The following is a 55,490-nucleotide window of genomic DNA, read 5'->3' as shown; positions in this document are numbered from 1 at the left end:
GCCATATCCTGCCAGACGAGGACTTGGGCATCGCATTGATTTCCCGCGCCGATACCAACAGTTGGAATTGAAACCGCTTCGGTAATCGCTCGACCCACATCGCCTGGCACCATCTCGATCAAAATCGCGAACGCGCCTGCGGCTTCAAAAGCTTTGGCACTGTCGATCAAGCGCTGTGCATCTTCGCCCCGGCCCTGGACACGAAAGCCGCCCAATTGATGTTCGAACTGTGGCGTGAAACCGATGTGGGCCATGACCGGTATGCCTGAACTCGTCAGCTTCTCGACTTGAGGCAGCATCTCGATGCCACCTTCCAGTTTGACCGCGTGGGCACCGGCTTCTTTCATGAAGCGCACGGCGGTATGGAAACATTGCTCGGCCGAGGCCTGATAAGAACCGAAAGGCAGATCGGCAATCACCAGGGCTCGCTGAGTGGAGCGACTGACCGCTCGAACCAGCGGAATCAGTTCATCAACGGTGACCGATAGCGTGGACTCATTGCCGTAGACGTTGTTGGAGGCAGAGTCGCCCACCAGAAGAACCGGTATACCCGCGTCGTCGAAAATGGCAGCGCTATACATATCGTATGCAGTGAGCATCGCCCATTTCCGGCCTTCCATTTTCATTTGTTTCAGATGCGGTATGCGCACTCGGGTCGCCGCCTGCGCGTGAGTTGCGTTGCCGTAAGGTGCGGGCTGATCGCTCATGAACACTGCCTCGATAAAAAAGGATTAATCCAGTATCTGCTCGGCGAGCAGAATGACTGCGATGATGATCATTGCCGCGCCAGAGAAGCGGCTGACGAACCGAGCCGCCGTGGGTCGTGCATGCAGAACGGCCTGAGAACCGAAGCCGACCAAAAGATAGATCACCCCGCAACTGATCGTGTGGACCAGGCCAAGTGCAATCATCTGTAGCGGCACAGGCCAAGGGGCGGAGGCGTGGGCAAATTGCGGTAGTAACGCCAGGAACAACAGAAACACTTTCGGGTTGAGCCCGCTCACGCACAGGCCCTTGATCGCCCAGCGTGTCCAGGCATTCGAAACCTGAACATCATCGGCATGGGGTGTCGAAGGGCGGGCAAGCATGTTGATTCCCAGCCAAAGCAGATAGGCCGCTCCGGCAATCGTTAGCACCGTCAAGGCCAAAGGGTGGTTGGCTACCAGCGTGCCAACGCCCGCGGCTACCACCATGGTTGCAATCAGGTGGCCGGACAGGAGTCCGCCCACTGCAGGTATGACGACCCTTCCTTTCAAACCGGCGGATATGGCGTAGGCCCAGTCTGCGCCCGGGGTTATGACGAATAGAATCGACACCGCCCAGAAGGCAATAAACACACTGAGATTCATGGCGCCACCCACGTGTCTTGCTGATAACTCATCGTCCTGCTCCGGAAGAATTGGATGCGAGGAAGAATAGTGAAATGTTGTTAGAATTTACTTTCAAAGATGTTCGGTGTGTCGCGTGAATGAGGGAGATTCTTCCAAATGGACCGTATTGATCGAAAGATTCTTTCTGAATTGCAAAAGGACGGCCGACTTTCAGTGACTGAACTCGCCGAGCGTGTCGGATTGAGCCTTTCACCTTGCCATCGTCGAGTCCGAGCGCTGGAGGAGTCGGGTGTACTGCTCGGTTACAGAGCTCAACTGGACCCTGGCGCCTTGGGCCTCAACTTTTCCGCCATGGTGTTCGCTACCCTTCGCGAAGGTGACAGACAAGCTGTTGAGGCTTTCGAAACGGCGCTCCTCGGAATTCCCCAGATAGTCAATGCTCAACGGCTTTTTGGTGAACCGGATTACCTGCTTCACGTCATTACTCAAGATTTGCCAGCCTTTCAGCGGCTCTACGATGAGAGTCTTTCGACATTGCCGAATGTGCAGAGGCTGACGTCGACGCTCGTTATGAAGCGGGTCGTGCAGGATCGACCCTTGCCTCTGTGATACGAAAATAACCTTCGACACGCAGAGCGGTGTCGGCTGCGCAATTGGATCATCAAGTTGTCAGTTTCGGTCATTGAGCGCCCGGTCGAGTGCCCATAATCTGTTGTGCATGACAGAGGGGCGCCCAAGAGCGCCCTCACTTTTTCCGTGATCGCTCGACGTGGAGTTTTCGATGACCGCCGCTCACTATCCGCACCTGTTGGCCCCGCTGGACCTGGGTTTCACCACGTTGCGCAACCGCACCCTGATGGGGTCGATGCACACCGGGCTCGAGGAAAAACCCGGCGGTTTCGAACGCATGGCGGCCTACTTTGCCGAGCGTGCCCGTGGCGGCGTCGGCCTGATGGTGACGGGCGGTATCGGCCCTAACGACGAAGGTGGTGTGTATTCCGGCGCGGCCAAGCTGACCACCGAGGAAGAAGCGCTCAAGCACCAGATCGTCACCCGCGCGGTGCACGAGGCGGGCGGCAAGATCTGCATGCAGATCCTCCATGCCGGTCGTTATGCCTACAGCCCGAAACAGGTTGCACCGAGCGCCATCCAGGCGCCGATCAACCCGTTCAAGCCCCGGGAGCTGGACGAGGAAGGCATCGAGAAGCAGATCAGCGATTTCGTCACCTGTTCGGTGCTGGCGCAAAAAGCCGAGTACGACGGTGTCGAGATCATGGGCTCGGAAGGGTATTTCATTAACCAGTTCCTCGCCGCGCACACCAACCACCGCACCGACCGTTGGGGCGGCAGCTACGAAAACCGCATGCGCCTGCCGGTGGAAATCGTCCGCCGTGTGCGCGAAGCGGTCGGCCCGAACTTCATCATCATCTTCCGCCTGTCGATGCTCGACCTGGTCGAAGGCGGCAGCAGTTGGGAAGAGATCGTGACCCTGGCCAAGGCCATCGAACAGGCCGGCGCGACGATCATCAACACCGGCATCGGCTGGCACGAAGCGCGCATCCCGACCATCGCCACCAAGGTGCCGCGTGCGGCGTTCAGCAAGGTCACGGCGAAATTGCGCGGTTCGGTGGGCATTCCGCTGATCACCACCAACCGCATCAACACCCCGGAAGTGGCCGAGCAGATCCTGGCCGAAGGCGATGCCGACATGGTGTCGATGGCGCGCCCGTTCCTGGCCGACCCGGATTTCGTGAACAAGGCCGCCGCGGGCCGTGCCGATGAAATCAACACCTGCATCGGCTGCAACCAGGCGTGTCTGGATCATACCTTTGGCGGCAAGTTGACCAGTTGCCTGGTCAACCCGCGGGCTTGCCACGAAACCGAGCTCAACTACCTGCCGGTGCAGTCGATCAAGAAAATCGCGGTGGTCGGCGCCGGTCCTGCCGGGCTGTCGGCGGCCACCGTGGCCGCCGAACGCGGACATCAGGTGACGCTGTTCGATCCGGCCAGCGAAATCGGCGGCCAGTTCAACGTCGCCAAGCGCGTGCCGGGCAAGGAAGAGTTTTACGAAACCCTGCGTTATTTCAATCGCAAACTGCAGACCAGCCACGTCGAGGTGTGCCTGAACACCCGCGTCGACGTGGCGCAACTGGTTGAAGGCGGTTATGACGAGATCATCCTGGCCACCGGTATCGCGCCGCGTACGCCGGCCATCCCGGGCGTCGACAACGCCAAGGTCCTGAGCTACCTGGACGTGATTCTCGAGCGCAAGCCGGTGGGCAAGCGTGTGGCCGTGATCGGCGCCGGTGGGATCGGTTTCGATGTGTCGGAGTTCCTGGTGCATGAGGGGGTGGCGACCAGCCTGGACCGTGCAGCGTTCTGGAAAGAATGGGGCATCGACACCCAGCTTCAGGCGCGCGGCGGCGTGGCCGGGATCAAGGCTGAACCCCATGCCCCGGCACGCGAAGTGTTCCTGCTGCAACGCAAGAAAACCAAGGTCGGTGACGGCCTGGGCAAGACCACCGGCTGGATCCACCGCACCGGTCTGAAGAACAAGCACGTGCAGATGCTCAACAGCGTCGAGTACCTGAAGATCGACGACCAGGGGCTGCACATCCGCATCGGCGAAACCGGCGAGCCGCAGGTGCTGGCGGTGGACAACATCGTGATCTGTGCCGGCCAGGACCCGCTGCGCGAACTGCACGACGGCCTGGTCGCGGCGGGGCAGACGGTGCACTTGATTGGCGGCGCGGACGTGGCGGCGGAGCTGGATGCCAAGCGGGCGATCAACCAGGGGTCGCGCCTGGCGGCCGAGCTGTAACTGGCCGGTTGATCCTGCCGGTGGCTTTCGCGGGCAGGCTCGCTCCCACAAGGACTTGCAAACACTGGAGATCCAAGGCGGGCTTGCCCGCGACAGCGTCCTCAAGGCTGTTAAGATGCCGGCTCTTTACCCAGAGCCGGCCTCCATGCTTCTCCCTCCCAGCGACTGGCAGCCCCAGGCCCCGCTCGAACCCCTCCACCTCGACTGGCTCAGCGCCGCCAGCCTCGAACTCGCGATCCTGCGCCTCGACCTGATCGACCCGTTCATCAGCGGCAACAAATGGTTCAAGCTCATCGAGCACCTCAGGGCCGCCGACCGTGCGGGGGCCGCAGGCATCATCAGCCTGGGCGGTGCCCATTCCAATCACTTGCACGCGCTGGCCGCTGCTGGCCAGCGCTTTGGTTTCCGCACCGTGGGGCTGCTGCGTGGGCATGCGCAGCAGACGCCAACGGTCAACGATCTGCAGGCGTTCGGCATGCAATTGCACTGGCTCGGTTACGGCGGTTATCGCGCGCGGCACGAGGCCGGTTTCTGGACGCCCTGGCAGGCGCAATACCCGGAGCTGTGGCCGGTGCCTGAAGGGGGTGGTGGATGGCCGGGGGCCAAGGGCTGCCTGTCGTTGAAGGCGATGGTCGGGCCGCAACTGAGCAGGTTGGGCTGGAGCGGTTACGACGGCTGGTGGCTGGCGTGCGGGACCGGCACCACGCTGGCGGGGCTGATGCTGGCCGAAGCGGGCGAACATCCTGTTTACGGTGCGTTGGCGGTGCCCGGCGACCATGGCGTGGCGCAGCAGGTCGAGGCGATTGGACAGGAGGCGGGCTCGCCCGGGCTGCGCTGTGAATTGTTCGACGCCAGCCGTGGCGGGTTCGGCAAGGTCGATCCGTTGCTGTTGGACTTCATCGCCCGGACCGAACACGCCACTGGCATTCCCCTCGAACCGCTGTACACCGGCAAGGCGTTGCTGGCGCTCAGGCAGCACGTCGAAGCAGGACGATTCGAAAGGGGCACGCGTTTGATCTTCATCCACACCGGCGGCTTGCAGGGCCGTCGCGGTTTTCAATGATCGCGGTTCAGTTGCGTTTGGGCATCATCCGCAGCAGCGTGTTATCGCGCACCACATAGTGGTGATAGATCCCCGCCAGGGCATGCAGCCCGATCAGCCAGTAGCCAATCGTGCCACCCAGTTCATGCCAGTCCTGGATGCGTTTGGCGAACGCCTTGTCTTCCGCGACCAGCAGCGGCAGGTCAAAGCCGTAGAACATCACCTGATGGCCCTTGGCACTGGTGACCAGCCAACCGAGGATCGGCATGGCGATCATGAAAACGTACAGCGCCCAGTGCATCAGGCGGGCCAGGGTGGTTTGCCACTTTGGCGAAGCGGGGAAAATCTGTGGCGCCGGGCCGAGGCTGCGGGCGAACAGCCTGAACCAGACCAGCACGAACACCGTCAGCCCGAGCATGAAGTGCGACTCGGTGATCAGCGTTCGGCCACCGCTGCCCTTGGGGAAGATCCCGCGAAACTCGATGCAGGCGTAAACCAGCGCCAGCAGGACCAGCATCAACCAGTGCAGCGTGATCGAGACGGTGCTGTACCGGGATTCGGAATTCTTCCAGGGCATACGGCGTTCCTCACGGTCGGTTCAAGCCACCGTTCTTGATCGACGGTGTGCTTTAACTGTAATCCCGTTTAACCGTGTTTGCCTGTGCGTTGGGTCAATGAACGTGGGCCCCTGTAGGAGCGAGCATGCTCCGGGCGGCGCTCCGACGATGGTCGTCAAGGATAACGCGGGGTGTCAGGATGCCAGCGGTGTTTGGGCTACCATCGCGAGCATGCTCGCTCCTACAGGGGGGCGGTGCATCAGGCGGATTGTGGCATTTCACCTTTGGCCAAACGACGGTTGATGTCGGCGATCACCGGCGGCAGGTCGACGATGCTGTCGATCATGTAATGCGGGCGCGACCCTGCGAACAGCGCCTGGATACGCTTGCGTTCGCTGGCCAGTCGCTCGCTGTCGAGGGCCAGGTAACCGTCGTAGTCCAGACCCAGCGCATTGCCCGAGCAGAGCAGGGCGACGGTCCACATGCCGGCGCGACGACCCTCGAGAATGCCCGGCACGGTGTCGTCGATCTTCACGCAGGCCGCGACATCGTCGATGCCCAGGGCGATGACGTTCGCCAGCGCCTGGGCGGGCCATGGGCGGCCGTTGGGCACTTCGTCGGTGGCCACGACGTGGTCGGCGACGTAGCCGTTACGGGCGGCCAGCTCGACCACCTTGTCCATGACCTGTTTCGGGTAGCCGGAACAGGAGCCGATTTTGATCCCCTGGGCACGCAGTTGCGCGATGCTCTCCAGCGCGCCGGGTATCAGCGCCGAGTGCTCGGCGATCTTCTCGATCTGCAGCGGCATGAAGCGATTGTAAATGGCAGTGACATCAGCGTCGGTAGGCGTGCGGCCGAAGGCCTTGCGATAACGTTCGGCAACCTGCGGCTGATCGCACAGCGTGCGGATGTGGTCCCACTTGCCCATGCCCATCGGGCCACGGGCTTCTTCGATGGAGACCTGGACGTCGAACTCGGCGAATGCCTCGACGAAAATCTGCGTGGGCGCGAACGAGCCGAAGTCGACCACGGTACCGGCCCAGTCGAGAATGGCGGCCTGGAGTCGGGTGGGGTGGGTGTAGTTCATGGTGAGCGTTTCCTGTGGTAAGCCGCTTTATTGTGGGAGCGAGCCGCCCAGAGCCGGCTCGCTCCCACGGGGGAAGAGTGGATTTCAGATGTTGAGCACTTCCATCTCCCGCAGCACCTCGCCGATGGCGGCCGCGGCATTGCGCATGTCGGCAGGCTGGACATGGCCGATGCAGCCGACGCGGAAGGTCTCGACCCGGGTCAGTTTGCCGGGGTAGAGCAGGTAACCCTTGGCCTTGACCCGCTCGTAGAATTCCTTGAACTGGTATCGCGGGTCCGTCGGGGCGTGGAAGGTGGCGATGATGGGCGCCTGGATCGCCGCCGGCAGGAAGCTGCGCAACCCCAGCTTGTCCATTTCTTCCATCAGGGCCTGGCAGTTGGCGGCGTAACGTTGATGCCGGGCCGGCAGGCCACCTTCTTCGTTGTATTGCAGCAGGGCTTCATGCAGGGCGGCGACCACGTGGGTCGGCGGGGTGAAGCGCCATTGGCCGGTTCGGGCCATGTAGCGGTGCTGGTCGAACAGGTCCATCGCCAATGAGTGCGAATGTCCGGCCGACTGCGCCAGCGAATCCTTGCGAGCGAAGACGAAGCCCATGCCGGGCACGCCTTCCAGGCATTTGCCGGACGCCGCGATCAGGGCGTCGAACGGGATCTGCTGCGCATCCACCGGCAAGGCGCCGAAAGCGCTCATGGCGTCGATGATCAGGCGTTTGCCGTGTTGTGCAACGACCTGGGCGATCTCGGGCAACGGGTTGAGGATGCCGGTGCTGGTTTCGCAGTGGATCAGCGCAACGTGGGTGATGCCGGTGTCGGCGTGCAACAGGCGGTCGACGTCGGCGGCGGTGGTCGGTTGGTCTTCGGCGGTTTCAAAGGTGATGAAGGGGCGCCCGAGCACTTCGCAGATCTGCGCCAGACGTTTGCCGTAAGCGCCGTTGATCAGCACCAGGACCTTGCCGTCACGGGGCACCAGCGTGCCGATCGCCGCTTCGACCGCGAAGGTGCCGCTGCCTTGCAACGGGATGCAGTGGTGGCTGTCAGCGCCGTTGACGATGGCCAGCAGTTGTTCGCAAAGGCTGGCGGTCAGTTGGTTGAAGCGATCATCCCATGAACCCCAGTCGACCAACATCGCCTGGCGGGTGCGGGCCGATGTGGTCAATGGGCCGGGGGTGAGCAGGATGGGGGTGGTGATACTCATTTTCGAGTCCTGGCGAGCGGTGGAGATGAAGCTACGGGGCTTAAATTGCAATTTGCGGTCGCATCAATCAAATTGTTTGTTGTTATGCCAGTTATCAGTAGGACTTATTCATGAACCTGTTTCAGCTCCGCGCCTTCGATGCGGTGGCTCGCGAAGGCAGCTTTACCCGCGCCGCCGAGCGCCTGTTCATCAGCCAACCGGCGGTGACCGGACACATCAAGGCGCTGGAGGAGCATTACCAGATCACCCTGTTGCGGCGCACGGCGCGTCGGGTCGAGTTGACGGAAGAGGGCAGCAAGCTCGCGGCCATCACCCGGGCGATGTTCGGCCTGGCGGAAGAGGCGCAGGTGATGCTCGAGGCCAATCGACAGTTGCTGACCGGGCGCCTGGAAGTGGCGGCGGATGGGCCGCACCTGGTCATGCCGATGCTGGCCAGCTTGCGCGCGCGCTATCCCGGGATCACGGTCAACCTGCGTCTGGGCAATGCCCAGGAAACCCTGGCGGCGCTGCTGTCCGAGCATGCCGATGTGGCGGTGTTGACCGAAATCGAGCCGCGCAAGGGCCTGCACCTGCAAGCGCTGAGCGAGTCACGCATTTGCGCGCTGGTGCCCCAGGGGCATCCCTGGACGCGCAAGGCCAAGGGGGTGGCGCTCAAGGACCTTGACCAGGTCATCATGGTGTTGCGCGAACCCGGCTCCATCACCCGACGCACGTTCGACGCGGCCTGCGTTCAATCGAAGGTCCAGCCACGTGTGTTGCTGGAGCTGGACAGCCGCGAGGCGGTGACCGAGGCGGTTGCCGCCGAACTGGGGGTGGGCGTGGTGTCGTCGCTGGAAGTCGGGCACGACCCAAGGGTGGTGGCCGTGCCGATCCTGGGGGAGGGCCTGGTCAATCGGCACCTGCTGGGGTGTATGGAACGGCGTCGGGATTTGCGCCTGATCCAGGCGTTTTTTGAACTGGCGCCGGGCCTGTAGAGCGAGTCGCCTGCATTCGCGAGCAAGCCCGCTCCCACCTTCGACCGAGACTATCCAGCTCGAACACCGTCAAAAGTGGGAGCGGGCTTGCTCGCGAAGAGGTCGGACCTGTCTGCTCATCACCACCTGGACGTGCGCCTGTCGAGGTTCGCGGACGCCGCAGGAAACGCCGGCAAAAATTGATCAAGCCTTGCGGTTGAGCAACCAGTCGAACAACAGGCGATCATCGCCCTTGGGCTGCCGGGCGGCGCGGGGGCGCGGCGAGTGGCTGGCGGCGGCGTAGAGCACCGGGCGGTCCGGATCGCTGTCGAGAAAACTGACCAGCACGTCGCTTCCGGCCATCGGCAAACTCTGCGGATCGACCCGGCTGGTGGGCGTGGCGACGACCATGGGTATCCAGAAACCGTCGCTTTCATCGTCAGCGCCCGGCGTGGTTGGCCATAGCCGGACTTTGACCCGGCCCTGATCGTCCAATTGTGCCGGTTCGCCGACCGGGCCCACTACCCGCGCCGCCTGGAAACCCGGGATGGCAGGGCGGGCGCGGGTGATCGCAGGTCGGAACACGGTTGACCAGACAATGGCGGTGAACTGGTTGCTGTAATGGCGGGCCCTGTCGGTGGCCCGGCGCTCGAGAATCGAAGGCTGCTGGCCCTGGTGGCGGATTTCGATCAGCAGCCACTGATCGTTGAAACGGGGCAGCGGGTGTTCCGACACCTGGAGGATTGCGCCGCTGCGCAGGGCGCTCTGGTTGCTGCGTCCCTGCAACTGTCCATGCCGGCAGCGCAGGCGCTCGAGGATTCGTCGGCTCAGCCGCTCGTGGTCGAGCGGTGGCGGGGCAGGGTGTTCGGCCGGTGGTGGCGAGTGGTGACGCTGGAACAACTCGCTGATCACCGGCACCTGTTCGCCGGCGGGCATGTCGCCCTGAAAACGCATCAGCAGCGGTTCCTCGGGGAAACTCAGGCTGTCATCCGCCAGCACCAGCACATGACCGTCGCGGCGATGTTCGAAGTGGTAGTGGATGCCTTCCTCTTCGCACAGCCGTTGCAGAAACGCCAGGTCGCTCTCGTCGAACTGGATGCAGAACGGTTTGACCGGATACCGCCCCTGCGGCAATTCAAAACGGTAGCTGTCTTCAGGTAAGCCGTTTTCTTCGAGCAACTGGCGCAGGATGGCAGGGACAGCGCATTGATGAAAGACCCGGCGTGAGCACTGGCGGTCAAGGTTTTGCAGCCAGGGCACCAGCACCAGCCGGTAGTCGATCCGCTGCGTGCCGCGATGTTCGCGACTGGCGCTGTGGATGATGCCGTGCACCCCCTGGCCATCGGCAAAGCTGAAAAACACCGGTTGTTGCAGCAGCCGGTCCAGATTGATGGCCGGGGCCAGGCCGATCACTTCGATTTCGAATCGGTAGGGTTGGTTGAGGGCTTCACGGCCATTGAACTGCAGGACCTGCAGGCTCAAGTCACCGTTGAGCAAGGTGAGGGTGTAGGGATTTTCCTTGTTGTTATGCATCGAAAGCGCCTCGGCCGGGGAGTACAGGCGCAGAGGGTACGAAACCGCGACCCTTTAGAGTCATCACAATCGATATTTCCGAATCGCCCTACAGCTCACGGTGAAAAGATCGATTTCGACGGATGGAATTTTTGGTCGATTGCCAACTTTAGGCCGTATAAACTTGCGCAAAGCGTCGGCCAATAGATGTCTCGGCGCCACAGACCAAGAGAGTGAGTGATGGGCGCACAGTGGAAGGTTAAACACAAAGAAGCGGCAGCCAACGCCAAGGGCAAGATCTTCGGCAAACTGGTCAAGGAAATCACCATTGCTGCACGCAACGGTGCTGATGTCTCCACCAACGCACACCTGCGACTGGTGGTTGAACAGGCCAAGAAAGCTTCGATGCCCCGCGAAACCCTGGAACGTGCGATCAAGAAGGGCTCGGGCCAGCTCGGTGAAACCGTGCAGTACCATCGTGTGACCTATGAAGGCTTCGCGCCGCACCAGGTGCCGCTGATCGTCGAGTGCGTGACCGACAACATCAACCGCACCGTCGCCGAAATCCGTGTGGCGTTCCGCAAGGGCCAACTGGGGGCTTCCGGCTCCGTGGCCTGGGACTTCGACCATGTGGGCATGATCGAGGCGTCCCCGGACAGCCCGGACGCCGATCCGGAGCTGGCCGCCATCGAAGCCGGCGCACAGGATTTCGAACCGGCCGATGACGGCGCGACCCTGTTCATCACCGAGGCCAGCGACCTGGATTCGGTACAGAAGGCCCTGCCTGAGCAGGGTTTCACCGTGTTGTCGGCGAAACTGGGCTACAAGCCGAAGAACCCGGTCAGCGGTTTGAGCGACGAGCAGATGGCTGAAGTCGAAGCCTTCCTGGAAGGCCTCGATAACCACGATGACGTGCAGGAAATGTTTGTCGGCCTGGCCGGGTAACGGGCTGATCCAGTGAAATGGCCATCGCGGGCTAGCCCGCGATTGACCGCGCAGCGGTCACAACCCCTCAAGCACCTGCACAATCTCTTTGAACTCCGGCCGTTCCAGCACCCGGGGCTGACAGCAACGCCGCTGCAAGTCCTCGAGCTGCGCCCGATCCTGATCGCTCAACCCCGAGTCGATCCGCTCCAGCAATTCCCCGAGCAACACGCCAAACGCACGTACTTCGATCCGTTGCAACGCACGGCTTTCGAGGCTGTCCTGCGTGGCATGGAACGACGCCGCGCCAAAGTCGCCCAGCAGGCAATCACCCTGTTCGTTCCACAGGATATTGTGGCCGTAGAGGTCGCCGTGGGTAATGCCCTGGCGATGCAGGTGCTCGCCCACCGACGCGATGCCGCGGGCAATCCGCAACGCCACCGGTGCGCTGAACCGAGTGTCGTCGGCGTAGACATCACGGCTGCAGGATTCCAGGCTCGGCAGCCCGGCGAGGTTGCGATAGCTTGGACCGACCAGCGCCATGACCAACCCGGCCTGTGCCTGCGGATGTTCGACAACCCGCCCTTCGACCCGGATCAGGTTGGGGTGAAGGCCGGCGGTGATGCAGGCGTTCATTTCATGCAGGGGCGACCCGTCACTGGTCATTTCGCCCTTGTAGAGCTTCACCGCAACGGCTTGGCTGTGCTTCCACAGGGCCTGGTGGATGACGCCGGACGCGCCTTCGCCGAGCTTTTTTCCCAGATTCAGTTGCGACCAGGCAATGGTCGGCGTGGCCTCCAGCGCGGCGGCATCGGCTTCGGTTTCCAGCGGATTGCCGGCGTAGGCCAGCCAGGTCAGGCTTGGCAGCGTCAGCAGCCAGTCGGGTAACTCGGTCAACTGGTTGGCGGCGATGCGGGTCAGTTCCAGGCGATGGCAGTTGCGCAGGCTCTGCGGCAGGTGGGTCAGGCGGTTGCCGGCGAGCATCAGTTTTTGCAGGTGGGGACGTTCACCCAGTTCGCTCGGCAGTTCAGCGATGCGGTTGTCGGTCAGGATCAACCAGCGCAACAACGGCGGCAGCGCTTTGCCCGGCACGGTTTCGATGCGGTTGCCCTTGAAACCGACCATGGTCAGCGAGACGCACTGGCCCAGGCATGCCGGCAATTCGGTGAACTGGTTGCGGTCGCAGAACAGCACACGCAGGCGGTGCAGGCGGTGAAAGTCATCCGGCAGGCGGGTCAGGGCGTTGCCGCTGAGGTTGAGGATCTCCAGGGTGTCCGCCAGATCGAGGATTTCCCGGGGGAATTCGCTCAGGTCGGCGGCCAGGTCCAGGCGCGTCGCGCCGGCGAGCAGCCCGGCGCGCAGTTGGGCAAGGGTGTCCATGTACGGGTTCGCTGTGTGTCGAGGGAGGAGGCCGGGGCCTGAAAAAAGGGCGCCATGATAGCGGCAAATGCGGGGGCTGGGGGCCGCTATCGTCGGAGTGCCGCCCAGAGCAGGCTCGCTCCCACAAGAAACTGGGGCTGGTCTCGGGTTCGGGTTGATTCAAAATCCCTGTGGGAGCTGGCTTGCCAGCGATGACGGTGGAGGCGGTCAACAATGATGTCGAGGCGGATGGCCTCTTCGCTGGCAAGCCAGCTCCCACAGGTTTTGTGCGTTGATCGTCAGGCCGATTCGCCAATCACCGTCAATTGTCCTAAACGGCTGCGCGTGCGGCCCAGGTCGATGGCCTCGCCTCCCAGGCTTTCGCACAGCGAGCGCTGGCCCATCAGGGTCAGGTGCTTGTCCTGGTCATACAGAACGTCCACCAGGTTGATGAAACGCTGCTGCGCGGCAATCGAGCAGTCGGCCAGGTTGGGGAGATGGTCAATGAACCAGTGATCGAAGCGTCGGCACAGTTCCAGGTAATCCATGACCGCCGTCGGGTGATCGCACAGGTCGGCAAAGGTGAAACCGACCGTTCGGCCGGCGCAATGGCGCGCCGGCAACTGGCGGGTACCGACCGATAGCGCGATGGCAGGGGCGTTGGCGGCCGGCAGGTTCATGGCCTGACGCTGTGCCGTGCTGGCCGGCCAGACATACCGACCCTGAGTGAACAGTTGCTGGGCATGGGTTCGGGCCTGGCTGCGATAGTCGTGCGGGCCGCCCACTTCCATGACCTGCATGCGCGCGTTGATCAGGTCGATCACCGGTTTGAACCGCGCATGGTAGAGCGGGTTGGGCAGCAGGCCTTCGGGCGGGTAGTTCGAGGTCACCAGCAGCAGGATGCCGCGGTGGAACAAGGCCTTGAACAGTCGCGTAATGAGCATCGCATCGCCGATGTCATGCACATGGAACTCGTCGAAACACAGCACCCGGCAATCGTCCAGCAGCGCATCGAGCGTGCTGGCCAGTGGGTCATGGTGCTCGCGATGGCTGAACATGCCTTGATGCAAACGGGCGAAAAACTCATGGAAATGCAGGCGCTGTTTTTGCTCGATCGGCAACGCCTGAAAGAACCCCTCGAGCAACCAGCTTTTGCCGCGCCCCACGGCGCCGTGCAGGTACAGGCCGGGCAAGGACTTCGCCGGGGTGCCGAGCAGTGTCGTGGCGTATTGCGCCATGCAGTCGATGACCCGCTGCTGGCTGTGGCTGAGGGTGTAACCCTGGGTGTGGGCCTTGTGGCTGAAGTAGTCGTGCACCGCCCGCCCGGTCGCACCGTGGCTCGCAGGGGGCTTCGCCGCTTTGCCGAAGAGGCGGCGCAACGCATTCCAGCGTGGCGTGAAGCGCGAGCGCTTGGGTGGTCGGACGGCCACTGATGTCACCTCGAAGTATTCCGGCAGGCTCCCCCGAGCTGCGCCGGCCCAGTGTAACCAATCAGGGAAATTTGCTTCCAGTCATGTCAGCCGTAGAACGGCAAAATTGCACGGAAAAACCCGGGGTGTACAATTTTTTTCTGGAGGATACCGGACGTTGCCCACCGTTCGGCACAGGTTCGCCTGCCGTCGACTGGATCCCTTTTCACCTCTTCGCTGGAAATTTCCCGACCCGTTGCTAACCTGATGGGCAGGAGCCACCCCACAAGGAATGGGTCGTGAAAGGAATCGTCGTCGTGGCAGTCGCGAGCGTCATGCTCAGTGCACAGGTATTGGCCGCCGAGCTTAAGGTGCAGGTGCGGGTTGACGTGCAGCGTGGCTGTCAGTTGGTCGGGCAACAGCGCAGTGCCGGCACGGAGCAACTGGGCGTGCTCGATTTCGGCCAGACCGCGCGCCTGGATGATCCCGCCGGCCCCTTGGGCGCCGCGCTGATGAACCAGCGCCTGCCCCGTCTGGAATGCAATCCCGATACTCCCTATCAACTGCGCATCGATGGCGGCCAGCACGGCGGCGTCGGTGACGTGCGTTACATGGCGGACGCCGCGGGCAGCAAACCCATTCCTTATCGACTCTACCAGGACCCGGCGCGGCTGATTCCGCTGGCGGTGGACGTTCCGGTGAGCGGGCGTGTGCCGTCAACCGGCACTGTGGATCTGCCGTTGTATGCGCGTATCGAGCGGCTGGCGGAGGTCGTACCCGTTGGCCGTTATACAGACCTGGTGAAGGTGACCGTCACCTGGTAGCGGTATTCGTGACAAGGCCCCCGATGGACTCGGGCGGCACAGGGAAGCGGGGCGCTCATGATGGAGCGTCGGATATGAACGTCCTGAAGGAGTTGGGCAAGGCGTGATGAACAGCAGGCAGTGGGTCTTGATCGGCATGGTGGCCATGACAGGGTCGAGCGCAGGCGCGCAAGCGGCCGTCAGCGGGCAGATTCATGCGCGCCTGACCATCATCGCCGGTTGCGAGGTCTCCAATGGCGGCAGCGCTGGCAGCCCGGTCAGCGATTTCGGGACCCTGGATTTCGGCCAGCAGGGCCCGACCTGGGACACCCCCATCAGGGCCAGCCTGGGTGACGGCGCCAGCAACAGCGGCCGCTTGAATGTCGCCTGTGATCCGTCGGTCAACGGCTTCACCGTCACCATCGATGGCGGTGCCAACGGTGACGGCACCACCCGACGCCTGAGCAACGGGCGCCAGACCCTTCCATACCAACTGTTCCTCGATGCCTCTGGACACCAGAGCTACAGCATCGGCCAGCAACACAATTTCGCCGTCACCAGCGGCACACAGATACCGATTCCGGTGTTTGGTTCGGTGGTGGCGAACGCCCGCGCGGTACCGGCCGGTGTCTACACCGACACCCTGACCGTGACGCTCGATTGGTAACCCTGTAGAGGACGGATCCCCATGCACACGCTCGCGACTAGAATTGGTTTGCCCCTGATCGGCCTGACGCTGGCCGCCAGTGCCCAGGCCGCCACCACCGTCACCGGCCAGATTACCTCCAGCCTGATCCTGACCAGCAGTTGCCAGGTGAACGGAGGCGGAGGTTCCACCGGATTGAATTTCGGTGCCTTGAACTTCGGCACCGCCAACAGCCTCTTCACCACGGCCACCGGGCAGGTACTGGCCGGCGGAGGCGGAGCGCTGTCGATCCTGTGTTCCAGCGGTACCACGCCCACGGTGACGGTGCGCGCCGGTGCCCACGATGGACAGTCGACGGGGGGGACCAGGGCGCTGTACGACGGTGTTGCCAACTATGTGCCCTACGACCTCTACACCGACGCGGGCCACTCGCAGATCCTGGCCATCAACGGCACGATCAACCTGGCGGCCAGTACCGGCGTGGCGCAGACCGTGAACATCTATGGTCAGGCGGTGGGCAAGGCCGGGCTGCCGGCGGGAACCTACACCGACACGATTGCCGTCGAACTGACGTTCTAGCCCGATGAAACGCCTCGGACGCTTAGCGTTGTTGCTGTGCATGGGCAGCCTGCCGTTGCCGCTGACGGCGGCCACCAGCCAGAGTTTCCAGGTCAGTGCCACGGTGACGCCGGGGTGCCTGATCGTCGGCGGTGTGTCCAACTACGGCAGCCTGAATTTCGGCAGCCAGTCGGCGCTGGCCAGCAACACCGTGCGGGTGGCCCTGACGGCGGGTGTGCAGTTGCAATGCACGCCGGGTGTGACCCTGAACATGAGCGTCGATGGCGGCCAGTACAACAACAGTGGGCGAAACATGCAGCTCGGCACCGGCAGCAACCGTGTGGCGTACCAGCTGTTTCGCGATGCGGCGTACAGCCAGAGCCTGGGCATCGGCCAGAGCGTGGCGGTGGCCTATACCGACGCCAACAACATCCGCCTGCCGATCTACGGCCAGGTGCAATTGCCGGGCAATCAGCCTGGGGGAACCTACAGCGATGTGCTGCAAGTGCAGCTCTCGTGGTAAGGCGGCGTTTTTGATTTGAACCTGGAACCAAGGAGTGGACACATGGGGTTAGCTTCACGGCGGCAGCGGGTCGTGCGTCATGCCATGTTGGCGTTGCTGCTCTGCGCGGGCGCCAAGGTGCAAGCCGCCAGTTCGGTGTTGATCTGGCCTATCGACCCCGTGCTGGAGGCCGATCAGCAGGCCAGCGCCCTGTGGCTGGAAAATCGCGGCGACGAGACGGCGAACCTGCAGATTCGCGTGTTTGCCTGGAGCCAGAGCGGTTTCAGTGACCAGTACCGGAATCAGCGTGACGTGATCGGCAGCCCCCCCGTGGCGAAGATCGAGCCGGGGCAGAAACAATTGGTACGCCTGACGCGCACCCGGGAAGTGCCGCCGGGGCAGGAGCTGGCCTACCGCATCATCATCGACGAAATCCCCTCGGCGAAACCGCCCGCCAGTACCGACGGCAAGACGGCGGCCGCCATTCGTTTCCAGATGCGTTACTCGGTGCCGCTGTTCGCCTACGGCGCCGGTCTTTGGAGCAAGGAGGACAGCAGTCGCCCGCGTGACCCGAAAGGTGCAGGGCTGCCGGACCTGAGTTGGCGCACGGTGGCGGTGGACGGCCAGCCCTATGTGGAAGTGCGCAATCAGGGGGCGGTGCACGCGCGGTTGACCGATGTCGCGATCAAGCAGGGCGGGCAGGCAAGGCCTCTGGTGGAAGGCCTGCTGGGCTACGTGTTGCCGGGCGCGATCATGCGCTGGCCGGCGCCGGGCCCGATGGCTGGCGATCCCGCGTTGCAGGTCCGTGTCAACGGCGCACCACAGGTGCAGAGCATTACGCCGGCACACTGAGTCGATGAGTGACAGTCAGGGAGGACCCAGTCCATTGACGGACGTACAGCGGTAATGAGCCAGGGTCTGGCTCGCAGTTTCCAGCGTCCGTTGCGGGCTATCGGCTGTTTGGGTTGCCTGATGTTCGCCCATTGCTCTGGCGCCGGTGATTTGCCGCCGCCCCCTAGCGGCATGGAGGCCGTAGCCGATGCACAGTTGTTTCTGGAATTGGTGGTCAATCAGATGAATACCGGGCGCGTCGTCGCGGTGGAACAACGCAGTGGCCGGCTGTTCCTGCCGGTCAGCGCGCTGCGCGAAACCGGCATGAAACTGCCCGATACCCTTGGCGCCGAGCTCGATCTCGACAGCTTGCCCGGCCTGCACAGCCAGTACGACAGCACGGGGCAGCGCCTGCTGCTCGACGTGCCGCCCACCTGGCTGCCGGAACAGTTCGTCGGCAACCGTGACGCCTATCCGCGCACCCAGGCCCTGAGCAGTTTTGGCGCCTTGTTCAACTACGACCTGTACCTCAATGACACCGACGATGCCGGCACCTACCTTGCGGCCTGGAACGAAGTGCGGCTGTTCGACAGTTGGGGCACGTTGTCCAACACCGGGCAATACCGGCGTACGCTCTCGGGGGACTCGATCGGCGCGTTGAACAACGGCTACCTGCGCTACGACACCACCTGGCGTTACTCCGATGACGAGCGTCTGCTGACCTATGAGGGCGGAGACTTCGTCAGCGGCGCACTGCCCTGGAGCAGTTCGGTGCGCATGGGCGGGGTGCAGGTGTCCCGGGACTTTGGCGTGCGGCCGGACCTGGTGACGTATCCCTTGCCGCAGTTTGCCGGGGAAGCGGCCGTGCCATCCTCGGTCGACCTGTTCATCAACGGCTACAAGTCCAGCAGCGCCGACCTGCAACCCGGCCCCTATACGCTGACCAATGTGCCGTTCATCAACGGTGCCGGCGAAGCGGTGGTGGTCACCACCGACGCGCTGGGTCGCCAGGTGTCGACCACCGTGCCGTTCTACGTCACCAGCAGCCTGTTGCAGAAGGGCTTGAGTGATTTTTCGGTGGCGGCCGGCGCCTTGCGCCGCGATTACGGCCTGCGGGATTTCTCCTACGGACCGGGCGTCAGTTCGGGCAGCCTGCGTTACGGCCTGAGTGACTATTTCACCCTGGAAAGCCACGCCGAAGCCTCGGACGCCCTGACCCTGGGCGGCGTCGGCGGCAATCTGCGCCTGGGCAACTTCGGGGTCGTGAACACGGCCCTCAGCCAAAGTCGCTTCGAGGGTGACAGCGGCCAGCAGGTCAGTGTCGGCTATCAGTACAGCGGCCAACGCTACAGTTTTTCCTACCAGCGCCTGCAACGTCGTGACCGCTACGCCGACCTGACGGTGGTCGACAATCCCTTCACCACCCTCAGCCAGCGCAGCGAGCAAGCGACCCTGAGCCTGAACCTCGACCGCTGGGGCAGCCTCGGCGCCGGTTATTTCGACGTGCGTGCTGCCGATGACTCACGCACGCGCCTGCTCAACCTGACGTGGAGCAAGCCCCTGTGGCGCAACAGCAGTTTCTACCTGTCGGCCAACCGCGAGATCGGCGACAGCAACTGGGCGGTGCAGGCGCAGCTGGTGGTTCCGTTCGACTTGCGCGGCAGCCTTTCGATCAGCAGCGAGCGCAGCAACACCGGCCAGACCCAGCAACGGGTCAATTACAGCCGCGCCGTGCCGACCGCAGGCGGGGTCGGTTTCAGCCTCGGTTATGCCCAGGGCGACGGGCCGACCTATCGCCAGGCCGACCTGACCTGGCGCCTGCAATCGGTGCAGTTGCAGGCCGGTGTCTACGGCAACAGCGACGCCGAAACCCGTTGGGCCGATGCCAGTGGCTCGCTGGTGTGGATGGACAATCAGGTGTTCGCGGCCAACCGCATCGACGACGCCTTTGTGGTGGTGAGCACCGACGGGTATGCCGACATTCCGGTGCGCTACGAAAACCAGCAGGTCGGCCAGACCGATCGCAATGGGCATTTGCTGGTGCCCTGGAGCAGCGCCTATTACCGTGGCAAATATGAAATCGACCCGCTGAACCTGCCGGCCAACGTGCGCAGCCCGAATGTCGAACAGCGCATCGCCGTGCGCCGTGGCAGCGGCTACCTGCTGGAATTCCCGTTGAACCGGGTGGTGGCCGCGAGCATCGTGCTGGTGGATACGCAGCAGCGGGAGCTGCCACTGGGCAGTAGCGTGGTGCATGAGCAAAACGGCACGCAGGCGGTGGTGGGGTGGGACGGGCTGGTTTACCTGGAAGACCTTGAGGCGCAAAACACCCTGCGGGTCGGCCTGGCAGACGGCAGCAGTTGCCAGGTGCAGTTCGCTGTCGATGTGCAGCAGGATCAGATCCCGCTGATCGGGCCACTGGTGTGCCGATGATCGGCGTGCGTGGGGTCTTCTGCCTGGCCTTGTGCCTGCCGGGGGCGGCCCACGCCCTGTGCTCGGTGGTCAGCACGACGCCCGCTTCCTTCGGTACGCTGAGTTCGATTGCCGTGCGCACCACCTCGCAGCCCAGTTCCACCCTCAATGGCGGCTTGAGCTGCACGGGCTCGTTGCTGAGCCTGTTGACCAGCAGTGATAACTTCTGGGCCACCGTCACTTCGACGCAGGGCGGTCTGGTCGGCCCCAAGGGTGACGTCATCGGCTACACCCTCTACGCCAACAACAGCACCAGTTATCCGCTGACCCGCGGCACCCCCTACGATTTCGCGCGCAACGGCATCATCGATGCCCTGGGGCTGCTGGGCGGCACGGTACCCAGAACCGTGCCCTTGTACCTGGGCACCACCATCGGCAGTAACGTCGCGGCCGGGGTCTACACCGAGACGCTGAGCATTTTCTGGAACTGGAACTACTGCTCCGGGATCGGTATCGGTGCCGTTTGCCTGGGACGTGACATCAACAGCGGCACCACAACCTTGACCGTCAACCTGACGGTCTCCAATGACTGCACGATCACCGCGCCGAACATAACCTTCGGCAGTGCGCCGGTGGTCAGCGCGTTTACGCCGGTGACCGGCCAGACCATCAACCTGGCCTGCACCAAGGGCAGCGCTTATACCGTGGGCTTGAGTGACGGACAGAACGCAATCAGTGTGGGCGGGCGGCGGCGGATGATCTCCGGCAGCAATTACCTGGCGTATGACATCTTCAAAGGGGCGGGCACCACCCGATGGGGCAGTGTGGGCGCGGCACGTCGAGCCGGTACCGATGCAGAGGTCAACCCCGGCAACGGGCTGGGCATCGGCGCCCAGATCTTCAACTACAACGCGAAAATCTATACCGACCAGACCACACCGCCAGCGGGGACCTATCTGGACAATGTGGTGCTGGATGTGGGGTTTTGAGGCATTGTCCAACTGACAGAGAACCCTGTGGGAGCGGGCTTGCTCGCGAAGGCGGTGGGTCAGTTACACATATCCGACTGATACACCGCCTTCGCGAGCAAGCCCGCTCCCACAAGAGGCCTTGTTTTAGCTAAGAGAACTACCGCTCGATACTGCGGTTCCAGCGCGCGTTCCACGCCGGGCGCTGTTCGTTGACCTGGTCCCAGTCGATGGCAATCGCCGTTTCCAGGTACTGCTTCATCGCCTCCACCTGACCACGGGTCTTGTCGGTGGTCGGGGTATTGGGGTTGGACGGGATCTGATCGCCGTCTTCCAGGGCGACGGCTTGCGCCTCGGGGGTCAGCAGGAAGGCGGCGAGTTTCTGCGCCAGTTCCGGCTGGGTGTTGCCCGCGATCGCACACTCGGCGACGTTGAGCACCACCGAGCCTTCTTTCGGTTGCGCGTATTCGACCTGCATGCCCTTGAGTTTCAGCGCCGTGACCTGGGTCGGCGTCAGCGGGAACAGGGCCGCTTCGTCGGTCTGGAGCATCTCGGAAATCTTCGCCGAGCTGGGGATGTATTCCAGCACGTTACGCCCGACGGTGTTCGGCCAGGCCTTGAACCCCGGATCGACGTTGGTTTCGCTGCCGCCCTGGATCCGGTTGAACATCAGGAAACCGTGCAGGCCGAAGGTCGACGAGGCCATCGACTGGAACACCAGTTTGTCCTTGAAACGCGGGTCGGCCATGTCCATCCACGAGGTCGGGGCGGCCCAGCCTTTCTCCTTGAACAACCGCGTGTTGTACGCGAGCCCGGTGACGCCGAGGCTGACCGCCACCGCCTGGTCCTTGATGCGGCCCTTGGCCGGGATCTGTGCCAGGGTCGGGCTTTCTTCGAGCTTGTCGCACAGGCCCATGGCGATGGCGCGGTACATGATGCCGTCGTCGAGGAACATCACGTGCATCTGCGGGTTGCCTTTGCTCGCCTGGACCTTGGCCAGGATGTCGGCGGAGGTGCCCGGCACGATCACCACTTTGACGTTGTTGGCTTTCTCGAAAGCCGGCAGCACCTTGTCGGCGTACAGGCGTTCCATGGTGCCGCCGTTCATGCCCAGGTACAGCGTCAGTTCGGCCTGGGCCTGGCTGACGGTGAGCAGGGCGCTCAGGCATGAGAGTCCGACCAGTGCAGTGCGTTTGACGTTATTCATAAGCGCGACCTTCCTCTATCAAGCTGCGGAGATGGAGTGAAACCGGGTGATGGAAAACGCATCCAGCGACGTGGTTGAAGCGCCGCTGCAGATGATCTCGGTGAGCGCCTGGCCCACCGCAGGGCCGATCTGGAAGCCGGCGCCGGCAAAGCCGAACCCATGCAACAGACCGGTTTGGGTGCCGCTGTGGCCGATCACCGGCTGGCGATCGGGCAGGTAACCTTCAGTGCCGCTCCAGGTGCGAATGGCCTGGGCGCCTTCGAGAAACGGGTACAGCTCGACGGCCTGGCGCAGGATCTCGATCACCGCGTGCTGGCCGGGGCGCGCACGGGCCGTGTCGAGGGCAAAGCCCTGGCCGCCGCCCAATACGCAATTGCCCCGCGCAACCTGACGCGCATAGATGCCGCCGCCTTCGACGCCGGTGCTGGCATCCATCACCAGCGGCAAAGGTTCGGTGACCAGCATCGCCGGGTGCCCGGCGTGCATCGGCACTGCTTCGCCGAAGTGTTCGGCCAGGGTTCCCGCCCAGGCGCCGGCACAGTTCAACAGCCAGGGCGCGCGCAGTTCGAGGCCGCTTTGCGTGCTGACGCGAAAGCGCTGGCCGTCGTGCTCCACCGCACTGACTGCGCATTGTTCATGCACCTGCGCACCGTGGCGCCGCGCTGCCTGGGCAAAGGCCGGGGAGACCAGGCGCGGGTTGGCGTGGCCGTCATCGGGGCAAAACGAGGCACCGACCGCCACCTCGCCGACCCATGGAAAGCGCGCCCGCAACTGCGCCTGATCGAGCAACTGCAAATCCAGGCCAAAGCCCTGGCTGCTGGCGGCGTAGTCGTGAAGGGCGCGCAGATCGTCGAGGCTGCGCGCCAGTTTCAAATGTCCGCTGCGCTGATATTCGCCGTCGATGCCGATCAACTGCGGCAAGCGCCCCCAGATCTCGTGCGCCCGTTGCGACAGCGGCAGTTGGGACAACGGCCGACCCTGACGGCGCACGCCGCCGTAGTTCACGCCACTGGAGTGCGAGCCACAGAAGTCTCGCTCCAGCAGTGCCACCCGCTGACCGGTCTGGCTCAAAAACAGCGCAGCGGATGAACCGACAATGCCGCCGCCAATGATCACTGCATCGACATCGATCATGGCTCGATCTCCAGGCCGAACGGCAAGGGCTTGATCGGCGCCTGGGCCCGCAGCCGGCCGATTTCCGACAGCGGGCGCTGACTCTCGCAGGCAATGATTTCTGCGGCGGCGGCACCGCACATCCGTCCCTGACAGCGCCCCATGCCGACCCGGCAATGGGCCTTGACCCGATTGATTTCCCAGTGGCCTTCGCGCACGACGTCACGGATGTCCCCGGCGCGCACTTCTTCGCAACGGCAGATCATCACGTTGTCGGCGGTGTTGGCTGCCCAGTCCTCGGGGAATACGAAGGCGCGTTCCAGGCCGTGGCGGAAGCGCTCGGTTCGCCCCAGCGCGTGTTCCAGTTGCACGCCGCGCTGTGGCTGGATCAGAAAGCCGCTGTCTTCCAGCAGGGAAAGTGCTGCGCGTTCGCCGGCCATTTCCGCCGCGTCCGCGCCCATGATGCCGGCACTGTCTCCGGCCAGGTAAACCTCGCTGACACTGCTGCGGCCGGCGCTGTCGCGCTGTGGCAGCCACGCGCGGTTGAGCGGGTTCCAGGTGAAGGCGCAACCGAGCAGATCGGCGAGCTGGGTTTCGCTGCGCAGGCCATGGGCAAACGCCACGGCATCGCACGCCAGGTGATGTTCGCCACGGCTGTCGGTCCAGTTCAGCGACTGCACCCGGTGCTCGCCGTCGATCTGTTTCAGGGTCGCACCCTGATGCACAGGGATGCCATGGGTCGTCAACCAACTGCGGTAATAAATGCCTTTGGCCAGGGTGGCCGGTTGCGCCAGCAGGCCGGGCAGGGCACGGGCCTGAGCGCTGAACGGGGCGCTGTCGAGTACCGCGACGACCTTCGCCCCGGCCTTGGCGTATTGATAGGCCACCAGGTACAGCAAGGGGCCGCTGCCGGCGAACGCCACGCGTTCACCAATGGCGCAACCCTGGAATTTCAGGGCGATTTGCGCAGCGCCGAGGCTGTACACGCCCGGCAGGGTCCAGCCCGGCACCGGCAATACCCGGTCGGTGGCACCGGTGGCGACGATCACCCGGGAGAACGCCAGGCGTGCGGCACGGCCCTCGTGCAGGGTATCGAGCGCGCTGTCCTCGGCGTTCCACACCAGGGTGTCGGGGCGATAGTCGAGCTGTTCGCGCAAGGCATCGAGGGTCTGGTGCAGCGCAGTGGCCTTGCGTGCTTCAAAGCCGTAGAGCTTGACGGCCGAACGCTTGAAGTTGACCGGCTGACGCCGATAGATCTGCCCGCCACCGCGCGCCGCTTCGTCCAGCAGCACCGGGCGCACGCCATGGGCTACCAGCGTCTGGGCTGCACGAATTCCGGCGGGGCCGGCACCCACAACAATGACCGGATTCATATCGTTCGCCCCGGTTCACGGCTGATCGATTCACCGCCCTCAAGCAGCGTCGAACACGCGCGCACGCGGCGGCCGTCGGCCAGGCGGACCCAGCAGTCCTGGCACGCCCCCATCAGGCAGAACCCGGCGCGGGGCTCGGCGCTGAAGTCGCTGCCGCGCAGGTGGTCGCTGCAGGTCAGCACCGCCGTCAGCACGGTGTCGCCCAGCAGTCCGCTGGCCGGCTGGCCGTCGAGGGTAAAGTGCACGGCCGGGCGGTCGCCCTCGGCCAGTCGTTTCAGCAAAGCCATGGCGCCCTCATTGTTTACCCACCAGCACCCGATCCAGGCCGTAGACCCGATCGAGCAGAATCATGGTCAGCGCCGTCAGCGCAATCACCAGGGCCGAGACCGCCGCCATCATCGGATCGATGGATTCGGTCGCGTACACGTACATCCGTACTGGCAGGGTCTGCGTGGCCGGGGAGGTGACGAAGATCGACAGCGTGACCTCGTCGAAACTGTTGATGAACGCCAGCAACCAGCCACCGGCAACCCCCGGCAGAATCATCGGCAAGGTGATCTGGCGGAACAGCGTGAAGCGTCCGGCGCCCAGCGATTGCGCGGCGTGCTCGGCGCTGCGGTCCAGGCCGATGGCCGAGGCCAATACCAGGCGCAACACATAGGGGGTGATCACCAGCACGTGGGCAAAGATCAGCCAGGCGAAGCTGCCGTTGACCCCCATCAGTGCGAACAGGCGCAGCAGGGCCACCCCCAGCACCAGGTGCGGAATGATGATCGGCGACAGGAACAAGCCGTTGAGAAAGCCCCGGCCGGGAAACTCGAAGCGGGTGATCGCCAGCGCCGCCGGTACGGCGATCAAGGTCGCCAGGCTGGCGGCGCTGAACGCCAGGATCAGGCTGTTGTAGAAGGCGTCGATAAAGTCGGCGCGCTCGAACACGGCGCGGAACCAGCGCAGGGAAAACTCGGTGGTCGGCAGGCTCAGGGTGTTTTCCGGAGTGAAGGCCACGAGGCACACCACCACCAGCGGCGCGAGCATGAACAGCACCACCAGGGCATGGAACAGCAGGGCGAAAGGACCGTTCTTGGACATGACGAGTTATCCCAGTGACTTCTTGTAGCGGCCTTCGATCATCCGGTTCCACGACAGCATGATCAGCAGGTTGAGCAGCAGCAGGGCGACGGCGATGGCCGCGCCCATCGGCCAGTTGAGCTCCGACAGGTACTGGTCGTAGATCAGCGTGGCGACCATCTTGATCCGGCGCCCGCCGAGCAGGCCGGGAATGGCGAACGAACTGGCGGCCAGGCCGAAGACGATGAGGGTGCCGGAGAGCACGCCGGGCATGATCTGCGGCAGCACCACTTTGCGAATCACCGTGAAATGGCTGGCACCAAGCGACAGCGCAGCCTGTTCGGCGGCGGGGTCGAGCTTTTGCAGGGACGTCCAGACCGGAATGATCATGAACGGCAGCATCACGTGAACCAGCGCAATCACGACCGCGAACGGGGTGTAGAGCAGTTTCATCGGTGAGCCGCCGAGGGCTTGCAACACCTGGTTGACCAGGCCGTCGGCACCGAGCAGGAGGCTCCAGCCGAAGGCGCGCACCACCACCGAAATCAGCAGCGGGGTGAGGATCACGATCAGGAAAATAGAGCGCCAGGGCGCGCCCATGCGGCTGAGGATGTAGGCCTCGGGCACGCCGATCAACACGCACAGCAGGGTGGTCAGGGCGCTGATCCAGAAGGTGCGCAGGAAGATCTCGTAGAAATACGGATCGCCCAGCAGGCTGCTGTAGTGCTCGAGGGTGTACGCCTCGTTATTGATGCCCGAGCCGTAGTCGAACACGTTGAACGACAACACCAGGGTCAGCAGCAACGGGATGACCAGCAGGCAGACATAGAGGGCCAGCGCCGGTGCCGAGAGCAGGTAGCCCTGGCGTCCCTGACGCAACGCGGCAAGCGTGCTCATGCCGACACCTCGTCGACGTTCAGCAGCCGCAGCAGGGATGTGTCCCAGTCCAGGCCCACCGCCGTGCCTTCGTTCATCGGTGCCGAGCCGTCGTTGCGCCGCACGACGCAGAGTTCGCCCAGGTCGGTGGACACGCCGTACAGCCATTGGCTGCCCAGGAAGAAGCGGCTGACGATACGGCCCTGGACGCGGCCAGCGCCGGCCTCGCGCAGGTCGATTTTTTCCGGGCGCAGGCTGAGGGTCAATTCCCCGCCGGCGCTGACCTGGACCACACCCGCGCCGTCACGCTTGCCCGGCAGCAGATTGGCCTTGCCAACGAAGCCGGAAATGAACTCGGTGCGCGGGTGTTCGTACAGGGTGTAGGGCGCGTCGATCTGGGTGATGCGCCCGGCCTGCATGACCACCACCCGGTCGCTGATGGACAGCGCTTCGGACTGGTCATGCGTGACCATCAGGGTGGTGATGCCGACTTCGCGCTGGATGCGGCGAATCTCGAACTGCATCTCTTCACGCAGGTTGGCGTCGAGGTTGGACAGCGGTTCGTCGAGCAGCAACACCGGCGGTTCGATCACCAGCGCTCGGGCCAGCGCCACCCGCTGGCGTTGGCCGCCGGACAGTTCCCGTGGGTAGCGTTCGGTATGCTGGTCCAGGCGCACCAGTTTCAGTACACGTTCCACGCGCTGCTGCAATTCACCATTGGGCACCTTGCGCATGCGCAGGCCGAAGGCGACGTTGTCCTTGACGGTCATGTGCGGGAACAGCGCGTAGCTTTGGAACACCACGCCCAGCCCACGGCTGGCGGGTTTGGCGTGGGTGATGTCGCGACCGTCGAGCAGGATGCGCCCGCTGGTGACTTCGACGAAGCCGGCGATCATTTGCAGGGTCGTAGTCTTGCCGCAGCCGGAGGGGCCGAGCAGCGAGACGAATTCGCCTTTTTCGACCGAGAGATGGGTGGCCACCACGGCGTCGATCTCGCCATAGCGTTTGCCGAGTCCTTCAAGTTGCACGAAAGCCATAACTGCGCTCCACCTGAGATTGTTATGCGCGGCCGGGGGACGCGCTTTTTTGTATGGGCAGATACGAAAGGTCTTGCGGGGTGCGTTGGCGCTCGACTTGAGTCGGCTGCCGCTGTTGTTCGAATCGCCCCTGTATGGACGCAGAGTAGGACGAAGACTAGGATGGGCTCAATGGTCTATTTCACTGAACAGATGACTATTTTCAGTTTCATTCAGTGAATAAATAACATGCTGAGAAAATACATGAATGATTCCACTGAGCGGAATGAAAATCGAAATGATGTCGGCGTGGGGGCGGTTTCGAGGCTGTTCGCCGTGCTGCGCACCCTGGGTGACACCGTCGAGGGCGGGGAGCGAGTGACGCAACTGGCCCAGCGCATCGGTTTGTCGCAACCGACCACGCATCGCCTGTTACGCAGCTTGATGGACGAGGGCATGGTCGAGCAGGATGCGCGCAGCAAGCGTTATCGCCTGAGCCTGGAGTTCTTCGCGCTCGCCGCCCGGGCGGGCAATACCGGCAATCTGCGGGAGTTGGCGCGGCCTTCGCTGCTGCGGCTTAGCGCGTCGCTGGGGGATTCCCTGTTCCTGCTGGCGCGCAGTGGGTTCGACGCGATTTGCCTGGACCGCAGCGAGGGGCCGTTTCCGATCCGCACCTTTACCGGTGACATCGGCGGGCGAGTGGCGTTGGGCGTGGGCCAGGGCAGCCTGGCGATTCTGGCGTTCCTGCCGGAGGAAGAGCGGGACACGGTGATCCGCTACAACCTGCCGCGGCTCAAGGACTTTCATCTGTACGACGAGGTGTTCCTGCGCTCGGAAGTCGACAACGTCCGCGCCCTGGGCTATGCCGGACGCAACACGGGCGTGCTGCAGGGCATGGCCGGTTTGGCTGTACCCATCCTGGATCGAGAGGGCCGAGCGGTGGCGGCGCTGAGTGTCGCCACGATCAGCGACCGGCTGGGCCCGGACCGCTTGCCGACGGTGGTCGACATGCTCAAGCGCGAAGCGGCGCTGATCGGGCCGCGAATCAACCCGTTCGATCCACTGCTGCGCAGGCCTTCGCAGGTGTTTGGGCAAACTTGAGATAACCCGGATTGACCCCTGTAGGAGCGAGCATGCTCGCGATGGACTGAAGGGCGCCGCGGGTCGCCAGAATGCCCGCGTCATCGTTGACGACCATCGCGAGCATGCTCGCTCCTACAGTGGAGTGGTGGGGTCAGAACTGCACAGTCTGCCTGAGCATCTGCGCCGCCTCGGTATCGTTCGGGCTGACCATCGCATAGTTATACCCACCGCCCGACCAATACTCGGCCTGCAACTCGCCATCACTGCGGCTGCCCCGTGGCAGCATGAAGTTTCTCGGCCCTGGCGGGCGCACGTAGAAGCTGATTTTGGCCCCGCTGCCGTCCTCGTAAACCACCATCGCCGCCGGCCCCTGTTCGGTGCTGAGCAGGCGCCCGCTGACGGGCCTGAAGCCAGCCCGGGACAGGTCGGGCAGGCGATTGGCCCGGGTGAAATAGCGGTCGAGCCAGCCTTGCATGTCGCCGCTGTCGCTGACCTTGTAGTCGGCCGGCAGCATGCCTTGCTGGGCAAACAGGCGATAGGCCTGCATCGCGTCGGCCATCGGTTGAGCGGCGCTGAGCAGGGTCATTTCCCGGGCTTTCCAGCCACTGAAACCGCCAATGCTCACGGCAATCAGCAGCACGGCGGCGCTGGCCAGGTGACGACGCGACTGGCGCTTGAGGCGCTGGCGGATCAGCGCCGGGTCGAGTGCCGGGTTGGCGGGTTGCTGCAAGGCGCCGCCCAGGGCCGCACGCAGTTGCCGGGCGTCCTGCTGCCAGGCGCGGACTTGCGCAGAGAGCGACGGGTTGCCGGCCAGGAAGGTTTCCACCAGGCGTCGGTCGTCCTCATCGAGTTGGTGGTCGACATACGCGTGCAGGTCGCGCTCGCTCGGGGGCATGCTGATCATTTGAGTCTCCGCAGGGAAGGGCGGGTGATTTCGCCGTCGCTGAGCTGGCGCAGGGCCTGGCGGGCACGGGACAGCCGCGACATGACGGTGCCGATGGGAACGTCGAGAATCGCGGCGACTTCCTTGTAGCTCAGGCCTTCGACCGACACCCAGAGCAACAGGGCGCGTTGCTCGGTGGTGAGCTGGTCGAACGCCTGCAGGGCCGACTGGGCGAGCACCGTGCGCTCTGCCGACGGTTGGCTGTCGTCGCGCCCGGTAAAGAATTCGAGCATCCGCGCATAACGCCGCGAGCGCCGGTGCGCGTCGAGAAACTGCCGGTACAGGATCGCAAACAGCCAGGCACGCAAATCGCCCTCGGCACGTTTGTCGCCCCAACTCGACAACGCGCGCTCCAGGCACGACTGCACCAGGTCGTCGGCGCTGCTGGGATTGCGCGTCAACGACAGGGCAAACCTTCGCAATCTGGGAATGATTTCTCGCAGTTGTTCGTCGATTTCGTTCATCAGGTTCTGGCGGGTCACTACGCTGTGGACTAGAGAGACGCCCGGCAGTCGAGGTTATTCCACGTCCTGGAAAATAAAAACCGGGCGATGGAATAAACCCGTGTGCGGTACGTCTGCCTGATTCTTCCCCCTTGCGGCCACTGGCCCTGGAGTCTTTCATGGTAGATCGCTCATCACCGCCCACCCGGCCGCCCTTGAGTGGCACAAGCCTGATCCTGCGCCTGGCCGCCATCGCCGTGGTCGTCGGTGCAGTGGCCGGGGCATTTGCCTACGTCAATGGCACATTCGATCCACAACGTCTGACACCGAAGAAACTGATCAACGTGCTGGAAACCAATAACGGCGTCCATCCGGGATTTCGTCGCAACCACGCCAAGGGTGTGTGCGTGATCGGGCACTTCGAGAGCAGCGGCGAGGCGCGCAGTTACTCCACCGCACAGGTCTTCAACGAGGCCCGCACCCCGGTGGTCGGGCGTTTCGCCTTGCCGGCCGGCAGTCCCTATGCACCGGATGGCGCCGTACCGATCCGCAGCCTGGCGTTGCGCTTCACCCAGGCCAACGGTCAACAGTGGCGCACGGGCATGAACAGCATGCCGGTATTCCCGGTGGGCACGCCCGAGGCGTTCTATCAATTTCAGCAGGCGCTGTCGCCACTGCCGTCGACCGGCAAGCCCGACCCGGCGGCCGTGCCCGCGTTCTTCAGTTCGCACCCGGAGGCCGCACCGTTTCTGGCCTGGGTCAAAACCGCGAAACCCTCGGCCAGTTACGTGACGGAAACCTACAACAGCGTCAACGCGTTTTACCTGGTCAATGCGACCGCGCAGAAGCAGGCCGTGCGCTGGAACATGGTGCCCCAGGCCAAGGACGCGCCAGGAGCGACGGCGCCCGAGGGCAGTGATTTTCTCGAGAAGGACCTGGTGCAGCGCATCGCCACGGGTCCGTTGCGCTGGCAGTTGATGATCACCCTCGCCAATCCCGAAGACCCGGTCAACGACGCCAGCAAACCCTGGCCCGAAGGTCGCAAGGTGGTGAACGCCGGCACCTTGGTCCTGGAAAGCACCCAGCCGCAACTCGATGGCGAATGCCGGGACATCAACTATGACCCGCTGGTGCTGCCGGCCGGCATCGAAGGTTCCGACGACCCGTTGCTGGCCGCTCGTTCAGCCGGCTACGCCAATTCCTACCTGCGCCGCACCAGTGAAGTCAGCCAATTGCCCGCCGCCCAACAGGAGGCTCGACCATGAGCGCCCAACCGAACCATTTCGCCCCGCTGGCGCGGCTGCTGCACTGGCTGATGGCGCTGATGATCATCGCCATGCTGTTCATCGGTGCCGGCATGGTCGCGTCTGTCTCGGAGCGCCACGAGTGGCTGATCCATCTGCACAAACCGCTGGGCGTGGCCATTCTGCTGCTGGCGGTCGTGCGCCTGGGCGTGCGGTTTTCCACGCATCAGCCACCGCTGCCGGCGGATCTACCGGGCTGGCAGGCGTTGGCGGCCAAGGCTTCACACGTTCTGCTGTACGCCTTGATGCTGGTGTTGCCGTTGCTGGGCTGGGCGATGATTTCGGCATCGGGCGAACCGGTGATGCTCAGCAGCTCGTTGCAGCTACCCTCGATCGTACCGGCCGATGCTCAGATGTTCGCGTTCCTGCGCAAGGCCCACGGGTACCTGGCGTACCTGCTGTTTCTGACGGTGCTGCTGCACCTGGCGGCAGCGTTGTTTCATGGATGGGTAAGACGGGATGACGTGCTGGACAGCATGTTGCGGGGGAAAGATCGCGGGTAGTGGCGCCTTGAAAAAAGATCGCCGCCTTCGGACGGAGGCGGCGATCCGCTGCATCAGGTAACGATCAACGCAGGCTGTCGACCATATCGGCCACCGTGGTCAACACATCCTTGCCCAACTGCTTCGAACGCTTGCCGGACCATCCCGTTAACGGGTTCGGGTGGTCGTCGTGGTCCTTGAAGGGCATTTCCAGGGTCAGCGACAGGCAGTCGTACTTCTGGCCCACGGCGTTGCAGGCCAGGGTCATGTTGGCCTTGCCCGGCTCGTCACGCACGTAACCGTATTTGGTCTGGAAGTCCTTGGTGGTGTGTTTCAGATGGCTGCGGAACTGCTCTTCGAGTTGTTCGATGCGCGGCGTGTAGCCTGGATTGCCTTCGCATGCTGCGGTGAACACGTGGGGGATTTCCTCGTCACCGTGGACGTCGATGAACAGGTCGACGCCGTACTGTTCCATCTGCTGCTGAACGAAGAACACCTCCGGGCTGATTTCCGGACTCGCATTCTGCCAGGCGCGGTTGAGGTCCTGGCCCATCGCGTTGGTGCGCAGGTGACCGTGGAAGGCGCCATCCGGGTTCATGTTGGGCACCAGGTACAGGTCGGCGCTGGCCAGCAGTTTGTTCAGCACCGGATCGTCCTGGTGTTCCAGGCGCTCGATCACGCCTTCCATGAACCATTCGGCCATGTGTTCGCCGGGGTGTTGTTGAGCGATGATCCACACCTTGCGCTGACCTTCGGCACCGGTGCCTTTGCGCAGCAATTGAATGTCGCGTCCTTCAACGCTCTTGCCAGTGGCCAGCAATTCGGTGCCGGCCTTGGTCAGCGCCTGTTCGATCAGCCAGTCATGACGGCCGCGGCTGTAGGGTTCGAAGTAGGCAAACCAGGCGTGGGTGGCTGTCGCCTCCAGGCTGAAGCGCAGCGCGTCGCCTTCGAAAATGGTCGGTACCCGGAACCAGTTGACGTGATCGTAGGAGGCCACCGCCTGATAACCGGTCCAGGCCTTGTTGTAGGAAGATTTGCTGGCGTTGCTCAAGCGAAACCAGTGGTCCTGGCCCACGTGCAGGCCGCTGGCCTTGAAGTGAAACCATTGGAAGTGCGGGCTACGGGTGTCAGGCTTGATGGCCAGCAGCGCCTGGAGCGGATTGCTGATGTCCAGTACTTCAATATTGCCGCTGTCGAAGTTCGAGGTGATTGTGAAAGAGGATTTGGCCACGGTCATATCGGTTCCTGAATATGATTTTTATGGCTGATACTTTACACGCTGGGGAGGGAAAAACCGGGGGAAATTGCAGGGGCGTAGCGGGGGGCGTCTTCCTTGACGCGCCAGCAGCTTAGTGATTATGAGATTGATTCTCAAGTGCTATTTGGCGATTGTTTTGTCCGATGCTGCCGGGCTTCTCTTGCCAACCGATATTCTTTTGATATTATCCGCGCCATCGAATTCGCAGCACCAAAGACTTCATTAGCCTGAAGGTCAAGCCAGAATAACTGGCAAAAAAAAGACCCGGCAAAAAGCCGGGTCAAAAACCGTGATTAGCCTGATGAGGAGATAGTCCAGGAGACCGACCTAAGGTCACTTGGACAATCGACTGATCTCGCGACCAGCTGAGTGCAATAATAATCATTCTCGTTTGCAAGTCAAACGATTTTATCTGCCCGATTGAAAATTTCTTTTCCCGCGCCTTTCCAACTCCCCCTCCAGCCTTATGCCTGCTCGATTCCATCCAGGGAACGGTCCAGCAACGCCTTGGCCATATCGATCATGTGCACCGTGGAAAACGCCAGATCCCGGTGAGCCCCCAGCAGATGGCTTGCCGACTCGTTCGCCGTGGCGGCGGCGCAGCGCAACAGATCCGACGCCCGAACCAGCGCCTCCTCGCTGCTGATGTTGCGGTTTACATCGAAGAAACGCTCTTCAACCACGTCTTCCGACACAGATGGTTTCAAGTAATAGTCCAGCGCCCGCTGCGCGGCGGCCGAGCCCTGGGGAGTGGTGAGGGACGTGTCGATGGGCAGATCGGGCAGCTCGTTAATGGGAATGTTCATGCTGATGGCAAGCTCCGTGATTGACTCAAATCCGTCACACGATATTAGTACAGTCTGTATTTGTGACTAGGATTTAAATACTACAACTTGTGTTTTGATGGATTCGGGCCTCGACGTATCGTGCCGCACATGGATAAATGGATTGAGTTGGTCAAGGCCAAGATGAGTGAACTCAACGTCACTCAGGAGATACTCGCCGAGCGCCTCGGGATGTCCCAGGGCGGCATCGGTCATTGGCTGAACAAGCGTCGGCAACCCGGCATCGACGACATGAACCGGGTACTGAGGGCGCTCGGCATGGATTTTCTCGAAGTGGCGCTGGTCATTCGCGAGCCCGACCCGTCGACGCAGGAGGGCCTGGACCTGGTGCGCAAATACAACCCGTATTTCCGTTACCCTGTCAGCGACTGGCGCGAACCCTGCGAGGTGCGCGAGAGCACACAAAAGGCCTATGACAAGGGGCGATTCGAACTCACCGACTATCACGCCCAAGGTGCGGCGTTCTGGTTGCCGGTGGTGGGCGATGCGATGACGGCGCCCAGTGGTGTCAGTGTCGCTGAGGGCATGATGATCCTGGTGGACCCGGCCATCGTCCCTGAGCCCGGTAAACTGGTGATCGCACAATGGGCGGACAGCACCGAGGCGACCTTTCGCAAGCTGATCGAAGAGGGCGGGCAGCGTTATCTGGTCCCGCTCAATCCGACGTACCCGAAGGCCCTGTACACCGACGCGTGCCGAATCATCGGCGTGGTGGTTCAGGCCACGGCCAGGTTCTGACGGTCCGCGCCAGGCGCAGGACCGTGCTTCATTTCACGCCTGCTCCAGCTCCACCAGTGCGCTGCCTTCGCCGACCATTTCGCCTTCCTGGCAATACAGCGCCTTGATCACCCCGGCGTGGGGCGCGCGAATGCTGTGCTCCATTTTCATCGCTTCGAGCACCACCAGCTGCGCGCCGGCCTCGACCGTCTGCCCGGCCTCCACCAGCACTCGCACGATGCTGCCGTTCATCGGTGCCGTGAGCCCGCCCTGATGGCTGTGACCGGCTTCGACCGCGCTGATCGGGTCGTAGGCCTCGATGCGGCGCAGTTCGCCTTCCCACTGCAAATACACCACACCGTCCTGGCGGATCGCCCGATGCTGGCGGCGCACCCCGTCATGGTCGATCGACAGGTGTTCGCCCTCAAGCCGCGTCGCGCCGGAATCGGCCAATGTCAGCGCGCGGTCCTGGCCATCGCAACTCAAATGCAGGGCGATCTCTGCCGGCAGACCGCTTCGGAAACCGTTGCCGTTGCCCCAGGGTGAACTCAGGTCATCAGCGCGGGCGATGCCCCGCTGACTTTGCGCAAATGCCTGCGCCGCCGCTTCCCAGAACGCGTCGCTCAGGCCCGTTGGAGCCGGCAGCAACTGGTCCTGGTAACGTGGAATGAAACCGGTATCGAGCTCCGCCGCCGCAAAGGCGGGATGGCCGATGATGCGGCGCAGGAAACCGATGTTGGTCTTGAGGCCGCCAATCGCAAATTCATCGAGCATGCCCAGCAGACGCAACCGCGCCTGTTCGCGATCTTCACCCCAGGCGATCAGCTTGCCGATCATGGGGTCGTAGAACGGCGAAATCTCGTCGCCTTCTTCGACGCCACTGTCGACGCGTCGTCCCGCACCCGCAGCGGATTCGCGATACAACGCCAAACGCCCGGTGGCCGGCAGGAAATCATTTGCAGGGTCTTCAGCGTACAGGCGCACTTCAATGGCATGTCCGTTCAAGGGTACCTGATCCTGGGTGATCGGCAGTGCTTCGCCACGGGCCACACGAATTTGCCAGGCCACCAGATCAAGGCCGGTGATGGCTTCGGTGACCGGGTGTTCTACCTGCAGGCGCGTGTTCATCTCCATGAAGAAAAACTCGTCGCGCGCATCCAGCAGAAACTCCACGGTTCCGGCACCGACATAACCGATGGCCTGCGCCGAACGCACGGCCGCTTCGCCCATGGCTCGGCGCAGTTGCGGGCCGAGACCCGGGGCGGGGGCTTCCTCGACGACTTTCTGGTGCCGGCGCTGAATCGAGCAGTCGCGTTCATTGAGGTACAGGCAGTGGCCGTGCTGGTCGGCGAAGATCTGGATTTCCACGTGGCGCGGTTTGAGCAGGTACTTCTCGACCAGCATCCGCGAATCGCCGAACGAGGATTGCGCCTCACGCTGGGCCGAAGCCAGGGCTTCGGCCAGTTGGCTGACATCCTCGACCACTTTCATGCCCTTGCCACCACCCCCTGCCGTGGCCTTGAGCAGCACCGGGTAGCCGATGCGTTCGCAGGCCTCGCGGAAGGTGTCGAAGTCCTGGGCTTCACCGTGATACCCGGGCACTAGCGGCACGCCGGCGGTTTCCATCAGGGCTTTGGCGGCTGACTTGCTGCCCATGGCATCGATGGCCGACGCGGGCGGGCCGAGGAAGATCAGGCCGGCGGCTTCGATCGCACGGGCGAAGCCGGCGTTCTCCGACAGGAAGCCATAACCTGGATGGATCGCCTGGGCTCCGCTGACCTTGGCGGCGGCGATCAGTTTATCGATTTGCAGGTAGCTGTCGGCGGCCTTGCTGCCGCCCAGATCGACCCGGATATCCGCTTCGCGGCTGTGCCGGGCGTCACGGTCGGTGGCGCTGTGCACGGCGACGGTCGTCAGGCCCAGGGCCTTGGCGGTGCGCATCACCCGGCAGGCGATTTCACCCCGGTTGGCCACCAGCAGAGAGGTTATGACGGGGGCGTTCATCAACGCGGCTCCTTGGCTGTGGTTGCGGCCTGCCAGTTCGGCGGACGTTTTTGCAGGAAGGCGCGCAAGCCTTCCTGGCCTTCAGGGCTGACGCGGATACGGGCGATGGCATTTTCGGTGTAGCGGCGCAGCGCCGGGGTCAGCGCACCGCTGCCGACTTCGCGCAGCAGGTCCTTGCTGGCGCGCATGGCGGCCGGGCTGTTAAGCAGCAGGTTGGCGATCCACTGTTCGACCTGCTGCTCCAGCGCCTCGCCGGGATAACTCTCGGACAGCAGGCCGATTTCCCGCGCCCGCTGCCCGCCGAAACGCTCGGCGGTCAGGGCGTAACGCCGTGCCGCGCGCTCGCCGATGGCTTGCACCACGAACGGGCTGATCACCGCCGGTGCCAGGCCGATGCGCACTTCCGACAGGCAGAACTGCGCGTCGTCGGCGCCGATGGCCATGTCGCAGCAACTGATCAGGCCCAGCGCGCCGCCGAACGCCGCGCCTTGCACCACGGCCAGGGTCGGGATTTTCAGTTTGGCCAGGTTGTACATCAACTCCGCCAGTTCCCGGGCGTCGTCGAGGTTGGTGTGGTAGTCGAGTTCGGCAGACTGCTGCATCCAGGCCAGGTCCGCGCCGGCACTGAAATGCCTGCCGCGCCCGCGCAACAGCAGGAAGCGCAGGGTCGGATCGGTGGATACCTTGTCCAGCGCGAGGATCAGTTCACGGATCATCTCGGCGTTGAACGCATTGTTCTTGTCTTCGCGGCTGAGCCACAGCGTTGCGAAACCACGCGGGTCGGTCTGCAGCTCGAGGGTGTTGAAGTCGCTCATATTCTTCCGTTCTCTACGGTCTTCGTGGGAGCGGTTCGCTCGCGAAGGCTTCACTGCGGTTTTTCCGATACACCGCGTTATCGCTTCGCGAGCAAGCCCGCTCCCACAAAAAGGATCACATCCGGAACACGCCGAAGCGGCTCGGTTCGATGGGGGCGTTCAGCGATGCGGACAAGGCCAGGGCCAGCACGTCGCGGGTCTGCGCCGGGTCAATGACGCCGTCGTCCCACAAGCGAGCGCTGGAATAGTAGGGGTGGCCCTGCTCTTCGTACTGGTCGAGGATCGGCTGCTTGATCTCGGCTTCCTGTTCCACGCTGAAGGTCTGGCCAGTGCGTTCGGCCTGTTCGCGCTTGACCTGCACCAACACGCCGGCGGCCTGTTCGGCACCCATCACGCCGATGCGGGCGTTCGGCCACATCCACAGGAAACGCGGGTCGTAGGCGCGACCGCACATGCCGTAGTTGCCGGCACCAAAACTGCCCCCGATGATCACGGTGAATTTCGGCACACGGGCGCAGGCCACGGCGGTCACCAGTTTGGCGCCATGCTTGGCGATGCCACCCGCTTCGTATTTCTGGCCGACCATGAAACCGGTGATGTTCTGCAGGAACAGCAACGGAATGCCGCGCTGGCAGGCCAGTTCGATGAAGTGCGCGCCTTTCTGCGCGGCCTCGGCGAACAGGATGCCGTTATTGGCAAGGATCGCGATCGGGTAACCGTGCAGGTGGGCGAAGCCGCAGACCAGGGTGGTGCCGAACAGGGCCTTGAACTCATCGAATACCGAGCCGTCCACCAGCCGCGCGATCACTTCGCGCACATCGAACGGTTGCTTGGCGTCGGCCGACACCACGCCGTACAGTTCTTCGCTGCTGTAGAGCGGGGCGATCGGCGTGCGTTGCTGCACTTCACCCAGCTTGCGCCAGTTGAGGTTGGCGATGCTGCGCCGGGCGATGGCCAGTGCGTGTTCATCGCTCTCGGCATAGTGGTCGGCGACTCCGGAAATCCTGCAGTGCACATCGGCACCGCCCAGGTCTTCGGCGCTGACCACTTCGCCGGTCGCCGCCTTCACCAGCGGCGGGCCGGCGAGGAAAATGGTCGCCTGCTCGCGCACCATGATCGCCTCGTCGGCCATCGCGGGTACGTAGGCACCGCCGGCGGTGCACGAGCCCATGACCACCGCAATTTGCGGGATGCCCATGGCGCTCATGTTGGCCTGGTTGAAGAAGATCCGACCGAAATGCTCGCGGTCCGGAAATACTTCATCCTGACGCGGCAGATTCGCGCCACCGGAGTCCACCAGATAAATGCACGGCAGACGATTCTGCTGGGCGATGGTCTGGGCGCGCAGGTGTTTTTTCACGGTCAGCGGGTAGTACGAGCCGCCTTTCACGGTGGCATCGTTGGCGACGATCATGCATTCGACGCCTTCCACGCGCCCGATGCCAGCAATGACGCCAGCCGCCGGTACGTCTTCGCCATACACCTCATAGGCCGCCAGCTGGCTGATCTCGAGAAACGGCGAGCCCGGATCCAGCAGGCGATTGATGCGCTCGCGGGGCAGCAGTTTGCCACGGGAGGTGTGACGCTCTTGCGCCTTCGGCCCGCCACCTTGCTGCACCTGCGCGAGCAGGGTATGCAGGGCGTCGACCTGTTTGAGCATGGCCGCGCTGTTGGTGGCGAACTCTGTCGAGCGAGGGTTGAGCTGGGTGTGCAGGGTAGCCATGGGCAGCTCCGTCTCAGCGGGTTTCGTTGAACAGTTCGCGACCGATCAGCATGCGACGGATCTCACTGGTGCCCGCACCGATTTCGTACAGCTTGGCGTCACGCAGCAGACGTCCGGCCGGGAATTCGTTGATGTAGCCGTTACCGCCGAGAATCTGGATCGCGTCGAGGGCCATTTGCGTGGCGCGTTCGGCGCTGTAGAGGATCACCCCGGCCGCGTCCTTGCGCGTGGTTTCGCCACGCTCGCAGGCTTGGGCGACGGCATAGAGGTAGGCACGGCTGGCGTTGAGCTGGGTGTACATGTCGGCGACCTTGCCCTGGATCAGCTGGAATTCGCCGATGCTCTGGCCGAACTGCTTACGGTCGTGAATGTACGGCACGATCAGGTCCATGCAGGCCTGCATGATCCCGGTCGGGCCGCCCGAGAGCACCACACGTTCGTAGTCGAGGCCGCTCATCAGCACTTTCACACCGCCGTTGAGCACACCGAGGATGTTTTCTTCGGGCACTTCGACGTCATCGAAAAACAGTTCGCAGGTGTTCGAACCGCGCATGCCCAGCTTGTCGAACTTGTTGCTGCGGCTGAAGCCTTTCCAGTCGCGCTCGACGATGAACGCCGTGATGCCGTGAGGGCCTTTCTCCAGGTCGGTCTTGGCGTAGATCACGTAGGTGTTGGCGTCGGGACCGTTGGTGATCCAGGTCTTGCTGCCATTGAGGACATAGCGATCGCCGCGTTTATCGGCACGCAATTTCATCGACACCACGTCGGAACCGGCGTTGGGTTCGCTCATGGCCAGGGCGCCGATGTGCTCGCCGCTGATGAGCTTTGGCAGGTATTTGCTCTTCTGTTCGTGATTGCCGTTGCGGTTGATCTGGTTGACGCAAAGGTTGGAGTGGGCGCCATAGGACAGGGCCACCGAAGCCGAGCCACGGCTGATTTCCTCCATGGCCACCACATGCGCCAGGTAACCCAGGCCCGCACCGCCGTACTCTTCCGGGACGGTGATGCCCAGCAGACCCATGTCGCCGAATTTGCGCCACAGATCGGCGGGGAACAGGTTGTCACTGTCGATCTGTGCGGCGCGTGGGGCGATCTCTTTGGCGACGAAGGACTGAACCTGATCGCGCAGCATGTCGATGGTTTCACCGAGGGCAAAGTTCAGGGAGGGATAGCGCATGGGTCACCTTTTGGCTTTTTTGTCGGGTGGGGAGGGCAGTGATCGTGCTCTCACCTTTACGTTAACGTAAGCCTGTGGCGAATGACTGTCAATCACCCTTTACGTTAACGTCAACTTGAGCGACAGTAGGGTCAGTTCAAGGTAGATAAAAACCCACCAATAAAGACAATAGGGGGTCGTCATGGATCAACCCAATGCGGGTCCGCAGCACAGCTACACCCGTGGTTCCCAGGACAAGGCCTTGCTGGCGATGACCATCGGGCAGGCCTTCGATAACACGGTGGCGCAGCACCCTGACGGGGAGGCGCTGGTGGTGCGCCATCAGCAGTTGCGTTATTCCTGGCGACAACTGTCCGACACGGTCGACCGGCATGCCCGGGCACTCCTGGCGTTGGGCATGAAGGCCGGTGATCGCCTCGGTATCTGGGCGCCCAACTGCGCACAGTGGTGCATCATTCAATTCGCGAGCGCGAAGATCGGCGTGATTCTGGTCAACATCAACCCGGCTTATCGCAGCTCGGAACTCGAGTACGTGCTGAAGCAGTCGGGCTGCCAATGGCTGGTCTGTGCGGGGGCCTTCAAGACGTCCGACTATCACGGCATGCTCCAGGGCCTTGTGCCTGAACTGGCGGAGCAGTCCATCGGGCAGTTGCAGAGCGAGCGCCTGCCGGACCTGCACGGCGTGATCAGCCTCGACTCACAGGCGCCATCGGGTTTCCTCCCGTGGTCGCGGTTGGCGGACCTTGCAGCAGGCGTTTCCAGCGAGCAGCTGCGCGAGCGTCAGGACAGCCTGCATTTCGATCAGCCGGTGAACATCCAGTACACCTCCGGCACCACCGGTTTTCCCAAGGGCGCGACCCTCAGCCATTACAACATTCTCAACAATGGCTACATGGTCGGCGAGAGCCTTGGCTTGACTGATCGTGACCGGCTGGTGATTCCGGTGCCGCTGTATCACTGTTTCGGCATGGTCATGGGTAACCTCGGCTGCATGACCCATGGCAGCACGATGATCTATCCCAACGATGCCTTCGATCCGTTGCTGACCCTGACCGCCGTCGCCGAAGAGAAAGCCACTGCGCTCTATGGCGTGCCGACGATGTTCATCGCGATGCTCGATCAGCCCCGGCGCGCCGAGTTCGACCTGTCGACCTTGCGCACCGGCATCATGGCCGGCGCTACCTGCCCGATCGAAGTCATGCGTCGGGTGATCCGTGAGATGCACATGAGTGAGGTGCAGATCGCCTACGGCATGACGGAAACCAGCCCGGTGTCGCTGCAGACCGGTCCGTCGGACGAGCTGGAATTGCGGGTCACCACGGTCGGCCGCACCCAGCCGCAACTGGAGAGCAAGATCATCGACGAGGCGGGGAACCTGGTGCCCCGTGGCGCCATTGGCGAGCTCTGCACCCGTGGCTACAGCGTGATGCTCGGCTACTGGAACAATCCCGAAGGCTCCGCGCAGGCGATCGACCAGGCGGGCTGGATGCACACCGGTGACCTGGCGAGCATGAACGACGAAGGGTATGTTTGCATTGCCGGACGCAACAAGGACATGATCATCCGTGGCGGTGAAAACATTTACCCTCGGGAGCTGGAAGAGTTCTTCTTCACCCACCCGGCGGTGGCTGACGTGCAAGTGATCGGCATCCCGTGCTCGCGTTACGGCGAGGAGATTGTCGCCTGGATCAAGTTCCACCCCGGTCACGGCGCCACCGAGCAGGAGCTGCAGGCCTGGTGCAAGGAGCGCATCGCTCACTTCAAGACGCCGCGCCATTTCAAGTTCGTCGAGGAGTTCCCGATGACCGTGACCGGCAAGATCCAGAAATTCCGGATGCGCGAGATCAGTATCGAGGAGTTGGGTAGCAAGCCGAGTTGATCAAATTCCCTGTAGGAGCGAGCTTGCTCGCGAAGCACGCCAACGATAACGCGTGCAGTCTGAATAAACGCGGTGCCCTGGCGTTCTTCGCGAGCAAGCTCGCTCCTACACAGAGGCGGATGAAAACCTGAATCGCAGACAGCACAAAGGGGAGCCGAGGCTCCCCTTTAATTTCGTTGCGCGTGCTCTTTTTTATTATTGAGGGGCGGTCTGTTGTTGTTTTTGGTAACCGTGACCCTTTACCGCTGTTTTTGGCGATCCCCATCCGGGATCAAGAGCAAACGTATTTTTTTGAGCGCTGATCTACTTTTTCGCCAAGCGATCCAACCAGTACGGGGCTACCTCAAGGTAGTTTTATTGTTCTCTGTCCGGTTGCGGGTAACTCCTGGAAGCACCCTGAAAAGCACACCTTCTCCAAAAAAATCTGTTAGCTGCGTCTCTGCCGTGTTGTTCTTGTTATGTCAGAGTCGTTTCGTCTTATTTTTATTGGTTTGCTGCTTTTTATTCTTGTTATGCCATAGAGATAGCAGAAGCCGTGCCAACTTTTAAAAACCCTTTAAAATCAATGCGTTAATAGTTTGTAGGATTTTTCCTGCAGGCAAAACCTGACAATTTGTTTCCGTGTTACTCGCTTTTCCCCACGTTTCCAACGACGCGGTAACACCTTCGCGCACTCACTGTGCGCTGCGGGCCTTGGCCACACGTGAACCGCTCGGGCGCCCCAGTACGGCACTGATTTGCTGCCCCGCGCGGATCAGTGCGTCCAGATCGATACCGGTATCGATGCCGAGCCCCTTGAGCAGGTAGACCACGTCCTCGGTCGCGACGTTACCGCTGGCACCCTTGGCGTACGGACAGCCGCCGAGGCCGGCGATCGAGCTGTCGAACACCGAGATACCTTCCAGCAGGCTGGCGTAGATGTTGGCCATGGCCTGGCCGTAGGTGTCGTGGAAATGCCCGGCCAGTTTGTCCCGAGGCACATCGGCCGAGACCACCTCGAACATTTTGCGCGTGGCCCCCGCAGTGCCGGTGCCGATGGTGTCTCCCAGGGACACTTCATAACAGCCCATGGCGTAAAGTTCGCGGGCCACGTAGGCAACCTGCTCCGGGGACACATGCCCTTCATAAGGGCAGCCCAGCACACAGGACACGTACCCGCGAACGGTCACGCCGTGCTGCCTGGCCGAGTCCATGATCGGCACGAAACGCGCCAGGCTCTCGCTGATCGAGCAATTGATGTTGCGTTGGGAAAACGCTTCGGACGCGGCGGCAAATACCGCGACTTCCTTGACCCCGCTGGCCAGGGCGTCTTCAAAGCCGCGCAGGTTGGGCGCGAGCGCGCCGTAGGTCACACCGGGCTTGCGCTGGATCTGCGCGAACACCTCGGCCGAGCCCGCCATCTGCGGCACCCACTTGGGCGAAACGAAACTGCCCACTTCTATATAGCTCAGGCCGGCGGCCGTCAGCGCATCGACCAGTTGCACCTTGTCGGCGACGCTGATCGGCTGGGCTTCGTTTTGCAGACCGTCGCGGGGGCCGACTTCGACCAGGCGTACGTGGGAGGGTAGGGACATGGGATCGGACCTGTGGTGAGTCTCCCCTGTAGGAGCGAGCATGCTCGCGATGGTGGCCCAGGCACCGCGGGCTTTCAGGTAGCCAGCGTCATCGTTGACGTCCATCGCGGGCATGCTCGCTCCTACAGGGGAGGGGCGGTGGTTATTGAACGACCTGCTGATTCTTCAGGGTTTGCTCCAGGGCCTGCACGCAGCGCTCTTCGGCGGTATCCAGTTCCAGCTTCATCTGTTCGATGTCCAGCAGTTGCTGTTCCAGCTGTTCGCGGCGCTCGCTGATTTTTGCCAGCATGCTGTGCAGTTGTTTGGTGTTACCGCTGGACGGGTCATAGAGTTCGATCAACTCCCGGCATTCGGCCAGCGAAAAGCCGATGCGCTTGCCCCGCAGGATCAACTTCAGGCTGACCTTGTCACGGGGCGAGTAGATGCGTTCCTGGCCACGGCGCTCGGGGCTGAGCAGGCCTTGCTCCTCGTAAAAGCGGATGGCCCGGGTGGTGATGTCGAGCTCGCGGGCGAGGTCGGAGATGCTATAGGTCTGGCTGCTCATGTACGCGCTCGAAGAAGGTCATGGCGCTAAGCTATAGCCAGGTTGACGTTTACGTCAAGGGGGCAGGGGCGGTGGTGCGCCCCGATCCCGAGTGTTACGCCTTTTCCAGCTTTTTCTCATGGGCCGTCACCTGCTGGCACAGTTCGATCATCTGCTCGCGCATCCAGCGGTTGGCCGGGTCCTGGTCCGTGCTTTCGTGCCAGTAGAGATGGGTTTCCACGGGCGGCACGTCGTTGACCGGCACGCTGAAGGCGAGCAGGTCGTTGCGACGGGCGAAGCGTTCCGGCACGGTCATGACCATGTCGGTCTGTTGCAACACCTGGGAGGCCATCTGGTAGTGCTGGGAGCGCAGGGCAATCTTGCGCTGGATGCCCATCTTGCCCAGGGCCAGGTCGACATGACCCAGACCGCTGCGGCGGCTGGAAATATGGACGTGAGTCATGCCCAGGTAATCATCGAGGCTGAGTTTGTCCTTGCCCGCCAGTGGGTGGCCCTTGCGCATGGCGCAGACGTAGCGGTCCTCCATCAACTTGACGTGACGTACCTGCGGGTCGGTGTTGAGGGGAGCATCCACGGCAAAGTCCAGGCGCCCGGCGGCCAGTTCCTTGGTGGTTTCGCGGCGCTTGGCCAGGAAACTTTCGATGATCACGGTCGGCGCCAGGCGACGCAGGCGCTGGAACAACGGTGGCAGGATCACCGCTTCGGTGAGGTCGGTCATGCTGATGCGATAGGTCTTGACCGCCTGCAGCGGGTTGAAGATACGGCTTTCCTGCACCGACACGCGCAGCAGGGAGAGGGCGTTGCGCACCGGACCGATGATGTTCTGGGCCATCGGGGTCGGCACCATGCCCTGGGCCGTGCGCACGAACAGGGGATCGTTGAAGGTTTCGCGCAGGCGCGCCAGTGCATTGGACACCGCCGGTTGGGTAATGCCGACAATCTGCCCGGCACGGGTCAGGTTGGCTTCGGTGTAGATCGCGTCGAAGACGATGAAAAGGTTGAGGTCGACCTTGCTCAGATTCATTGCGCTGCACTCTCTTATTGTATGGGGCGGTATTCCAGGGGCGGATTTCATCAGGCCAGAGGCCTTGGCAATCAGCCGATCATATATCGGTGATGAATGTTAATACACGCCGAGAATAGGCTAGGTAAATTTTCGTAGCTGCTCTAGCATCGATTGCATGACCTAAACAACCTCCCTCAAGAAGGTAGCTGCCCCATGGATTTCGCTTATTCGCCCAAGGTCCAGGAACTGCGTGAGCGCGTGACCGCGTTCATGGATGACTACGTTTATCCCGCCGAAGCCGTGTTCGAGCGCCAGGTTGCCGAGGGCGACCGCTGGCAGCCGACGGCGATCATGGAAGAACTCAAACTCAAGGCCAAGGCTGAAGGCCTGTGGAATTTGTTTCTGCCTGAGTCCGAACTCGGCGCCGGCCTGACCAACCTCGAGTACGCACCCTTGGCAGAAATCATGGGGCGTTCGCTGCTGGGCCCCGAGCCGTTCAACTGCTCGGCACCCGACACGGGCAATATGGAAGTGCTGGTGCGCTACGCCAACGAAGAACAGAAACAGCGCTGGCTCGAACCGCTGTTGCGCGGCGAGATCCGCTCGGCGTTCGCCATGACCGAACCGGACGTGGCCTCCTCAGACGCCACCAACATGGCCGCCCGCGCGGTGCGCGACGGCGACGAGTGGGTGATCAACGGCAAGAAATGGTGGACCTCGGGTGCCTGCGATCCGCGCTGCAAGATCCTGATCTTCATGGGCTTGAGCAACCCGGATGCGCCGCGCCACGCGCAGCATTCAATGATCCTGGTGCCGGTGGACACGCCCGGGGTGAAGATCCTGCGCCCGCTGCCGGTGTTCGGCTATGACGATGCGCCACACGGCCATGCGGAGGTGCTGTTCGAAGACGTGCGGGTGCCGTATGAAAACGTCCTCCTGGGTGAGGGCCGTGGCTTCGAAATCGCTCAAGGGCGCCTGGGCCCGGGTCGCATTCACCACTGCATGCGTTCGATCGGCATGGCCGAGCGTGCACTGGAACTGATGTGCAAACGCTCGGTAAACCGCACAGCATTCGGCAAGCCACTGGCGCGCCTGGGCGGCAACATCGACAAGATTGCCGATTCGCGGATGGAAATCGACATGGCGCGCCTGCTGACTCTGAAGGCGGCGTACATGATGGACACCGTCGGCAACAAGGTGGCGAAGAGCGAAATCGCGCAGATCAAGGTGGTCGCGCCGAACGTGGCGTTGCGGGTCATCGACCGGGCCATCCAGATTCACGGTGGGGCAGGGGTGTCCAACGATTTTCCGCTGGCCTACATGTATGCGATGCAGCGCACCCTGCGCCTGGCTGATGGTCCGGACGAGGTTCACCGCGCGGCGATCGGCAAGTTCGAGATCGGCAAGTACGTACCGCGCGAGATGATGCGTAGCAACCACTAAGCACGCCAGCCCCCTGTAGGAGCGAGCATGCTCGCGATGGTCGTCGATCCACCGCGGGCATCCAGGTTAGCTGCGTTTTCATTGACGACCATCGTCGGAACGCCGCCCGGGACAAGTCCGCTCCTACAGGAAAATCATCAAACCACTGGCAACCCGAAAAACGCCCGCGCACACGCGGTGCTGTGGGCCGCCAGTTCCTCTTCGCTTTCCGCTCGATGCAACGCCACTTCGCGCAACACCTCGGTCAGATACGCAGGTTCGTTGCGACCATTTTTCGGTTTCGGTCGCAAGCTGCGCGGCAGCAGATACGGCGCGTCGCTCTCCAGCATCAGGCGTCCGCGCGGGATCTCCTTCACCAGCGGATGCAGGTGCGTGCCACGCCGCTCATCGCAGATCCAGCCGGTGATGCCGATGTGCAGGTCGAGGTCGAGGTAGCTGAACAGCGCGGTTTTTTCGCCGGTGAAGCAATGCACCACGGCGGCCGGCAATTGATCGCGGTAGTCGCGCAGGATTTCCAGCAAACGCTGACTGGCGTCTCGCTCATGGAGAAATACCGGCAGTTGCAGTTCGACCGCCATCGCCAAGTGCTCTTCGAGGACTTTTTCCTGCTGCGGGCGCGGCGAGAAGTCGCGATTGAAATCCAGCCCGCATTCGCCAACGGCGACCACGTTCGGTTCCTTGAGCAAGCTGCGCAGGCGCTGAGCACTGTCGGCGTTCCAGTCGCTGGCCGAATGCGGGTGAATACCGGCGGTGGCGAACAGCCGTTGAGCGCTGTCATCCAGACGCCGACACAGTTCCAGCGCCTGTTCGCTGCCCTCGAGGCTGGTGCCGGTCAGCACCAGTTGGCAAACCCCGGCGGCATACGCGCGATCGAGCACCGCCTGGTGTTTGTCGGCAAAGCTGGGGTTGGTCAGGTTGACGCCGATATCGATGAGTTGCATGGTGCTACCTCGGACCAAAGGCTCGAAAGCATATCAGAGCTGAAGATTTATAAGAAAAAGCCAAGAACTACAACGAGTTAAAGCTGTCATTTGATGCCGCTGGACAGGCTGGGGTGGTCACCATGCCATCACTGTGCCAGTCTTTCGCACTTTGCCAGCGCTCGGCGCACGGTGTTTCTGTCGTCCGATTTCATGAATTGATCGAACGTCGGCCCTTATTCTTCCGGAGAGTGGATGACTCGTCCCTCGATTTTGCTACTGCTGTGTGCTTCGTTGCTGCTGCCGATGCCGGCGGTTGCGCGCCTGGCGGGTCCGTTGCAGGCGGTGCCCGCTGCGAAGGTGCGCGACTTGCAGGAGATTCGCAGCAGCCGGGTACTCAGGGTGCTGGTCAATCAGAGCCGCAACAGCTCCGGTGAGGTCCAGGGCCAGCCGATCGGTGTCGAATACCATCGGTTGCGCGCCTTCGAGCAATACCTCAATGGCCATGCCCGTGATGGTCAGGAAGTGACGCTCAAGATCATTCCCAAAGCCAAGGATCAGTTGCTCGGCGCCTTGCAGCGCGGTGAGGGTGATCTGGTGGCGCCGGGTGAATTGCTGGACCTGCAACCCGGTTATGCGGTCAGCACCAGCGAGCCGATTGCCAGCAATGTCCCGTTGTTGCTGGTCGGCATCAAAGGCGAAAAACGCTACACCCACCTTGAACAGCTGTCGGGCAAGACCCTGGCATTGCCGACCGGCAGTGCCGCCGGTGACGCCATCAGTCAGATCAACCAGAAACTGGCCCTGCACAAACTGCCGCCAGTGAAGGTCGAGTGGGTGGACCCAAGCCTGGCTGTCGAAGATGTGCTGGAGATGGTGCAGGGCGGCATCTTTCACCTGACCATCGTCGAGCAACCGATTGCCGAACGCTGGGGCAAGATCCTGCCCAAGTTGCGCTTTGACCGGCAAGTGCTGATCAGTGAGCCTGGGGAAGAGTTCTGGTTCGTGCGTCGCGACGCCACGATGCTGCGGGCGAGCATCGACCGCTTCCTGGGCGGTTACAAGAAACCCTCGGATCAGGATGCGGCGTTCCTGCGTATCTATCGTCGCCTGTACCAGGTGCATTACCCGTTGGCCAAGGCCGATCGCCAGCGTCTGGAGAAGCTGCGCCCGGTGCTGCAAAAGCACGCCGAAGCACAGGACATGGACTGGCTGAACCTGGCGGCGCTGGCATTCAAGGAGTCCGGCCTGCAACCAAAGGCCCGCAGCGGTGGTGCGCCGACCGGTCTGATGCAGATCACCCCGTCGGCGGCGCAGCGGGTCGGGGTCAGCAATATTCAGGAGGTGGACGGCAATGTTCAGGCCGGTGCCAAGTACCTGGCCATGATCCGTCGCAAGTTCTTCGCCAGCCCCAAACTCAATGAGCGCGAGCGCATGGCGTTCACGTTGGCGGCCTACAACATCGGACCGGAGCGAGTCCAGGGCATGCGCGCCGAAGCGCGGCGACGCGGCTTGAATCCCAATCAGTGGTTCTTCCAGGTCGAGCGCATCGCCATGGAGCAGGTGGGAATGGGTCCCGTCAGCTATGTTAATAGCGTGAACAAGTATTACCTGGCATTCGATCGGGAGAGGGAGTCGTTGGAGCCCCAGGGGCAAAAAGTGGTCTCAAGGAAGTGATCGAATAAACTGATTGTTATTGCGAAAAAATTGCGCTTTTAACATTTGATTTACCGATTAATATAGCGGCCAACCAACACACATAACTCCACAAATGGACGAGACAACATGAGCACACTGATCAACAAGGTACTGTTTACCCGCGCTGGCTACGGCCTGACTGTCCTGCGAATCTTCGTCGGCATCATCTTCGCGGCCCACGGTTCGCAGAAACTCTTCGGCGCCTTCGGTGGCTACGGCCTGGCCGGTACCGCCCAGTACATGGAAAGCATCGGCCTGACACCGGGTTATGTCATGGCAACCCTGGCAGGCGGTACCGAGTTTTTCGCCGGCCTAGCCCTGATCATCGGCTTGCTGGTGCGTCCTGCAGCGCTGGGCCTGACATTCCTCTCGCTGGTCGCGATCTTCAGTGTGCACATCAGCAACGGTCTGTTCATGGCCAACAACGGTTATGAGTTCGCCCTGGCCCTGCTCGGTGGCAGCATCGCGGTACTGATCGAAGGTGCCGGCAAGCTCTCGGTGGACCGCGCCATCGCCGGCTAACCGCTCTGGCTCAAGGGAAAGGCCCGCGTTGCGCGGGCCTTTTTTGTTGCTCGACATTCTTGACACTGTTGTGCCGGCTTCTCTACGATGCTGCCCATGCGCCGATTTAAACAGCTACTTGCGGGGCGCCAGGTGACTGATCCAGTTGCCGACAGAAGCTTGAAACAGGCTTCGAAATACCGCTAAAGCGCTGGTTCGGTGTTGCCTCTCACCTGCCATGCAGACTTTTGAGGCAGAGACACGACACGATGAATGCACTAAGCCCCGTTGTACGCCCCGCGCCGATCACGGCACACCTCACCCAGCGCAATCCAAAAATCCTGCTTGGCGGCAAACATCAGCCGACGCTCCTGCGTTACCTCGATGGCTGGCCACGTCGTACCGGTGGGCCTGCCGCCTTCCTGATCCAGTTTGTCGAAGACGGTGAGTCGCTGGCTCGATTTGCCAGTGACAGTTTCGACCTGGCGGTGATCCAGTCGCCCAGCGCCGAAGAAGCACCGCAAGTGATCAGGCAATTGACCCGCGTCGCCCGGCAAGGGCTGATCACCCGTCGCTGAGTGTCAGGGGTAGTCGATCGCCACGATGTACACGCACTGCTCGCCGGTTGGCGTCTGGACCCGCACTTCGGCGTCCAGCGCCTTGCCGATCAGGGCGCGAGCCAGCGGGGAGTCGATACTGATCAGGCCCGCTTTCAGGTCAAGCTCGTCCGGGCCGACGATGCGATAGCGCGATTCCTTGCCATCCTCGTCTTCGATCGTGACCCAGGCGCCGAAGTAGACTTTATTCGGGTCGCTGGGCTTTTCGCTGACGACTTTGAGTGCCTCCAGGCGCTTGGTCAGAAAGCGCACGCGACTGTCGATTTCGCGCAGCATCTTTTTCCCGTAGGTGTACTCGGCGTTTTCCGAGCGATCACCCTGGGCCGCCGCTTCGCTGACCGATTGCGTCACCTGGGGGCGACGCACGTGCCAGAGCTCATGGAACTCGGCGCGCATCCGCGCTTCACCTTCAGGGGTGATCAGCGCGGTGCCAGCGGTGCGGGGAGGGCGATAACGGCTCATGGCAACTTCTTTTCGTGGGTTTTCTGGAAAGTGCCTGAGTCTATCAACCCTCGCGCAGGACTGTCAGTGGGCTGGCGTTCAAGGCTCGACGCGTGCCGAACACACCGGCACCGCCGATCAGGGCTGCGCCGATCAGGGGCAGCACCAGCAGCCAGGGGTGCGGGTGCCACGGCAGGTCGAACGCGAACCGATAAAGCACCAGGCTCACCAGCTCCGACCCCAGCGCCGCGAGCAAGCCGCTGACGGCGCCGAGCAGGCCGAACTCGATGCGCCGAGCCTTGACCAGCAACTGGCGTTCAGCCCCCAGCGCCCGCAGCAGCGCGCCCTGGCGGATACGTTCATCCAGCGTCGCTTGCAGGCCCGAAAACAGCACCGCCATCCCCGCCGCCAACACAAACAACAGCACGTACTCCACCGCCAGGGTCACCTGGGCGAGGATGCTGCGCAGTTGTTCCAGCAGCGCTTCGACTTGCAGGATGGTCACCGCCGGAAACGCCCGCGACAGATCGACGATCTGCTGGTCGTGACCGGCGGCCAGGTAGAAGCTGGTCAGGTAGGTCGCCGGCAGGTCCTTGAGTGTCCCTGGCTGGAAAATCATGAAGAAGTTCGGCTGGAAGTTGTCCCAATTGATCTCTCGCAGGCTGGTGACCTTCGCTTCGCGGTTGACGCCGCCGACGCTGAACACCATGTGATCGCCCAGTTTCAGCTTCAGGCTCTCGGCAACCTTGCCTTCCACCGATACGCCCGGAATGTCCTGCGGCGCCTGTTCGCGCCACCAGTCGCCGGCGGTGAGTTGATTGCCGGCCGGCAGGTCCGCTGCCCAGGTCAGGCTCAGGTCACGCTGAATCGCCCGATCGCCGGCGGAATCCTTGCTCACGATTTGCTGCACCGGCTCGCCATTGATGCTGATCAGCCGACCCGGCACAACCGGGTACAGCGGCGCTGACTGTGCCGACAATTCGATCAGGCGATCGGTGAAGGCCTGTTTGTCGGCCGGCAGGATATTCAGCGCGAAATAGTTCGGTGCATTTTTGGGCAGCTGGTTTTGCCAAGTATCCAGCAATTCGCCACGCAACAAGGCGATCAGGGCCATGGACAACAGGATCAAGCCGAACGCCAGCGACTGTCCCGCTGCAGCCAGTGGATGACGCAACAGTTGGCCCAGGCCCAGGCGCCACGGCAACGAAGCGCGCGCGAGCATCCGGCGCAGGCTCTTGAGCAGCAGCAAGAGCAAGCCGCCCAGCACCATCGCGGCAATCACGCCGCCGCCGAGCAGGGCAAATGTGAGCAACAGGTCCAGGCTCAGGCGCCACATGATCAACCCGAGCGCGCCCAGGGCCGCGCCATAGACCATCCAACTGCTGGGTGGAATCGGCAGCATGTCGCGCCGCAGTACGCGCAACGGCGGCACGCGACCCAGCGCCGCCAGCGGAGGCAGGGCAAAACCGGCCAGCGCCACCAGCCCGGTGCCGATCCCGGCGATCGCCGGAAACAGGCCGCCTGGAGGCACATCGGTGGGCAGCAGGTCATGTAGCAGCGCGAACAACCCCAGTTGCGCCAGCCAGCCGATCAGGGCGCCGCCGAGGCTGGCCAACAGTCCAAGCACCGTCAGTTGCAGGCTGAACAGCACCAGCGTCTCACGTCGCGACAATCCCAGGCAGCGTAACAATGCGCTGGCGTCGAAGCGGCGGGTGGCGAAGCGTGATGCAGAAAGCGCCACCGCGACACCGGCCAGCAATACGGCGACCAGGCTGGCCATGTTCAGGTAGCGTTCGGCCTTGCCTAGCGCGCCACCGATCTGCTGGTTGCCGTCGCGGGCATCCTGGATGCGCTGGTTGGCAGCGAGGCCGGGTTTGATCAACTGACGGTAGGTTTCCAGGGCTTCGGCCTTGCCCCGCCAGAGTTCGCGATAGCTGACCCGGCTGCCGGGTTGCACCACACCGGTGGCAGCGAGGTCGCTGAGGTTGATCAGCACCCGGGGCGTCAGGCTGTAGAAATTGCCGGCGCGGTCCGGTTCGTAGGTCAGCACCCGTGCCAGTTTCAGGGTGCGCATGCCGACATCGATGCTGTCGCCGATTTTCAGGTCCAGCGCGGTCAGCAATCGGGCCTCGACCCAGGCCTCACCGGGCTTGGGCCCGCCACCGGGCTCTTCCGGCGCAAACGGAGCAGCGGCGCTCTTCAATTCGCCGCGTAGCGGATAGACGTCGTCGGCGGCCTTGATGCTGGACAACTGAATGCCGTTGTCGGTGGCGATGACGCTGGAGAACTCCACCACCTGAGCGTGTTCCAGGCCCAGCTCCGTGCCGCTTTTGATCTGCTCCGGTCGGGCCGGTGAGCTGCCTTCGAGCAACAGGTCGGCGCCGAGAAACTCGGTGGCGCGCAGCAGCATGGCGCCATTCAGGCGCGCGCCGAAGTAACCAATGGCCGTGCTGGCGGCCACTGCGACCACCAAGGCAAAAAACAGCACCCGCAACTCACCGGCGCGGGCATCGCGCAGCAATTGGCGCAGGGCAAGACTGAACAGGCGCAACAGCGGCAGGCGTGCCATCAAGGCTCCAGAGGGGCGACCAGCATGCCCGCTTCAAGACGGATCAGGCGCCGGCAGCGATGTGCCAGGCGTTCGTCGTGTGTCACCAGCACCAGCGTCGTGCCGCTTTCCTTGTTCAATTCGAACAGCAGGTCGCTGATGCGCTCGCCGGTGTGGCTGTCGAGGTTGCCGGTAGGCTCGTCGGCAAACAGCACATCGGGCTCGGCGGCGAACGCGCGGGCAATCGCCACGCGCTGCTGTTCGCCGCCGGAGAGCTGGCGTGGCGAGTGAAGCAGGCGCTGACCGAGTCCCACGCGCTGCAGCAGCTCCGTGGCGCGCTCACGGGCGTCCTTGCGCCCATCGAGTTCCAGCGGCAGCATGACGTTTTCCAGGGCGTTGAGGCTGTCGAGCAACTGGAAGGACTGGAACACGAAACCCACGTGTTCGGCCCGGATGCGTGCCCGTTGATCCTCATCGAGCGTGCTCAGGCCCTGGCCGGCGAGGGTGACTTCACCGCTGCTCGGCAGGTCGAGGCCGGCGAGCAGGCCCAGCAGGGTGGATTTGCCGGAACCGGAAGCGCCGACGATGGCCAGGCTGTCGCCCTTGTTCAGTTCCAGGCTGAGTTCGTGCAGGATAGTCAGTTCACCTTCCGCGCTGGGAACCACTTTGCTGAGGTTCTTCGCGGTGAGAATGCTTGCGCCCATGGAGAATCCGATGCGTGTATGGTTTTTGAGTGCTGGCCTGGCCTTGATGTGCATGGCCCAGAACGCAGCGGCGGGTACAGTCCTGATCGTTGGCGATAGTATCAGCGCCGGTTTCGGCCTGGATACCCGCGTGGGGTGGGTGTCACTGCTCGAGCAACGGCTCAAGCGCGAAGGTTTCGACGACAAGGTGGTCAATGCGTCCATCAGTGGTGATACCAGTGCCGGGGGCCAGGCGCGCCTGCCTGCGCTGCTTGCAGAGCACAAGCCGGAGCTGGTGATCCTCGAGTTGGGCGGCAACGACGGCTTGCGCGGAATGCTGCCAACGCAATTGCAACAAAACCTTGCAGCGATGATCGACAGCTCACGTGCCAGTGGGGCCAAGGTGCTGTTGCTCGGCATGCAGTTGCCACCCAATTATGGTGCGCGCTACACCAAGGCGTTCGCCGAGGTGTACAGCAACGTCGCCGACGAGAAGAAAATCCCTCTGGTGCCGTTTTTTCTCGACGGTGTCGGCGGGCATCCGGACATGATGCAAGCCGATGGACTGCACCCGGCGGCGGGGGCTCAGGACAAGTTGCTGGAAAATGTCTGGCCGACGCTGAAACCGCTGCTTTGACGCTTTTCTAGCGGCGACGTTTCGGCTAATGTGGCGCCCCCGATCTGGAGCCCCCGATGCCGCGTCCCGCCTGGTCACTTTTTGCCTATCAACTGATCGAGCCTGACGAGCAGCTGGATCTGTTCGCCTGCCAGGAAGTGCGGGTGCATCTGGTGACCCGGCAGCTGGAGCTCGGCGGCTCGGCTGATCGAACCTTGTGTGGCAGCCTGTTGCCGGCGCAGCCGCGCTGGTCGAACGTTGACCGCCGGGTGTTCCAGGATCAGCGACTGTGCTCACTGTGCCGGGCGATTCTGGAATCGCAGAAGCGCGGCACTTCGCCGATCTGGCCCGAGCTGCGCTTCGAGCTTTGAAGCACCCGGATGGCGGGCTATCGGCCCACTCCCCGAATTTACGGGCGTCGGTGTACAATCGCGTTTTTGACCCTTGTCGATCATGCGAAGGATTTTCCGGATGTTGCCGCGCTTTCCTGCCGTCACCCGCTGCCTGACACTTGCCGCCCTGTGTGCCGCAGGTCCCGTTGCTGCATTGGAGTTGCCCCTGCCACCGCCTGGTGAAGACATCGTCGGCCAGGTGCAGGTGATCAAGGCCAAGTACGAAGACACCTTCGCCGACCTCGGCACGACCTACGACCTGGGCTACACGG

54 protein-coding genes (2 of these 54 cut by a window edge) are annotated in these 55,490 nt (G+C 62.8%); 24 read left to right on the top strand and 30 right to left on the bottom strand.

All coding sequences use genetic code 11. The features are described 5' to 3' along the window. Both panB and QIW53_RS10475 read right to left on the bottom strand, forming a co-directional pair. Positions 1–707, bottom strand: partial view of a 3-methyl-2-oxobutanoate hydroxymethyltransferase gene (gene panB / locus QIW53_RS10480; RefSeq protein ID WP_371049582.1) — the 5' portion only. The gene continues 136 nt to the left of window position 1, outside the view; only the first 707 of its 843 coding nucleotides appear in the window; the start codon lies at positions 705–707; the stop codon falls past the left edge of the window. Between the two features lie 24 nt (positions 708–731). Further along, positions 732–1,349, bottom strand: coding sequence for a LysE family translocator (locus QIW53_RS10475; RefSeq protein WP_371049581.1), 618 nt, complete (start codon positions 1,347–1,349; stop codon positions 732–734). Positions 1,350–1,487: 138 nt separating this feature from the next. Between QIW53_RS10475 and QIW53_RS10470 the strand changes: the two genes are divergently transcribed. From QIW53_RS10470 to QIW53_RS10460, 3 genes are all read left to right on the top strand, one after another. Continuing rightward, positions 1,488–1,940, top strand: coding sequence for an Lrp/AsnC family transcriptional regulator (locus QIW53_RS10470; RefSeq protein ID WP_371049580.1), 453 nt, complete (start codon positions 1,488–1,490; stop codon positions 1,938–1,940). 172 nt (positions 1,941–2,112) lie between these two features. Continuing rightward, positions 2,113–4,152: an oxidoreductase gene (locus QIW53_RS10465; RefSeq protein ID WP_371049579.1), complete on the top strand. Its 2,040-nt coding sequence runs from the start codon at positions 2,113–2,115 to the stop codon at positions 4,150–4,152. 145 nt (positions 4,153–4,297) lie between these two features. Beyond that, entirely contained in the window at positions 4,298–5,215 is a 918-nt protein-coding gene (locus QIW53_RS10460) for a 1-aminocyclopropane-1-carboxylate deaminase/D-cysteine desulfhydrase (RefSeq protein WP_371049578.1), read from the top strand. Between the two features lie 7 nt (positions 5,216–5,222). Here QIW53_RS10460 and QIW53_RS10455 read toward each other — a convergent pair whose 3' ends face one another. From QIW53_RS10455 to QIW53_RS10445, 3 genes are all read right to left on the bottom strand, one after another. After that, positions 5,223–5,771 (bottom strand): cytochrome b, encoded by a 549-nt coding sequence (locus tag QIW53_RS10455; RefSeq protein ID WP_371049577.1) that lies wholly within the window; start codon positions 5,769–5,771, stop codon positions 5,223–5,225. A gap of 239 nt (positions 5,772–6,010) precedes the next feature. After that, the gene (phnX, locus tag QIW53_RS10450) at positions 6,011–6,838 is read right to left on the bottom strand and encodes a phosphonoacetaldehyde hydrolase (RefSeq protein WP_371049576.1); all 828 of its coding nucleotides are present in this window, start codon (positions 6,836–6,838) and stop codon (positions 6,011–6,013) included. Between the two features lie 84 nt (positions 6,839–6,922). Then, on the bottom strand, positions 6,923–8,032 hold the full coding sequence (locus tag QIW53_RS10445; RefSeq protein ID WP_371049575.1) for a 2-aminoethylphosphonate--pyruvate transaminase: 1,110 nt from the start codon (positions 8,030–8,032) through the stop codon (positions 6,923–6,925). A gap of 110 nt (positions 8,033–8,142) precedes the next feature. Here QIW53_RS10445 and QIW53_RS10440 point away from each other — a divergent pair, with 110 nt between their 5' ends. Beyond that, positions 8,143–9,006, top strand: a complete 864-nt coding sequence (locus QIW53_RS10440) for a LysR substrate-binding domain-containing protein (protein WP_371049574.1) — start codon at positions 8,143–8,145, stop codon at positions 9,004–9,006. Positions 9,007–9,189: 183 nt separating this feature from the next. On the opposite strand, the gene QIW53_RS10435 is transcribed toward QIW53_RS10440, so the two are convergent. Next, the gene (locus QIW53_RS10435; RefSeq protein WP_371049573.1) at positions 9,190–10,518 is read right to left on the bottom strand and encodes a type VI secretion system Vgr family protein; all 1,329 of its coding nucleotides are present in this window, start codon (positions 10,516–10,518) and stop codon (positions 9,190–9,192) included. Between the two features lie 219 nt (positions 10,519–10,737). On the opposite strand from QIW53_RS10435, the gene QIW53_RS10430 reads away from it, so the two are divergent. Beyond that, the gene (locus tag QIW53_RS10430) at positions 10,738–11,442 is read left to right on the top strand and encodes a YebC/PmpR family DNA-binding transcriptional regulator (RefSeq protein WP_371049572.1); all 705 of its coding nucleotides are present in this window, start codon (positions 10,738–10,740) and stop codon (positions 11,440–11,442) included. 57 nt (positions 11,443–11,499) lie between these two features. Here QIW53_RS10430 and QIW53_RS10425 read toward each other — a convergent pair whose 3' ends face one another. Continuing rightward, entirely contained in the window at positions 11,500–12,801 is a 1,302-nt protein-coding gene (locus tag QIW53_RS10425) for a leucine-rich repeat-containing protein kinase family protein (protein ID WP_371049571.1), read from the bottom strand. A gap of 278 nt (positions 12,802–13,079) precedes the next feature. Continuing rightward, positions 13,080–14,210, bottom strand: coding sequence for a cell division protein ZapE (gene zapE / locus QIW53_RS10420; protein WP_371049570.1), 1,131 nt, complete (start codon positions 14,208–14,210; stop codon positions 13,080–13,082). A 314-nt stretch (positions 14,211–14,524) separates the two neighbouring features. Here zapE and QIW53_RS10415 point away from each other — a divergent pair, with 314 nt between their 5' ends. From QIW53_RS10415 to QIW53_RS10385, 7 genes are all read left to right on the top strand, one after another. Next, a complete protein-coding gene (locus QIW53_RS10415) occupies positions 14,525–15,013 on the top strand; it encodes a Csu type fimbrial protein (RefSeq protein WP_371049672.1) in 489 nt (162 codons plus the stop codon). A 106-nt stretch (positions 15,014–15,119) separates the two neighbouring features. Next, complete coding sequence (locus tag QIW53_RS10410) at positions 15,120–15,659, top strand: Csu type fimbrial protein (protein ID WP_371049569.1); 540 nt, start codon at positions 15,120–15,122, stop codon at positions 15,657–15,659. A gap of 21 nt (positions 15,660–15,680) precedes the next feature. Then, positions 15,681–16,217 (top strand): Csu type fimbrial protein, encoded by a 537-nt coding sequence (locus tag QIW53_RS10405; protein ID WP_371049568.1) that lies wholly within the window; start codon positions 15,681–15,683, stop codon positions 16,215–16,217. Positions 16,218–16,221: 4 nt separating this feature from the next. Beyond that, a complete protein-coding gene (locus QIW53_RS10400) occupies positions 16,222–16,719 on the top strand; it encodes a Csu type fimbrial protein (RefSeq protein WP_371049567.1) in 498 nt (165 codons plus the stop codon). Between the two features lie 42 nt (positions 16,720–16,761). Next, positions 16,762–17,550 (top strand): fimbrial biogenesis chaperone, encoded by a 789-nt coding sequence (locus QIW53_RS10395; RefSeq protein ID WP_371049566.1) that lies wholly within the window; start codon positions 16,762–16,764, stop codon positions 17,548–17,550. 54 nt (positions 17,551–17,604) lie between these two features. Then, positions 17,605–19,962 (top strand): fimbria/pilus outer membrane usher protein, encoded by a 2,358-nt coding sequence (locus QIW53_RS10390; protein ID WP_371049565.1) that lies wholly within the window; start codon positions 17,605–17,607, stop codon positions 19,960–19,962. After that, positions 19,959–20,930: a Csu type fimbrial protein gene (locus QIW53_RS10385; RefSeq protein ID WP_371049564.1), complete on the top strand. Its 972-nt coding sequence runs from the start codon at positions 19,959–19,961 to the stop codon at positions 20,928–20,930. Before QIW53_RS10390 ends, QIW53_RS10385 begins: the two co-directional genes overlap by 4 nt. Before the next feature lie 139 nt (positions 20,931–21,069). On the opposite strand, the gene QIW53_RS10380 is transcribed toward QIW53_RS10385, so the two are convergent. From QIW53_RS10380 to QIW53_RS10350, 7 genes are read right to left on the bottom strand one after another with little or no spacing between them, the layout of a single operon-like run. Further along, complete coding sequence (locus QIW53_RS10380; RefSeq protein WP_371049563.1) at positions 21,070–22,116, bottom strand: ABC transporter substrate-binding protein; 1,047 nt, start codon at positions 22,114–22,116, stop codon at positions 21,070–21,072. Between the two features lie 18 nt (positions 22,117–22,134). After that, complete coding sequence (locus QIW53_RS10375) at positions 22,135–23,250, bottom strand: NAD(P)/FAD-dependent oxidoreductase (RefSeq protein ID WP_371049562.1); 1,116 nt, start codon at positions 23,248–23,250, stop codon at positions 22,135–22,137. Beyond that, positions 23,247–24,602 carry an FAD/NAD(P)-dependent oxidoreductase gene (locus tag QIW53_RS10370; RefSeq protein WP_371049561.1) on the bottom strand — a complete coding sequence of 452 codons (1,356 nt, stop codon included), beginning with the start codon at positions 24,600–24,602 and terminating at the stop codon, positions 23,247–23,249. Before QIW53_RS10370 ends, QIW53_RS10375 begins: the two co-directional genes overlap by 4 nt. Further along, positions 24,599–24,889: a (2Fe-2S)-binding protein gene (locus QIW53_RS10365; RefSeq protein WP_371049560.1), complete on the bottom strand. Its 291-nt coding sequence runs from the start codon at positions 24,887–24,889 to the stop codon at positions 24,599–24,601. Before QIW53_RS10365 ends, QIW53_RS10370 begins: the two co-directional genes overlap by 4 nt. Before the next feature lie 7 nt (positions 24,890–24,896). Continuing rightward, positions 24,897–25,691 (bottom strand): ABC transporter permease, encoded by a 795-nt coding sequence (locus QIW53_RS10360; protein ID WP_371049559.1) that lies wholly within the window; start codon positions 25,689–25,691, stop codon positions 24,897–24,899. 6 nt (positions 25,692–25,697) lie between these two features. Next, positions 25,698–26,567 carry an ABC transporter permease gene (locus QIW53_RS10355; RefSeq protein ID WP_371049558.1) on the bottom strand — a complete coding sequence of 290 codons (870 nt, stop codon included), beginning with the start codon at positions 26,565–26,567 and terminating at the stop codon, positions 25,698–25,700. Next, positions 26,564–27,583 carry an ABC transporter ATP-binding protein gene (locus QIW53_RS10350; protein WP_371049557.1) on the bottom strand — a complete coding sequence of 340 codons (1,020 nt, stop codon included), beginning with the start codon at positions 27,581–27,583 and terminating at the stop codon, positions 26,564–26,566. Before QIW53_RS10350 ends, QIW53_RS10355 begins: the two co-directional genes overlap by 4 nt. Positions 27,584–27,826: 243 nt before the next feature. Between QIW53_RS10350 and QIW53_RS10345 the strand changes: the two genes are divergently transcribed. Next, on the top strand, positions 27,827–28,663 hold the full coding sequence (locus tag QIW53_RS10345; RefSeq protein ID WP_371049556.1) for an IclR family transcriptional regulator: 837 nt from the start codon (positions 27,827–27,829) through the stop codon (positions 28,661–28,663). 133 nt (positions 28,664–28,796) lie between these two features. Here the strand turns inward: QIW53_RS10345 and QIW53_RS10340 are convergent, their stop codons facing one another. Both QIW53_RS10340 and QIW53_RS10335 read right to left on the bottom strand, forming a co-directional pair. Next, positions 28,797–29,549, bottom strand: coding sequence for an anti-sigma factor family protein (locus QIW53_RS10340; RefSeq protein ID WP_371049555.1), 753 nt, complete (start codon positions 29,547–29,549; stop codon positions 28,797–28,799). Then, entirely contained in the window at positions 29,546–30,052 is a 507-nt protein-coding gene (locus tag QIW53_RS10335) for a sigma-70 family RNA polymerase sigma factor (RefSeq protein WP_371049554.1), read from the bottom strand. The genes QIW53_RS10340 and QIW53_RS10335 overlap by 4 nt, the downstream gene beginning before the upstream one ends. Positions 30,053–30,210: 158 nt before the next feature. On the opposite strand from QIW53_RS10335, the gene QIW53_RS10330 reads away from it, so the two are divergent. After that, positions 30,211–31,296, top strand: coding sequence for a catalase family peroxidase (locus QIW53_RS10330; RefSeq protein WP_371049553.1), 1,086 nt, complete (start codon positions 30,211–30,213; stop codon positions 31,294–31,296). After that, the gene (locus QIW53_RS10325) at positions 31,293–31,838 is read left to right on the top strand and encodes a cytochrome b (protein WP_371049552.1); all 546 of its coding nucleotides are present in this window, start codon (positions 31,293–31,295) and stop codon (positions 31,836–31,838) included. The genes QIW53_RS10330 and QIW53_RS10325 overlap by 4 nt, the downstream gene beginning before the upstream one ends. Positions 31,839–31,902: 64 nt before the next feature. On the opposite strand, the gene QIW53_RS10320 is transcribed toward QIW53_RS10325, so the two are convergent. Together QIW53_RS10320 and QIW53_RS10315 are read right to left on the bottom strand one after the other, a co-directional pair. After that, positions 31,903–33,054, bottom strand: coding sequence for a M14 family metallopeptidase (locus QIW53_RS10320; protein WP_371049551.1), 1,152 nt, complete (start codon positions 33,052–33,054; stop codon positions 31,903–31,905). A gap of 485 nt (positions 33,055–33,539) precedes the next feature. Further along, a complete protein-coding gene (locus QIW53_RS10315; RefSeq protein WP_371049550.1) occupies positions 33,540–33,881 on the bottom strand; it encodes a DUF6124 family protein in 342 nt (113 codons plus the stop codon). Positions 33,882–34,010: 129 nt separating this feature from the next. Here QIW53_RS10315 and QIW53_RS10310 point away from each other — a divergent pair, with 129 nt between their 5' ends. Beyond that, on the top strand, positions 34,011–34,658 hold the full coding sequence (locus QIW53_RS10310) for a LexA family protein (RefSeq protein ID WP_371049549.1): 648 nt from the start codon (positions 34,011–34,013) through the stop codon (positions 34,656–34,658). Positions 34,659–34,691: 33 nt separating this feature from the next. Here QIW53_RS10310 and QIW53_RS10305 read toward each other — a convergent pair whose 3' ends face one another. The 4 genes from QIW53_RS10305 to QIW53_RS10290 all read right to left on the bottom strand — a co-directional run bounded on the left by QIW53_RS10305 (position 34,692) and on the right by QIW53_RS10290 (position 40,356). Further along, positions 34,692–36,641, bottom strand: a complete 1,950-nt coding sequence (locus tag QIW53_RS10305) for an acetyl/propionyl/methylcrotonyl-CoA carboxylase subunit alpha (protein WP_371049548.1) — start codon at positions 36,639–36,641, stop codon at positions 34,692–34,694. After that, on the bottom strand, positions 36,641–37,456 hold the full coding sequence (locus QIW53_RS10300; protein ID WP_371049547.1) for a gamma-carboxygeranoyl-CoA hydratase: 816 nt from the start codon (positions 37,454–37,456) through the stop codon (positions 36,641–36,643). Before QIW53_RS10300 ends, QIW53_RS10305 begins: the two co-directional genes overlap by 1 nt. Positions 37,457–37,571: 115 nt before the next feature. Beyond that, the gene (locus QIW53_RS10295; protein WP_371049546.1) at positions 37,572–39,179 is read right to left on the bottom strand and encodes a carboxyl transferase domain-containing protein; all 1,608 of its coding nucleotides are present in this window, start codon (positions 39,177–39,179) and stop codon (positions 37,572–37,574) included. Positions 39,180–39,192: 13 nt separating this feature from the next. Further along, positions 39,193–40,356, bottom strand: a complete 1,164-nt coding sequence (locus QIW53_RS10290; RefSeq protein ID WP_371049545.1) for an isovaleryl-CoA dehydrogenase — start codon at positions 40,354–40,356, stop codon at positions 39,193–39,195. Between the two features lie 181 nt (positions 40,357–40,537). Between QIW53_RS10290 and QIW53_RS10285 the strand changes: the two genes are divergently transcribed. After that, complete coding sequence (locus QIW53_RS10285) at positions 40,538–42,235, top strand: AMP-binding protein (RefSeq protein WP_371049544.1); 1,698 nt, start codon at positions 40,538–40,540, stop codon at positions 42,233–42,235. Between the two features lie 674 nt (positions 42,236–42,909). On the opposite strand, the gene QIW53_RS10280 is transcribed toward QIW53_RS10285, so the two are convergent. The 3 genes from QIW53_RS10280 to QIW53_RS10270 all read right to left on the bottom strand — a co-directional run bounded on the left by QIW53_RS10280 (position 42,910) and on the right by QIW53_RS10270 (position 45,377). Then, positions 42,910–43,809, bottom strand: a complete 900-nt coding sequence (locus QIW53_RS10280; protein ID WP_371049543.1) for a hydroxymethylglutaryl-CoA lyase — start codon at positions 43,807–43,809, stop codon at positions 42,910–42,912. A gap of 142 nt (positions 43,810–43,951) precedes the next feature. Next, complete coding sequence (locus tag QIW53_RS10275) at positions 43,952–44,353, bottom strand: MerR family transcriptional regulator (RefSeq protein WP_371049542.1); 402 nt, start codon at positions 44,351–44,353, stop codon at positions 43,952–43,954. A 94-nt stretch (positions 44,354–44,447) separates the two neighbouring features. Next, the gene (locus QIW53_RS10270) at positions 44,448–45,377 is read right to left on the bottom strand and encodes a LysR family transcriptional regulator (RefSeq protein WP_371049541.1); all 930 of its coding nucleotides are present in this window, start codon (positions 45,375–45,377) and stop codon (positions 44,448–44,450) included. Between the two features lie 195 nt (positions 45,378–45,572). Between QIW53_RS10270 and QIW53_RS10265 the strand changes: the two genes are divergently transcribed. Further along, on the top strand, positions 45,573–46,802 hold the full coding sequence (locus tag QIW53_RS10265; RefSeq protein ID WP_371049540.1) for an acyl-CoA dehydrogenase: 1,230 nt from the start codon (positions 45,573–45,575) through the stop codon (positions 46,800–46,802). A gap of 137 nt (positions 46,803–46,939) precedes the next feature. On the opposite strand, the gene QIW53_RS10260 is transcribed toward QIW53_RS10265, so the two are convergent. After that, the gene (locus QIW53_RS10260) at positions 46,940–47,743 is read right to left on the bottom strand and encodes a TatD family hydrolase (RefSeq protein WP_371049539.1); all 804 of its coding nucleotides are present in this window, start codon (positions 47,741–47,743) and stop codon (positions 46,940–46,942) included. A gap of 234 nt (positions 47,744–47,977) precedes the next feature. On the opposite strand from QIW53_RS10260, the gene QIW53_RS10255 reads away from it, so the two are divergent. The 3 genes from QIW53_RS10255 (at position 47,978) to QIW53_RS10245 (ending at position 50,499) form a co-directional block, all read left to right on the top strand. Further along, positions 47,978–49,399 carry a transglycosylase SLT domain-containing protein gene (locus QIW53_RS10255; protein ID WP_371049538.1) on the top strand — a complete coding sequence of 474 codons (1,422 nt, stop codon included), beginning with the start codon at positions 47,978–47,980 and terminating at the stop codon, positions 49,397–49,399. A gap of 108 nt (positions 49,400–49,507) precedes the next feature. Further along, on the top strand, positions 49,508–49,942 hold the full coding sequence (locus QIW53_RS10250) for a DoxX family protein (RefSeq protein ID WP_192304394.1): 435 nt from the start codon (positions 49,508–49,510) through the stop codon (positions 49,940–49,942). Between the two features lie 248 nt (positions 49,943–50,190). Beyond that, a complete protein-coding gene (locus QIW53_RS10245) occupies positions 50,191–50,499 on the top strand; it encodes a class I SAM-dependent methyltransferase (RefSeq protein ID WP_371049537.1) in 309 nt (102 codons plus the stop codon). Between the two features lie 3 nt (positions 50,500–50,502). On the opposite strand, the gene greB is transcribed toward QIW53_RS10245, so the two are convergent. From greB to QIW53_RS10230, 3 genes are read right to left on the bottom strand one after another with little or no spacing between them, the layout of a single operon-like run. Next, positions 50,503–51,000 (bottom strand): transcription elongation factor GreB, encoded by a 498-nt coding sequence (greB, locus tag QIW53_RS10240; protein ID WP_371049536.1) that lies wholly within the window; start codon positions 50,998–51,000, stop codon positions 50,503–50,505. 43 nt (positions 51,001–51,043) lie between these two features. Further along, complete coding sequence (locus tag QIW53_RS10235; protein ID WP_371049535.1) at positions 51,044–53,548, bottom strand: ABC transporter permease; 2,505 nt, start codon at positions 53,546–53,548, stop codon at positions 51,044–51,046. Then, positions 53,548–54,231 carry an ABC transporter ATP-binding protein gene (locus tag QIW53_RS10230; RefSeq protein WP_371049534.1) on the bottom strand — a complete coding sequence of 228 codons (684 nt, stop codon included), beginning with the start codon at positions 54,229–54,231 and terminating at the stop codon, positions 53,548–53,550. Before QIW53_RS10230 ends, QIW53_RS10235 begins: the two co-directional genes overlap by 1 nt. Before the next feature lie 10 nt (positions 54,232–54,241). On the opposite strand from QIW53_RS10230, the gene QIW53_RS10225 reads away from it, so the two are divergent. From QIW53_RS10225 to QIW53_RS10215, 3 genes are all read left to right on the top strand, one after another. Then, positions 54,242–54,847 carry an arylesterase gene (locus QIW53_RS10225; protein WP_192304387.1) on the top strand — a complete coding sequence of 202 codons (606 nt, stop codon included), beginning with the start codon at positions 54,242–54,244 and terminating at the stop codon, positions 54,845–54,847. A gap of 56 nt (positions 54,848–54,903) precedes the next feature. Further along, positions 54,904–55,197: a hypothetical protein gene (locus QIW53_RS10220; protein WP_039759936.1), complete on the top strand. Its 294-nt coding sequence runs from the start codon at positions 54,904–54,906 to the stop codon at positions 55,195–55,197. A gap of 100 nt (positions 55,198–55,297) precedes the next feature. Further along, on the top strand, positions 55,298–55,490 hold the beginning of the coding sequence (locus tag QIW53_RS10215) for a L,D-transpeptidase family protein (protein ID WP_371049533.1). Its footprint extends 779 nt past the window's final position; only the first 193 of its 972 coding nucleotides appear in the window; its start codon is at positions 55,298–55,300; its stop codon lies off the right edge, out of view.

Source organism: Pseudomonas fluorescens, from assembly GCF_041354075.1.
Classification (GTDB): Bacteria; Pseudomonadota; Gammaproteobacteria; order Pseudomonadales; family Pseudomonadaceae; genus Aquipseudomonas; species Aquipseudomonas fluorescens_CE.
The sequence above is the reverse complement of the archived record's forward strand: the minus strand, read 5'-3'. Positions and strand labels throughout refer to the sequence as shown.

Coding starts and splice junctions, on each gene's coding strand:
- QIW53_RS10475 (WP_371049581.1), bottom strand. CDS start 1,349: ATGAATCTCAGTGTGTTTATTGCCTTCTGGGCGGTGTCGATTCTATTC.
- QIW53_RS10470 (WP_371049580.1), top strand. CDS start 1,488: ATGGACCGTATTGATCGAAAGATTCTTTCTGAATTGCAAAAGGACGGC.
- QIW53_RS10465 (WP_371049579.1), top strand. CDS start 2,113: ATGACCGCCGCTCACTATCCGCACCTGTTGGCCCCGCTGGACCTGGGT.
- QIW53_RS10460 (WP_371049578.1), top strand. CDS start 4,298: ATGCTTCTCCCTCCCAGCGACTGGCAGCCCCAGGCCCCGCTCGAACCC.
- QIW53_RS10455 (WP_371049577.1), bottom strand. CDS start 5,771: ATGCCCTGGAAGAATTCCGAATCCCGGTACAGCACCGTCTCGATCACG.
- phnX (WP_371049576.1), bottom strand. CDS start 6,838: ATGAACTACACCCACCCCACCCGACTCCAGGCCGCCATTCTCGACTGG.
- QIW53_RS10445 (WP_371049575.1), bottom strand. CDS start 8,032: ATGAGTATCACCACCCCCATCCTGCTCACCCCCGGCCCATTGACCACA.
- QIW53_RS10440 (WP_371049574.1), top strand. CDS start 8,143: ATGAACCTGTTTCAGCTCCGCGCCTTCGATGCGGTGGCTCGCGAAGGC.
- QIW53_RS10435 (WP_371049573.1), bottom strand. CDS start 10,518: ATGCATAACAACAAGGAAAATCCCTACACCCTCACCTTGCTCAACGGT.
- QIW53_RS10430 (WP_371049572.1), top strand. CDS start 10,738: ATGGGCGCACAGTGGAAGGTTAAACACAAAGAAGCGGCAGCCAACGCC.
- QIW53_RS10425 (WP_371049571.1), bottom strand. CDS start 12,801: ATGGACACCCTTGCCCAACTGCGCGCCGGGCTGCTCGCCGGCGCGACG.
- QIW53_RS10415 (WP_371049672.1), top strand. CDS start 14,525: ATGCTCAGTGCACAGGTATTGGCCGCCGAGCTTAAGGTGCAGGTGCGG.
- QIW53_RS10410 (WP_371049569.1), top strand. CDS start 15,120: ATGAACAGCAGGCAGTGGGTCTTGATCGGCATGGTGGCCATGACAGGG.
- QIW53_RS10405 (WP_371049568.1), top strand. CDS start 15,681: ATGCACACGCTCGCGACTAGAATTGGTTTGCCCCTGATCGGCCTGACG.
- QIW53_RS10400 (WP_371049567.1), top strand. CDS start 16,222: ATGAAACGCCTCGGACGCTTAGCGTTGTTGCTGTGCATGGGCAGCCTG.
- QIW53_RS10395 (WP_371049566.1), top strand. CDS start 16,762: ATGGGGTTAGCTTCACGGCGGCAGCGGGTCGTGCGTCATGCCATGTTG.
- QIW53_RS10390 (WP_371049565.1), top strand. CDS start 17,605: ATGAGCCAGGGTCTGGCTCGCAGTTTCCAGCGTCCGTTGCGGGCTATC.
- QIW53_RS10385 (WP_371049564.1), top strand. CDS start 19,959: ATGATCGGCGTGCGTGGGGTCTTCTGCCTGGCCTTGTGCCTGCCGGGG.
- QIW53_RS10380 (WP_371049563.1), bottom strand. CDS start 22,116: ATGAATAACGTCAAACGCACTGCACTGGTCGGACTCTCATGCCTGAGC.
- QIW53_RS10375 (WP_371049562.1), bottom strand. CDS start 23,250: ATGATCGATGTCGATGCAGTGATCATTGGCGGCGGCATTGTCGGTTCA.
- QIW53_RS10370 (WP_371049561.1), bottom strand. CDS start 24,602: ATGAATCCGGTCATTGTTGTGGGTGCCGGCCCCGCCGGAATTCGTGCA.
- QIW53_RS10365 (WP_371049560.1), bottom strand. CDS start 24,889: ATGGCTTTGCTGAAACGACTGGCCGAGGGCGACCGCCCGGCCGTGCAC.
- QIW53_RS10360 (WP_371049559.1), bottom strand. CDS start 25,691: ATGTCCAAGAACGGTCCTTTCGCCCTGCTGTTCCATGCCCTGGTGGTG.
- QIW53_RS10355 (WP_371049558.1), bottom strand. CDS start 26,567: ATGAGCACGCTTGCCGCGTTGCGTCAGGGACGCCAGGGCTACCTGCTC.
- QIW53_RS10350 (WP_371049557.1), bottom strand. CDS start 27,583: ATGGCTTTCGTGCAACTTGAAGGACTCGGCAAACGCTATGGCGAGATC.
- QIW53_RS10345 (WP_371049556.1), top strand. CDS start 27,827: ATGAATGATTCCACTGAGCGGAATGAAAATCGAAATGATGTCGGCGTG.
- QIW53_RS10340 (WP_371049555.1), bottom strand. CDS start 29,549: ATGATCAGCATGCCCCCGAGCGAGCGCGACCTGCACGCGTATGTCGAC.
- QIW53_RS10335 (WP_371049554.1), bottom strand. CDS start 30,052: ATGAACGAAATCGACGAACAACTGCGAGAAATCATTCCCAGATTGCGA.
- QIW53_RS10330 (WP_371049553.1), top strand. CDS start 30,211: ATGGTAGATCGCTCATCACCGCCCACCCGGCCGCCCTTGAGTGGCACA.
- QIW53_RS10325 (WP_371049552.1), top strand. CDS start 31,293: ATGAGCGCCCAACCGAACCATTTCGCCCCGCTGGCGCGGCTGCTGCAC.
- QIW53_RS10320 (WP_371049551.1), bottom strand. CDS start 33,054: ATGACCGTGGCCAAATCCTCTTTCACAATCACCTCGAACTTCGACAGC.
- QIW53_RS10315 (WP_371049550.1), bottom strand. CDS start 33,881: ATGAACATTCCCATTAACGAGCTGCCCGATCTGCCCATCGACACGTCC.
- QIW53_RS10310 (WP_371049549.1), top strand. CDS start 34,011: ATGGATAAATGGATTGAGTTGGTCAAGGCCAAGATGAGTGAACTCAAC.
- QIW53_RS10305 (WP_371049548.1), bottom strand. CDS start 36,641: ATGAACGCCCCCGTCATAACCTCTCTGCTGGTGGCCAACCGGGGTGAA.
- QIW53_RS10300 (WP_371049547.1), bottom strand. CDS start 37,456: ATGAGCGACTTCAACACCCTCGAGCTGCAGACCGACCCGCGTGGTTTC.
- QIW53_RS10295 (WP_371049546.1), bottom strand. CDS start 39,179: ATGGCTACCCTGCACACCCAGCTCAACCCTCGCTCGACAGAGTTCGCC.
- QIW53_RS10290 (WP_371049545.1), bottom strand. CDS start 40,356: ATGCGCTATCCCTCCCTGAACTTTGCCCTCGGTGAAACCATCGACATG.
- QIW53_RS10285 (WP_371049544.1), top strand. CDS start 40,538: ATGGATCAACCCAATGCGGGTCCGCAGCACAGCTACACCCGTGGTTCC.
- QIW53_RS10280 (WP_371049543.1), bottom strand. CDS start 43,809: ATGTCCCTACCCTCCCACGTACGCCTGGTCGAAGTCGGCCCCCGCGAC.
- QIW53_RS10275 (WP_371049542.1), bottom strand. CDS start 44,353: ATGAGCAGCCAGACCTATAGCATCTCCGACCTCGCCCGCGAGCTCGAC.
- QIW53_RS10270 (WP_371049541.1), bottom strand. CDS start 45,377: ATGAATCTGAGCAAGGTCGACCTCAACCTTTTCATCGTCTTCGACGCG.
- QIW53_RS10265 (WP_371049540.1), top strand. CDS start 45,573: ATGGATTTCGCTTATTCGCCCAAGGTCCAGGAACTGCGTGAGCGCGTG.
- QIW53_RS10260 (WP_371049539.1), bottom strand. CDS start 47,743: ATGCAACTCATCGATATCGGCGTCAACCTGACCAACCCCAGCTTTGCC.
- QIW53_RS10255 (WP_371049538.1), top strand. CDS start 47,978: ATGACTCGTCCCTCGATTTTGCTACTGCTGTGTGCTTCGTTGCTGCTG.
- QIW53_RS10250 (WP_192304394.1), top strand. CDS start 49,508: ATGAGCACACTGATCAACAAGGTACTGTTTACCCGCGCTGGCTACGGC.
- QIW53_RS10245 (WP_371049537.1), top strand. CDS start 50,191: ATGAATGCACTAAGCCCCGTTGTACGCCCCGCGCCGATCACGGCACAC.
- greB (WP_371049536.1), bottom strand. CDS start 51,000: ATGAGCCGTTATCGCCCTCCCCGCACCGCTGGCACCGCGCTGATCACC.
- QIW53_RS10235 (WP_371049535.1), bottom strand. CDS start 53,548: ATGGCACGCCTGCCGCTGTTGCGCCTGTTCAGTCTTGCCCTGCGCCAA.
- QIW53_RS10230 (WP_371049534.1), bottom strand. CDS start 54,231: ATGGGCGCAAGCATTCTCACCGCGAAGAACCTCAGCAAAGTGGTTCCC.
- QIW53_RS10225 (WP_192304387.1), top strand. CDS start 54,242: ATGCGTGTATGGTTTTTGAGTGCTGGCCTGGCCTTGATGTGCATGGCC.
- QIW53_RS10220 (WP_039759936.1), top strand. CDS start 54,904: ATGCCGCGTCCCGCCTGGTCACTTTTTGCCTATCAACTGATCGAGCCT.